This is a genomic window from Paenibacillus tuaregi, from assembly GCF_900086655.1.
GTDB lineage: Bacteria > Bacillota > Bacilli > Paenibacillales > Paenibacillaceae > Fontibacillus > Fontibacillus tuaregi.
Genome location: NZ_LT575476.1, coordinates 587,664 through 645,334, shown reverse-complemented (window position 1 = coordinate 645,334; position 57,671 = coordinate 587,664). Strand labels below are relative to the sequence as shown.

56 protein-coding genes (1 of these 56 only partly in view) are annotated in these 57,671 nt (G+C 50.2%); 11 read left to right on the top strand and 45 right to left on the bottom strand.

The window, feature by feature from the left end:
• From BN6628_RS03200 to BN6628_RS03130, 15 genes are all read right to left on the bottom strand, one after another.
• A protein-coding gene (locus tag BN6628_RS03200) for a sensor histidine kinase (protein WP_068614139.1) crosses the window boundary here: on the bottom strand, positions 1 to 349 show its 5' end (the start). Its footprint begins 587 nt before the window's first position; the window shows 349 of its 936 coding nt (coding positions 1–349); its start codon is at positions 347 to 349; its stop codon lies beyond the left edge, outside the window.
• Between the two features lies 1 nt (position 350).
• Positions 351 to 1,055, bottom strand: coding sequence for a response regulator transcription factor (locus BN6628_RS03195; protein WP_068614136.1), 705 nt, complete (start codon positions 1,053 to 1,055; stop codon positions 351 to 353).
• A 226-nt stretch (positions 1,056 to 1,281) separates the two neighbouring features.
• Entirely contained in the window at positions 1,282 to 2,157 is an 876-nt protein-coding gene (locus tag BN6628_RS03190) for a DMT family transporter (RefSeq protein ID WP_068614132.1), read from the bottom strand.
• A gap of 72 nt (positions 2,158 to 2,229) precedes the next feature.
• A complete protein-coding gene (locus tag BN6628_RS03185) occupies positions 2,230 to 3,234 on the bottom strand; it encodes a LacI family DNA-binding transcriptional regulator (protein WP_068614129.1) in 1,005 nt (334 codons plus the stop codon).
• Between the two features lie 246 nt (positions 3,235 to 3,480).
• The gene (locus BN6628_RS03180; protein ID WP_068614126.1) at positions 3,481 to 5,166 is read right to left on the bottom strand and encodes a glycoside hydrolase family 13 protein; all 1,686 of its coding nucleotides are present in this window, start codon (positions 5,164 to 5,166) and stop codon (positions 3,481 to 3,483) included.
• 53 nt (positions 5,167 to 5,219) lie between these two features.
• On the bottom strand, positions 5,220 to 6,038 hold the full coding sequence (locus BN6628_RS03175; protein ID WP_068614121.1) for a carbohydrate ABC transporter permease: 819 nt from the start codon (positions 6,036 to 6,038) through the stop codon (positions 5,220 to 5,222).
• Positions 6,038 to 6,904: a carbohydrate ABC transporter permease gene (locus tag BN6628_RS03170; protein WP_068614117.1), complete on the bottom strand. Its 867-nt coding sequence runs from the start codon at positions 6,902 to 6,904 to the stop codon at positions 6,038 to 6,040. Before BN6628_RS03170 ends, BN6628_RS03175 begins: the two co-directional genes overlap by 1 nt.
• A gap of 70 nt (positions 6,905 to 6,974) precedes the next feature.
• The gene (locus BN6628_RS03165; RefSeq protein WP_068614112.1) at positions 6,975 to 8,216 is read right to left on the bottom strand and encodes an ABC transporter substrate-binding protein; all 1,242 of its coding nucleotides are present in this window, start codon (positions 8,214 to 8,216) and stop codon (positions 6,975 to 6,977) included.
• Positions 8,217 to 8,659: 443 nt separating this feature from the next.
• Entirely contained in the window at positions 8,660 to 9,892 is a 1,233-nt protein-coding gene (efeB, locus tag BN6628_RS03160) for an iron uptake transporter deferrochelatase/peroxidase subunit (RefSeq protein ID WP_068614109.1), read from the bottom strand.
• A 17-nt stretch (positions 9,893 to 9,909) separates the two neighbouring features.
• Entirely contained in the window at positions 9,910 to 11,088 is a 1,179-nt protein-coding gene (gene efeO / locus BN6628_RS03155; protein WP_068614106.1) for an iron uptake system protein EfeO, read from the bottom strand.
• Positions 11,089 to 11,128: 40 nt separating this feature from the next.
• On the bottom strand, positions 11,129 to 12,625 hold the full coding sequence (locus tag BN6628_RS03150) for an FTR1 family iron permease (protein WP_082926764.1): 1,497 nt from the start codon (positions 12,623 to 12,625) through the stop codon (positions 11,129 to 11,131).
• A 132-nt stretch (positions 12,626 to 12,757) separates the two neighbouring features.
• A complete protein-coding gene (locus BN6628_RS03145; protein ID WP_068614103.1) occupies positions 12,758 to 14,140 on the bottom strand; it encodes a HAMP domain-containing sensor histidine kinase in 1,383 nt (460 codons plus the stop codon).
• Positions 14,137 to 14,850 carry a response regulator transcription factor gene (locus tag BN6628_RS03140; protein WP_068614100.1) on the bottom strand — a complete coding sequence of 238 codons (714 nt, stop codon included), beginning with the start codon at positions 14,848 to 14,850 and terminating at the stop codon, positions 14,137 to 14,139. Before BN6628_RS03140 ends, BN6628_RS03145 begins: the two co-directional genes overlap by 4 nt.
• Before the next feature lie 142 nt (positions 14,851 to 14,992).
• Complete coding sequence (locus BN6628_RS03135) at positions 14,993 to 15,889, bottom strand: alkaline phosphatase family protein (RefSeq protein WP_235847563.1); 897 nt, start codon at positions 15,887 to 15,889, stop codon at positions 14,993 to 14,995.
• 38 nt (positions 15,890 to 15,927) lie between these two features.
• Entirely contained in the window at positions 15,928 to 16,548 is a 621-nt protein-coding gene (locus tag BN6628_RS03130) for an undecaprenyl-diphosphatase (protein ID WP_157692452.1), read from the bottom strand.
• Positions 16,549 to 16,758: 210 nt separating this feature from the next.
• Between BN6628_RS03130 and BN6628_RS03125 the strand changes: the two genes are divergently transcribed.
• From BN6628_RS03125 to BN6628_RS03110, 4 genes are all read left to right on the top strand, one after another.
• Positions 16,759 to 17,607: a DUF6492 family protein gene (locus BN6628_RS03125; protein WP_068614091.1), complete on the top strand. Its 849-nt coding sequence runs from the start codon at positions 16,759 to 16,761 to the stop codon at positions 17,605 to 17,607.
• 19 nt (positions 17,608 to 17,626) lie between these two features.
• The gene (locus BN6628_RS03120; RefSeq protein ID WP_068614088.1) at positions 17,627 to 18,937 is read left to right on the top strand and encodes a sugar phosphate nucleotidyltransferase; all 1,311 of its coding nucleotides are present in this window, start codon (positions 17,627 to 17,629) and stop codon (positions 18,935 to 18,937) included.
• 298 nt (positions 18,938 to 19,235) lie between these two features.
• Complete coding sequence (locus BN6628_RS03115) at positions 19,236 to 20,087, top strand: alpha/beta fold hydrolase (RefSeq protein WP_068614084.1); 852 nt, start codon at positions 19,236 to 19,238, stop codon at positions 20,085 to 20,087.
• A gap of 73 nt (positions 20,088 to 20,160) precedes the next feature.
• Positions 20,161 to 21,327: a trans-sulfuration enzyme family protein gene (locus BN6628_RS03110; RefSeq protein WP_068614081.1), complete on the top strand. Its 1,167-nt coding sequence runs from the start codon at positions 20,161 to 20,163 to the stop codon at positions 21,325 to 21,327.
• Positions 21,328 to 21,427: 100 nt separating this feature from the next.
• Here BN6628_RS03110 and BN6628_RS03105 read toward each other — a convergent pair whose 3' ends face one another.
• The 4 genes from BN6628_RS03105 to BN6628_RS03090 form a co-directional block, all read right to left on the bottom strand.
• Positions 21,428 to 22,609, bottom strand: a complete 1,182-nt coding sequence (locus tag BN6628_RS03105; protein ID WP_068614078.1) for a cation:proton antiporter — start codon at positions 22,607 to 22,609, stop codon at positions 21,428 to 21,430.
• A gap of 229 nt (positions 22,610 to 22,838) precedes the next feature.
• The gene (locus tag BN6628_RS03100; RefSeq protein WP_068614075.1) at positions 22,839 to 23,138 is read right to left on the bottom strand and encodes a hypothetical protein; all 300 of its coding nucleotides are present in this window, start codon (positions 23,136 to 23,138) and stop codon (positions 22,839 to 22,841) included.
• 18 nt (positions 23,139 to 23,156) lie between these two features.
• Positions 23,157 to 24,437: an ArsB/NhaD family transporter gene (locus tag BN6628_RS03095; protein ID WP_068614071.1), complete on the bottom strand. Its 1,281-nt coding sequence runs from the start codon at positions 24,435 to 24,437 to the stop codon at positions 23,157 to 23,159.
• Between the two features lie 148 nt (positions 24,438 to 24,585).
• Positions 24,586 to 25,824 (bottom strand): cation:proton antiporter, encoded by a 1,239-nt coding sequence (locus BN6628_RS03090; protein ID WP_068614067.1) that lies wholly within the window; start codon positions 25,822 to 25,824, stop codon positions 24,586 to 24,588.
• Between the two features lie 339 nt (positions 25,825 to 26,163).
• Between BN6628_RS03090 and BN6628_RS03085 the strand changes: the two genes are divergently transcribed.
• Positions 26,164 to 26,988, top strand: coding sequence for a DUF2935 domain-containing protein (locus BN6628_RS03085; RefSeq protein WP_068621911.1), 825 nt, complete (start codon positions 26,164 to 26,166; stop codon positions 26,986 to 26,988).
• 337 nt (positions 26,989 to 27,325) lie between these two features.
• Here the strand turns inward: BN6628_RS03085 and BN6628_RS03080 are convergent, their stop codons facing one another.
• The 3 genes from BN6628_RS03080 to BN6628_RS03070 form a co-directional block, all read right to left on the bottom strand.
• Positions 27,326 to 27,943 (bottom strand): PspA/IM30 family protein, encoded by a 618-nt coding sequence (locus BN6628_RS03080; protein WP_068614064.1) that lies wholly within the window; start codon positions 27,941 to 27,943, stop codon positions 27,326 to 27,328.
• 23 nt (positions 27,944 to 27,966) lie between these two features.
• Positions 27,967 to 29,052, bottom strand: a complete 1,086-nt coding sequence (locus BN6628_RS03075) for a hypothetical protein (RefSeq protein ID WP_068614060.1) — start codon at positions 29,050 to 29,052, stop codon at positions 27,967 to 27,969.
• 266 nt (positions 29,053 to 29,318) lie between these two features.
• The gene (locus tag BN6628_RS03070; protein ID WP_068614058.1) at positions 29,319 to 30,245 is read right to left on the bottom strand and encodes a DMT family transporter; all 927 of its coding nucleotides are present in this window, start codon (positions 30,243 to 30,245) and stop codon (positions 29,319 to 29,321) included.
• 120 nt (positions 30,246 to 30,365) lie between these two features.
• Between BN6628_RS03070 and BN6628_RS03065 the strand changes: the two genes are divergently transcribed.
• The gene (locus tag BN6628_RS03065; protein WP_068614055.1) at positions 30,366 to 31,253 is read left to right on the top strand and encodes an AraC family transcriptional regulator; all 888 of its coding nucleotides are present in this window, start codon (positions 30,366 to 30,368) and stop codon (positions 31,251 to 31,253) included.
• Positions 31,254 to 31,303: 50 nt separating this feature from the next.
• Here the strand turns inward: BN6628_RS03065 and BN6628_RS03060 are convergent, their stop codons facing one another.
• From BN6628_RS03060 to BN6628_RS03050, 3 genes are read right to left on the bottom strand one after another with little or no spacing between them, the layout of a single operon-like run.
• On the bottom strand, positions 31,304 to 31,834 hold the full coding sequence (locus tag BN6628_RS03060) for a GNAT family N-acetyltransferase (protein WP_068614052.1): 531 nt from the start codon (positions 31,832 to 31,834) through the stop codon (positions 31,304 to 31,306).
• A 25-nt stretch (positions 31,835 to 31,859) separates the two neighbouring features.
• The gene (locus tag BN6628_RS03055) at positions 31,860 to 33,059 is read right to left on the bottom strand and encodes a DUF4179 domain-containing protein (RefSeq protein WP_068614049.1); all 1,200 of its coding nucleotides are present in this window, start codon (positions 33,057 to 33,059) and stop codon (positions 31,860 to 31,862) included.
• The gene (locus BN6628_RS03050; RefSeq protein WP_068621910.1) at positions 33,046 to 33,585 is read right to left on the bottom strand and encodes a sigma-70 family RNA polymerase sigma factor; all 540 of its coding nucleotides are present in this window, start codon (positions 33,583 to 33,585) and stop codon (positions 33,046 to 33,048) included. Before BN6628_RS03050 ends, BN6628_RS03055 begins: the two co-directional genes overlap by 14 nt.
• A gap of 246 nt (positions 33,586 to 33,831) precedes the next feature.
• Between BN6628_RS03050 and BN6628_RS03045 the strand changes: the two genes are divergently transcribed.
• The 4 genes from BN6628_RS03045 (at position 33,832) to BN6628_RS03030 (ending at position 38,066) form a co-directional block, all read left to right on the top strand.
• The gene (locus tag BN6628_RS03045) at positions 33,832 to 35,289 is read left to right on the top strand and encodes an MDR family MFS transporter (RefSeq protein ID WP_068614046.1); all 1,458 of its coding nucleotides are present in this window, start codon (positions 33,832 to 33,834) and stop codon (positions 35,287 to 35,289) included.
• Positions 35,290 to 35,319: 30 nt separating this feature from the next.
• Positions 35,320 to 35,598: a DUF1648 domain-containing protein gene (locus BN6628_RS03040; RefSeq protein WP_068614044.1), complete on the top strand. Its 279-nt coding sequence runs from the start codon at positions 35,320 to 35,322 to the stop codon at positions 35,596 to 35,598.
• A 45-nt stretch (positions 35,599 to 35,643) separates the two neighbouring features.
• Positions 35,644 to 37,101 carry an alpha/beta hydrolase family protein gene (locus tag BN6628_RS03035; RefSeq protein ID WP_068614041.1) on the top strand — a complete coding sequence of 486 codons (1,458 nt, stop codon included), beginning with the start codon at positions 35,644 to 35,646 and terminating at the stop codon, positions 37,099 to 37,101.
• An 89-nt stretch (positions 37,102 to 37,190) separates the two neighbouring features.
• Positions 37,191 to 38,066, top strand: coding sequence for a TetR/AcrR family transcriptional regulator (locus tag BN6628_RS03030; RefSeq protein ID WP_068614039.1), 876 nt, complete (start codon positions 37,191 to 37,193; stop codon positions 38,064 to 38,066).
• Between the two features lie 57 nt (positions 38,067 to 38,123).
• On the opposite strand, the gene BN6628_RS03025 is transcribed toward BN6628_RS03030, so the two are convergent.
• From BN6628_RS03025 to BN6628_RS03010, 4 genes are all read right to left on the bottom strand, one after another.
• Positions 38,124 to 39,101, bottom strand: a complete 978-nt coding sequence (locus BN6628_RS03025) for a DUF5643 domain-containing protein (protein WP_068614036.1) — start codon at positions 39,099 to 39,101, stop codon at positions 38,124 to 38,126.
• 111 nt (positions 39,102 to 39,212) lie between these two features.
• The gene (locus BN6628_RS03020; RefSeq protein WP_068614034.1) at positions 39,213 to 40,409 is read right to left on the bottom strand and encodes an Acg family FMN-binding oxidoreductase; all 1,197 of its coding nucleotides are present in this window, start codon (positions 40,407 to 40,409) and stop codon (positions 39,213 to 39,215) included.
• Positions 40,410 to 40,426: 17 nt separating this feature from the next.
• Positions 40,427 to 41,077 (bottom strand): TetR/AcrR family transcriptional regulator, encoded by a 651-nt coding sequence (locus BN6628_RS03015; RefSeq protein ID WP_235847562.1) that lies wholly within the window; start codon positions 41,075 to 41,077, stop codon positions 40,427 to 40,429.
• Between the two features lie 176 nt (positions 41,078 to 41,253).
• Positions 41,254 to 41,589 (bottom strand): hypothetical protein, encoded by a 336-nt coding sequence (locus tag BN6628_RS03010; protein ID WP_068614031.1) that lies wholly within the window; start codon positions 41,587 to 41,589, stop codon positions 41,254 to 41,256.
• A gap of 338 nt (positions 41,590 to 41,927) precedes the next feature.
• Here BN6628_RS03010 and BN6628_RS03005 point away from each other — a divergent pair, with 338 nt between their 5' ends.
• A complete protein-coding gene (locus BN6628_RS03005) occupies positions 41,928 to 42,587 on the top strand; it encodes a L,D-transpeptidase family protein (protein WP_235847704.1) in 660 nt (219 codons plus the stop codon).
• Between the two features lie 54 nt (positions 42,588 to 42,641).
• Here the strand turns inward: BN6628_RS03005 and BN6628_RS03000 are convergent, their stop codons facing one another.
• The 16 genes from BN6628_RS03000 to map all read right to left on the bottom strand — a co-directional run bounded on the left by BN6628_RS03000 (position 42,642) and on the right by map (position 57,580).
• Positions 42,642 to 43,073, bottom strand: coding sequence for an MmyB family transcriptional regulator (locus tag BN6628_RS03000; protein WP_262363162.1), 432 nt, complete (start codon positions 43,071 to 43,073; stop codon positions 42,642 to 42,644).
• A gap of 157 nt (positions 43,074 to 43,230) precedes the next feature.
• Positions 43,231 to 44,547 carry an MFS transporter gene (locus BN6628_RS02995; protein ID WP_068614024.1) on the bottom strand — a complete coding sequence of 439 codons (1,317 nt, stop codon included), beginning with the start codon at positions 44,545 to 44,547 and terminating at the stop codon, positions 43,231 to 43,233.
• Between the two features lie 65 nt (positions 44,548 to 44,612).
• Complete coding sequence (locus tag BN6628_RS26760) at positions 44,613 to 45,770, bottom strand: winged helix-turn-helix domain-containing protein (RefSeq protein WP_068614021.1); 1,158 nt, start codon at positions 45,768 to 45,770, stop codon at positions 44,613 to 44,615.
• Positions 45,771 to 46,113: 343 nt separating this feature from the next.
• The gene (locus tag BN6628_RS26375) at positions 46,114 to 46,266 is read right to left on the bottom strand and encodes a glycine zipper domain-containing protein (RefSeq protein WP_187386105.1); all 153 of its coding nucleotides are present in this window, start codon (positions 46,264 to 46,266) and stop codon (positions 46,114 to 46,116) included.
• 119 nt (positions 46,267 to 46,385) lie between these two features.
• Complete coding sequence (locus BN6628_RS02985) at positions 46,386 to 47,675, bottom strand: ABC transporter permease (protein ID WP_068614018.1); 1,290 nt, start codon at positions 47,673 to 47,675, stop codon at positions 46,386 to 46,388.
• Positions 47,668 to 48,573, bottom strand: coding sequence for an ABC transporter ATP-binding protein (locus BN6628_RS02980; RefSeq protein WP_068614016.1), 906 nt, complete (start codon positions 48,571 to 48,573; stop codon positions 47,668 to 47,670). Before BN6628_RS02980 ends, BN6628_RS02985 begins: the two co-directional genes overlap by 8 nt.
• Complete coding sequence (locus tag BN6628_RS02975; protein WP_068614013.1) at positions 48,573 to 49,493, bottom strand: ABC transporter ATP-binding protein; 921 nt, start codon at positions 49,491 to 49,493, stop codon at positions 48,573 to 48,575. The genes BN6628_RS02980 and BN6628_RS02975 overlap by 1 nt, the downstream gene beginning before the upstream one ends.
• Positions 49,490 to 49,903, bottom strand: a complete 414-nt coding sequence (locus BN6628_RS02970) for a GntR family transcriptional regulator (protein WP_068614010.1) — start codon at positions 49,901 to 49,903, stop codon at positions 49,490 to 49,492. Before BN6628_RS02970 ends, BN6628_RS02975 begins: the two co-directional genes overlap by 4 nt.
• A gap of 225 nt (positions 49,904 to 50,128) precedes the next feature.
• Positions 50,129 to 50,848, bottom strand: a complete 720-nt coding sequence (locus BN6628_RS02965; protein WP_068614008.1) for a hypothetical protein — start codon at positions 50,846 to 50,848, stop codon at positions 50,129 to 50,131.
• Positions 50,849 to 51,051: 203 nt separating this feature from the next.
• On the bottom strand, positions 51,052 to 51,516 hold the full coding sequence (locus BN6628_RS02960) for a DUF420 domain-containing protein (protein ID WP_068614005.1): 465 nt from the start codon (positions 51,514 to 51,516) through the stop codon (positions 51,052 to 51,054).
• Positions 51,517 to 51,540: 24 nt separating this feature from the next.
• Positions 51,541 to 52,458, bottom strand: coding sequence for a cytochrome c oxidase assembly factor CtaG (ctaG, locus tag BN6628_RS02955; RefSeq protein ID WP_068614002.1), 918 nt, complete (start codon positions 52,456 to 52,458; stop codon positions 51,541 to 51,543).
• Positions 52,459 to 52,560: 102 nt separating this feature from the next.
• A complete protein-coding gene (locus BN6628_RS02950; protein WP_068613999.1) occupies positions 52,561 to 52,881 on the bottom strand; it encodes a cytochrome C oxidase subunit IV family protein in 321 nt (106 codons plus the stop codon).
• 3 nt (positions 52,882 to 52,884) lie between these two features.
• A complete protein-coding gene (locus BN6628_RS02945) occupies positions 52,885 to 53,511 on the bottom strand; it encodes a cytochrome (ubi)quinol oxidase subunit III (protein ID WP_068613996.1) in 627 nt (208 codons plus the stop codon).
• Positions 53,508 to 55,319: a cytochrome c oxidase subunit I gene (ctaD, locus tag BN6628_RS02940; protein ID WP_068621908.1), complete on the bottom strand. Its 1,812-nt coding sequence runs from the start codon at positions 55,317 to 55,319 to the stop codon at positions 53,508 to 53,510. Before ctaD ends, BN6628_RS02945 begins: the two co-directional genes overlap by 4 nt.
• 89 nt (positions 55,320 to 55,408) lie before the next feature.
• Positions 55,409 to 56,449, bottom strand: coding sequence for a cytochrome c oxidase subunit II (gene coxB / locus BN6628_RS02935; RefSeq protein ID WP_068613993.1), 1,041 nt, complete (start codon positions 56,447 to 56,449; stop codon positions 55,409 to 55,411).
• A 381-nt stretch (positions 56,450 to 56,830) separates the two neighbouring features.
• On the bottom strand, positions 56,831 to 57,580 hold the full coding sequence (gene map / locus BN6628_RS02930) for a type I methionyl aminopeptidase (RefSeq protein WP_068613990.1): 750 nt from the start codon (positions 57,578 to 57,580) through the stop codon (positions 56,831 to 56,833).
• Positions 57,581 to 57,671 lie beyond the last annotated feature (91 nt).

The window sequence follows — 57,671 nt, the reverse complement described above, 5'->3', positions numbered from 1 at the left end:
ACCGCTCGTCCTGTATCACAGTCTCAATGGAGCCAAGTACGACCGTAAGCGGTGTCTTCAGGTCGTGCGAAATGTTGGAGAGCATTTTGCGCATAGACTGCTCCAATTTTCTCTGGGTGATGCTCACCTGATAGGTGTCATTAATAAGCCGGTTCATATCATTAAGAAGCTGCTGAAGATGCTTATCGTCCGTGAATACCAGCAGACTCGAATTACTGTCCGACTCCTTCAGGCTGCTAAGAGCTTCATGAATCTTGACTAAATCCCTGGAGCGCTGCCTGTTCTTCATCATTTGCAGAACAAGCCCGGCTAAGAGAAGCGCCACAAATACAGATAGCAGCGCCACCATCTCAGAATTCCCCCAGCTTGTAGCCGATTCCCCACAGAGTCACGATATATTTCGGATGTGAAGGATCGTCTTCAATCTTCTCCCGCAGTCTCCGCATATGTACATTAATGACGTTCTCATCCCCGTAGTAGTCTTCGTTCCAGACAAATCCATAGACCTGGGACTTCGTGAAGACCCTGCCAGGGTTTGTCGCGAACAGCTTAAGAATGCCAAATTCCTTGGCGGTCAGCTTGACTTCCTGCCCCTTCTTCGTTACTGCAAAATTGTCCAGGTCCAATGTAAGCTCCCCCAGATGAACGAGCCGGCCAGCAGCCGCGTTCTGCCGTTCCGCCACAGCAGGGTAGCCTGCCCGCCTAATGGCCGCCTTCACTCTTGCCGCCAGCTCAACCATCGAGAACGGCTTGGTAATGTAGTCATCGGCTCCAAAGCCGAGACCGAGGGCCTTATCCACATCGCCATCCTTAGCAGACATGATCAGAACCGGCACCAGACTCTGGTTCCGGATCAATTGAAGCACATCTGTACCGCTACGCCCCGGCAGCATCAGATCCAGGAGAATGAGATCATAGCTGCCCTGCTTAAAGGCAGTCTCGGCTTCAATCCCGTCGAACACCGCGGTTACGTCATACCCCTCCCGCAGCAGATAGTCTCTGACCATCTCGCTAATCGACAGGTCATCTTCAACTAACAGCACTTTATTACTCAATATTTCCCCGTCCTGTTCCTATGGAATACCCGCTCTTTTAACCTTAACACTCCACTGGCGCATCCCACAATATGGAGTTCAAAAAAATAAGGAGCTGTTGGTTTTACGATTTCTTGAATTAAAAAGAAGCCGTCCTTGGGAACATGGAGGTATCTGGCAACCATGACAAAGGAAGGCTTCTTTTGTACATTCAATATACCCTGCACCAACCGGATCTGCCTATAGGCTAATCCGCGATACTCGCTGGTGCGCTTGCAGCTTTCTTGGATTTACCATTAACAAGCCAGATGCCCATCAGCACCATCCCCATGCCAGCCACCATAAACCAGGTAAGGCTTTCATGCAGCACCAGACACCCGGAGATAACACCGACGACCGGAACCAGCAGCAGCGAGATAGAAGCCTTGCTGGCTTCAACCTTGGACAAAATATACGACCACATGACAAAAGCGAGAGCGGAGCCAATCACCCCAGCGAATACAACGTATACGACAGGCATCAGACCCCAATGACTCTCCCCATGCTCGAAAGCGAAGGAATACAGCAGCAGCCCTGCGGCCCCAGCCACCATCTGCCAAGTCGTAAACTGAAGCATATCACATTGGCTCAGCTTTTTCTTGATGATCAGATTGGACAGCGCCCAGGACAATCCGGAAGACACCGCGAGCAGCATGGCTCCCGTGGTTCCCCCAAGATGCGCATCCATGGCGATGAACAGACCGGCAATCCCCACGATAACGCCCACCAGCTTGCGAAGCTGCAGCCGTTCGCCGGGCAGCCAGTAGTGAGCCATCAACGTCAGCCAGAGCGGCATGCTGTACGTAAGCACAGAAGTCAAGCCTGCGCTGAGATCTACCAGAGACAGCTGGATAGCCAGATTGAAATACATCGTCTGCAGCAGACCACAGATCAAGTACCACAGCATGTCTTTCCCGCGCGGAAGCGGCACTTTCTTGAACCAGCATACCAACAGAAGCACTGCGGCTCCTAAGGCAAAGCGGTAGCCTGCAAACAGCACCGGAGGGAACACATCACCCGCCAGCTTCATAAATACCCAGTTGTAACCCCAAATCAAACATAAGAGACCAATTAAATAATTCATGATATTAAACACCTCTGGTAACAACCATACACCAATAGGGCAGGTTAGGCCAGTACCAGAGCATGGGTATTTTTAATCAAGTGCACGCACAGTCTGTCGCTCCACGATATGGTGAGGAACCGTTGTATGCTTGGCAGCCTCCCCGGTCTCGATCATATAAATCAGCTTCTGGCAGGCCTCACTTCCCATCTCAATAAGCGGCTGGTTCACGGTTGTAAGCGGCGGAACAACCATTTCCGCCAGTTTCACGTTATCATAGCCAATTACCGATAAATCATCGGGAACCCGGACCCCATGCCGGGCAGCCATGGACAGCACCCCAATAGCCATCTCATCACTCGCAGCAAACACCGCCGTGCAGCCGGGCGCTTTAACGAACAACTGCTCCGCAGCTGCGCATCCGCTGTCGAACCCGAAATCCCCATAAAACATATATTCCTGCCGGAATGGGATATCATGGTCTGCTAGCGCTTTCATATATCCTTCAATTCTGGGAAGCCCTGCAATAGGGTCAGCCTCGCTGCCACTGATCATGGCGATATGCTTATGGCCCTTATGAATCAGATATTCCACAGCCTCGTAAGCGGCACGCCGGTCATCCACTTTAACATAGGGCACGGAAGGGATCTCTGTCTCCGAGGAGACCAGCACCACAGGAATTCTCATCGCTTCCATAGCCTGATAATATTCTTCCTTAAGCACCTCACTAGAGAATACAATCCCGTCCACCTGCTTCTCCCGAAGCACCTGCAGACATTTCAGTGTCCGCTTTCCGTCTTCATCTGTGTTGCATACCACAACACTGTAATTATGAATATGGGCGAACTCCTCCACCCCGTGCAAAATTGCAGAGGAAAAGGAGCTGGATACGTTAGGGAACAGAACACCGATCGTCTGGGTGCGTTTATTGATAAGTCCCCGGGCAATAGCGTTCGGCTGATAGCCCATTTCCTCAATAGTACGCAGCACCTTCTGCTTGGTCTTGTCCGAGTATCCTGTCAAGTTGTTCAGAACCCGGGATACCGTCGCAATAGACACATTCGCCTTCTTGGCCACATCTTTAATCGTTGGATTCATATATGCATTCCTTCTTACTTCATCTCTATTCTTTTCATTCATCCCAGCCAGCAATGATACGGGCCTACATCCTGAATTTTCCTGTTCTACTCAGCATACCTCATTTTGTGATAAACGAGAATAGACTATCCCTATTCTGCATTTGACGGCTTGGATCGGTAGAATTCCTATGATTAAAAAAGCCTGCGCCCTATCCATCCGAAGACATCTAAAGGCGCAGGCGTATCAGCTATAAGTCAACCATTGCTATCCCTGAAGCTTGTAGACCCTGGCTTCATAAGGACGCAGCTCGAACTGCCGGATATCTGAACCCGGTTGAACATCATAGTTGCTGATCAGCAGCTCTTGGCTTGAGAAGGTGATCTGCTCAGGCAGCTCGAATTTAGCCGGTTCCTCATAGAAGTTCAACACAACCAGCAGCTTGTCGTCTCCCAGCGTACGAAGATATGCATAAACCTGCTTATCTTCCTCACAGAGAATCTGGTAATCGCCATAGACGATGACTTCATGCTGCTTGCGAAGCTGAATCAACCTTCTATAATAATGGAAGATCGAATTCGGATCAGCCATAGCCTTCTCCGCATTAATCTCCTTGTAATTCGGATTCAGGGTAATCCATGGAGTACCTGTAGTGAATCCAGCCTGAGGCCCGCCGTTCCACTGCATCGGAGTCCGTGCGTTATCCCGGCCTTTGCTGTAGATGGACTCCATAATCGATTTCTCATCCTTGCCAGCCGCGATATATTCCTTGTGCATATTAAGAATTTCGATATCCTTGTAATCCTCAATCGATTCAAAACGCACATTGGTCATCCCAAGCTCTTCCCCTTGATAGATATAAGGGGTGCCCTGGAGTGTGTGAAGCAGAGTTGCCAGCATCTTGCCGGACACGTTATGAAGCTGTGGATTTGAATCATTCCCAAAGCGGGAGATCATCCGGGGCTGGTCATGGTTGTTCAGGTACAGGCTGTTCCAGCCGTTGCCCTGAAGAGCGGTCTGCCACTTGGTCATTACCCGCTTGAAGTCGGCCAGTGTCCATGGAGTAACCTCCCATTTGCCGGTCGGCCCGCTGTCGATGCCCATCAGCTCGAACTGGAACACCATGTTCAGCTCTCCCCGGTCCTTGCCCACGAACAAGGCCGCATCTTCCGGTGTCACATCAACCGTCTCTCCGACGGTCATCACGTCATATTTCGAGAGCACCTCACGGTTCATCTCCTGCAGGAACTCATGAATGCGCGGACCGTTGACGAAGTTTTTGCCGCCAAAATGATACTGCCCCTCCGGCCCTTCGGCATCCGGCAGCTCCTGCACTTTGGAGATCAGGTTGATCACATCCATACGGAAGCCGTCGATGCCTTTATCCAGCCACCAGGTCATCATGTCGTAAACTTCCTTGCGGACCTTCGGATTCTCCCAGTTTAAGTCCGGCTGCTTGCGGGAGAACAAGTGCAAATAATATTCATCCGTCGTCTTGTCATATTCCCAGGCGGAGCCGCTAAAGAAAGAGCCCCAGTTGTTTGGCTCCCGTCCATCCTTGCCGGGGCGCCATATATAATAATCACGGTAAGGGTTGTCCTTGGACTTGCGGGACTCTACAAACCACTTATGTTCATCGGAAGAGTGATTGACCACCAGGTCCATAATCAGCTTCATACCGCGTTCATGAAGCCCGTGCAGCAGCTCCTCCCAGTCCTCAATCGTGCCGAACTCATCCATAATAGCCTGATAATTGCTGATATCATAGCCGTTATCGTCATTCGGGGATTCATAGACCGGGGAGAGCCATACCACGTCGATTCCCAGCGTTTTCAAATAATCCAGCTTGCTGATAATCCCCTGAAGATCGCCGATCCCGTCTCCGTTGCTGTCCATGAAGCTCCGGGGATAAATTTGATACACAACGCTTTCTTTCCACCATTGTCTCTCCATCGTTCATTCTCCTCTATCCATATATAGTTGTCTCTCCTAGCACCATAACAGGCTTATTTGATAGCCCCCTGGGTAATTCCGTTGATAATCCATTTCTGGGCGAATAAGTATACAATCACCATCGGCGCAAGTGCCAGCAGATAAGAAGCAAATGCAAGGTTGAAGTCGGTGCTGAACTGTCCCTGGAATACATACTGCACAAGCGGAAGGGTATACGAGTCCTGATCGCCCAGCAGAACGAGCGGCAGCAGGAAGTCATTCCAAGAAGACAGACAGGACAGAATTCCGATGGTGGCATTGATTGGAGCCAGCAGCGGGAAAATAATTCTCCAGAACGTTCCCCAGGTCGATGCCCCGTCTACCGTAGCCGCTTCTTCCAGCTCATAAGGAATGGAGCGGATATAACCTACATACACAAATACATTAAAGGCCAAACCGTAAACCACGTACAGAACAATCAGACCCGGGATGTTGTTCATGTTGAGGTCGGTGGTTTCCTTCACAACCGGAAGCATGATGATCTGAAACGGGATAAACATCGCGCTGATAAAGTAAAAGTACAAGCCCTTGAAAAACTTCTTGTTCATGTTTCTCGCAATAGCATACGAGACCATGGAATTCGTCAGCAGGATGAACAGAACCGAGACAGCTGTAACCACGGCGCTGTTCTTAAAGGCTGTGAAGAAATCCGTCGCCTCAATCGCGTTCTTGAAGTTCTCGAAGTGCAGCCCCGTCGGCAGCGCGAACAGCGAGCGGGCCATCTCCTCCGGGTTCTTAAGTGCAATGCTGACGGTAATATAGAGCGGGAATAGAATGAGCAGAGATCCCAGCGCAATAAGGGCAGTTACCGGCCAATTCGTTGATTTTCTCATCACATTTCCATCTCCCGTTTTTGTAGAAATTTCAGCTGCAGTACGGAGATAACGATGATCACAATGAAGTAGATTACCGCGTTCGCGGACTGATAAGCGAATTCTCCGCCTTGAAATCCGCCTGTATAGATCAGCAGCGAGATAGACTGGGTTGCTCGGCCCGGGCCGCCGCCTGTCAGCGCTACGATCTGGTCGAAGACCATGAGCGCTCCCTTCATTGCCAGCACCATGTTAATGGTGAAGAAAGAAGCCAACAGCGGGAAGGTGATGCTCCAGAACTCTCTCCAGCGGCTTGCACCATCCAGGCTCGAGGCCTCATACAAGTCCTTGGGTATGGTCTGTAGGCCAGCCAGGTACAGAATCGTATTGAAGGCGATCCCCTGCCATACCCCTACGATGACGATTCCGATCCAGGCCCAATTCTCATTCCCGAGAATATTGCTGGACAGAAATGAGCTTCCCAGCTTACTGCCCAGAACAGGCAGCACATTCGCAAAGATATAGTTGAAGATGAAACCGACAATCAGGACGCTCAGGATATTCGGCAGAAAATAGACACCGCGGAAGAAGTTTTTGAACTTGATCTTGGCGTTCAGCCCAAGCGCAATCAGCAGACTCAACACATTGATCAGAATAGTGACCACAATGGCGTATTTGAATGTGAACAGATAGGAGTTCAGCACATTCTCATCCTTGAAGATGTTCGCATAATTCTTAAAACCGACGAAATCGAAGTTGTCACTGAAGCCGTCCCAGTTCGTGAAGGAGTAATAAATCCCACGGATGGCCGGGAACGTGTGAAAGACAAAGAACAGCACGAGAGCCGGTATAGTCATCAGATAAAAAGCAATTCGGCGCTTTGCCATAAGTAGGACCCTCCCCTGAAAAAACGGGAGAAAGGGACTGCTAAACCTTTCTCCACTCATGTATGCTCAATTATTTACGGTTAGCGACTTTGTCCCACTCGGTATCCAGGGAGTTCAGGTACGCATCAACGTCTTTCTTTTGCAAGAAGCCTTGGATAATCGTATCCACCTTCATTGCACCCGGAATATAGTGGTCGGCGAAGTCGGCCAGGTTGCCCTGCTCGAAGGATGGCTTAAGATCGGCCACACTTGGGTCATCCTGGGTCACACCCTGTACAGCCGGGAATGCCTTCTGCTCCGTGATGTACTGCTTCACATTATCCTGCTGAAGAAGGAAGTCGATGAATTTCTTGGCCTCTTCCTTATGCTTTGAGCTCTTGGATACTGTCAGCAAAGTGTCCACGCCGGACACCAGCTTGTTCTTGGCCGGATCATTGGTAGCCGGGAACGGGAATACGCCAAGCACAATGCCAGGATTCGCTTTCTGAATTTCCGGAATGGCCCATACGCCCTGCAGATACATGACAGACTCCCCTTTGGCAAAAGCCACGTTACCGTCGTTGTAGCCTTTACCGTACATATCCTTCTGACCGAAGGAGATCAGCTGCAGCTGCTTGTCAGCCACTTCGCGGAATTTGTCTTTGAAGGTTACTGTTCCCTCTCTACGCTGCTTGAAGAAATCAAGTCCAACAACCCCCGGCTCCAATCCGTTGAATGGGATCAGCGTTGTCCAGGAATCCTTCAGGGTCAGGTAAAATGGGGTTTTGCCCGCATCCTTGGCTTTCTGAGCCACCGTCATGAACTCATCCCATGTCTTAGGCACCTGTAGGCCAAGCTCTTTGAACAGAGCTTTGTTGTAGATGACCCCGTTCGCGTTCGTTGAGAACGGAATTCCGTTCAGCGTGCTTAGCCCGGTCTGAGCCTTGAGCATTTCAAGATAGGCTGGCTGAATGTTCTTGGTCAATGGATCACTCGTAAAGTCTTCAAACTGACCGCTCTTAGCCAGTGTGGAATACGTATCCGTCGCACCCAGTCCGATTACATCCGGGACCTGCTTTTTGGCCACGCGGGTCTTTAATACGGTCTCCGCATCGGGGGGATTAACCTGGGTTACCTTAATGGTTGGATTCGCAGAATTGAATTTTGCAATCAGCTTGTCAAAGGTCGCTTTGGCCTCGGTCTTATTCTGGAAGAACTCAATTTTGACCGTTCCCCCGGAGGCTCCGTCATCGCTCTTGGAGCCGCAGGCGCTCAGCATAGACACAGCTAGAACACTAGCTACCAGTGGTAAAATTACCTTTTTCATTTTCATCATGAGATCCCCCTGTATATAGTTGATGTATGACTGAGAGTGTGACAGAGAAAACGTTTACCTTATACTTAAAAAAAATAATACTCGGAAGTCCTACCTGTGTTCCCTTATTAACGTTCGTTCCTATTCCCCAGCTTGTGAGCTTAAACCGCTTTCACAACGCGGTTTGAAAAGACCGTCTATTCAGCGCTCAAATCGTATTCATCAAATTAAGAGCAGAAGCTGCCTTGATCCAACACCGCCTTCATTAATTGATTAAAGTAAACGTTTACTCTTTACAAATAAAAAAATGGCATCTAACCAGTTCCACGCTTTTTATTGTTAATGCTAGGATGGTTGCAACCTTACGTAAACGCTTACTTAGAATATAATCGTGTTCGTTCTCTTTGTCAATATTCACTCAAAAAAAATCTCCTACCCATTTCCTGGATAGGAGATGATCTTCATCCTTCAAGAATACTTTGCCCGATATACTGGCCTTCGCGCAGGCCGCCCGGGCAGGCAAACATCCCGCTTGCGACATGGGATGTATATTCGTTCAGCTTGTCGCTGGACTGCATCATGCGCAGCATTGGGATGAACTGCTGGTCGGGGTTTTTCTGGTAGCTCAGAAACAGCAGCCCTGCATCCACATTCCCTGTACGCGGGTCGATCCCGTTGGTATAGGAATATGCCCTGCGGTGAATGCGCTGCTTGCTCATCTTAGCCAGGTGAACATGGGAAGTAGCCGGCATCTGTGTGGCATCGGCGGCGTCGAACTCACCGGACTTCCCGTAAGCTGCACCGGACTCCTTGTATCTTCCGAACGTATCCTCCTGGTCCTTCAGAGAAGTGCGGTCCCACACCTCCAGCAGCATCCGGATCTTGCGGTAGGCAAGATACGATCCGCCTTTCATCCAGGCAGGCTCCCCTTCTCCGGCCCATATGACCTCATCATAGCCTGAGGATGAATCATGCTCACTGTTGGCTGTGCCGTCCTTGAAGCCGAACAAATTGCGCGGAGTCTTGCCAGGTGTGGCGCTGATAAAGCCTTCCTGCAGCCATTTCACCGTCGCATATCCGGTGGACATGCGGATCAGATTACGCACAGCGTGAAACGCCACCTGCTGGTCTTCCGCGCAGACCTGAATGCATACATCACCGCCGGACAGGGAAACATCCAGGCTCTCGCGGGGCATGCGCGGAATATCTTTAAGATAGCGCGGAGCTTTGGCTGCGATGCCGAAACGGTCCTTGCCCTCTTCCCGGAAGAAGGAAGGGCCAAAGCCAAATGTAATAGTCAGCTTCGCTGCCGGAAGATCCAGCGTCTCCCCTGTATCGCTTGGCGGAAGCAGGGCGTTGTCCCCCGTCTTCATCGTTCCTCCCGAGGTGCTGAGGTCACAAAACTTGGTCCAGTCCTTGAACAGACGGATCACGGATGAACGGTCCGATCCGGTGAGCTGGAAGCTGGCAAGGTACATATATGTCTGCTGAGGTGTAACAATTCCGGCTTGATGCTCTCCGTATAAAGGGATACGCTCACCCTCGGCGGAAGCGGTCTTCGCCTGATCCGGTTTGACGATTCCTGCGATCGCCCCTACACCGGCCGCGCCAAGAGCAATTCCTGTCCCCGCGATTGCCGACAGCTTCAGGAAATCGCGCCGTGACACACCTTCCTGCTTTGGTTTGTGTTTCATATTCTCTCCCCCGCCGCTTACAGAATGCTTGCCGTCTGGGTCATCAAGGTTGAGAGCAGGCTCAGCTGGTCACTGATCTTGCGGATTTGTTCCGTGGACAGCTTGTCATAAGTTACATATTGTCCGTCTTTCTGGTGCCCGCGCAGAAGCTCCTCCGTAGCCAGGAACTGCTTATCAATCTGGCTGGCCAGATCCGGATTCTTCTCATTCAGAGCCGGGATAATAGCCAGGTATACGGTCTTGGACCCGTTCACATTGGCAGCAAGATCGACCAGATCGGTACGGGAATAGATTTCCTCTTCCCCTGTAATCTTCGAGGTCGCCGCTTCATTAAGCAGCTCAATTGCTCCAGCAACCATCATTTTCGGCTCAAGCTTCAATTCCTTAATCTTCTTCTGAAGCTCTTCTGTGTCCTTGATCAATTGATCGGCATATTTGTCCTGACCGGCCAAGGAACCATCCTTCCACAGCGCCTTCTCAATACGGTGGTACCCTGTCCATGTCTTCTCATCTTCAACATCAGCCAGGCGCGCATCGATCTTCGGATCCAAATCGCCAAAGCTCTCCGCAATCGGCTCAATGGTCTCGAAGTAGACACGTGCTTTGATATACTCCTGTTTGGCCTGTTCCACATTGCCGGCCTTCACTGCAGCAGCGAACGCTTTGGTGCCTGCGGCCAGGTTGTCGGCCTGCTCATCCACAAATGCTTTGTAATTATCTACAGCTTTGTTCAAAATTTCAGACGTATTAGCTGTGCTCGGCTTGGCATTCTTAAGCTGCTCAAGTGCCGTGTTCAGCTTGTCGGCGTTACCTTTCAGCGAATCAAAGTCAATTTTATCGTAAGCGGACGCTGAGAAAATCGGCATTTCATACTTCTCAACCTCGGTGTATTCAAGTGGAAAGGTCTGGCGAACCGTATTCTCAAAGCTCAGCCACAGGTCGTTAATAGATTTACCAAGCCGTTTAACCTCAGCGGCATCCTTCTTGCCGATCGCCTCCTGAAGCTTAGCCACTTCCTCTTGCAGTTTCCCTACATCCCCTGCAACCGCGTTCTTGCTGTCAGATTTGTCTGCCGGCTGCTGGTTCGCAACCTGTGCTGCAGGTGCGGCTTCCTTCGTGTCGGCCTGGCCGCAGGCACTTAGCAGGAGCACACTGGCTACTGAAATTGAAGCTGCTGTAGTAAGACGTTTGAACATAATTAGAATCCCCCGTTATTAGTGGTGTCTGAAGCACCGATTATATAGTTTGAACCTTTGTGCGTTTACTGGATGTACGATGAGCCAGAAGCACTACTACGGCAACCAGCACAAAGATCAGCTGTGGAAATGTGCTGTACCAGGAAGGATACAGACTGATGCCCGCATACTCCGGCAGATATTCATGCACCGTTGATGGCAGAACGCCCGCCATTTGCAGACTGTGGATGCCTGAGCCCATAAATTTGAAGCACAGATAAAAGACAATCACGCTTGAAGCAAGAAAAACTGGTCTTACCGGAAGACGGGTTCCCGCCTTTACGATCACCACGGCACACAGTGCAAGTACCCCAAAGCCAGCGGCTATCCCCCCAGCCAGGGCCGTGCCCGGCATCTTGCCAACCATGCCGATCAGGAAGATTACCGTCTCCAGGCCCTCACGCACGATAGCAAAAAACGCAAGCAAGGCTATGGAGAACATCTTCCCTCCGGATAGAGCCTTGGAGCTCTTGCCCGCAAGGAACTGCTTCCAGCGCTGCACATCGGCATTCCGGTGCAGCCAATAGCTCACATAGAGCAGCAGGAAGCTGGCCAGAACCCCGGTCCAGCCGTTGATCAGGGAGTTATTTCTCCCGAATGCGCTGGAAGTCAGGAAGAAAGCAACGGCGAAGCCAACGCCGATGCAGGTCAGCAGCCCGGCGGCCGATCCGCCGATAACCCAGCGGCCCGCCTGTTTGGACCCTGCCTTCTTCGAGTACATCAGCAGCGCTCCTACTACGAGCAGCGCCTCAAGACCTTCGCGGATCGGGATCAACGCCGCGTCAACCCACGTATATTGGGCATCCGCAAGCGGAACCAGACCATCGATCATACGGTCGATGACGGTCTTCACCTGCTGCCGCTGCTCCGGGCTTGCGAGATAAGCGTCCAGCAGAACCAGGTCTCTCTCGGTGTTGCTGTACACCGTGGCCGATTTGCTGACGATATCGCCTTCAACCGTCAGCCACTGCTGCTGAAGCAGCTTCACTTCCGAAGCGGCCTCCGTCCATTTCTGCTTTTCTACCAGATCCGCGGCCCCTCTAAGCTTCAAAATATATGCGCTTAAGGTCATCTTCTGCTTGCCGTCATTGCCGACATAAGCCCCATCGCGGTAGTTGATCAGGGAGAACTCCAAGGTTCCCGCCTTCTCCAGCGCTTTGCCGCTGTCCTTGCTCAGAATGGCCAGCGAGATCCCCGCGATCTGCCCTTCAATTTCCAGAGACATATTCAGCGAATTACCCTTCACCTCGGCCTTGTTCGCATTCCACCATTTCTTGATGGGACTGAAGGCGGCTGCGGCCTGCTCCAGATCTCCCTTTTCAAGATAGGTCTTAAGATCATCCGTGTGCTTCAGCACATCCTCAATCGTGGTTCCCGTCTTGGCTCCAGCGGCTGCGGCCGATACCGGATGCACAGGCAGCAGTACGCTTCCCAATACAACACAAACACTGAACACCATGAGAAGTACTCTATGAATGCGCCATCCTGTGTCCTTCATGTCCCCAGCTCCCCGTTTATAGCAATCGTTTCGATTTCCAAAATTTAAATGATAATGATTCTCATTATTACGAAGGTAATTATAAAAGAGAAAGCCCCGTATTGTCAATACAATAGGGGCTGGGGCTTTGGCCTATGACTGCGACTGTGAAGCCAACGGAAGAAACACGTTAACTACAGTGCCTATATTCTCTTCACTATGAATCGAGATGGTCCCGCTGTGGCGTTCAACCAAATTTTTGGCGATAGACAGGCCTAGTCCTGTTCCTCCTGTTTTCCGGTGTCTGGAGGAATCCACTCTATAGAACCTTTCGAATACCTTGTTAAGCTCCTCCTTGGGAATCCCTATGCCATAATCCTGTACTGTGATCAGACAACCCGCCCTGCCTGTGCCGGATTCGGTATGGGCCCCGAATTTCAAATCCACTTCATTCCTGCTGTACTTCAGCGCATTATCGAGCAGGATCAGCAGCAGCTGGCTGATTTGGGAAGGATCGGCCTCAAGAATAAGCTCCCCTGCCTCGTGTTCCACCTTTATTCGCCGGTTGTATACCTTATTAAGATGACCCGCCGTACTTTGGGCCAGCTTCACAAGGTCCATCCGCTCTGGAGCATGTCCGGCTTTATTCTCGGTTGAAGCGAGATTCAGAAGCTGCTGGGTCAATCCCTTCATCCGGACGGCTTCCGAATAAATATGATCCGCCGCTTCCCTGCCCTTGGCCTCGTCCTTCAGCCCCCACCTGCGAAGCATATTGGCATATCCCTCAATAATCGTCAGCGGTGTCTTCAGCTCATGCGATGCATCCGAGACGAACTGCTGTTGACGCATAAAGCTCGTCTCCAGCCGGTCGATCATCCGGTTGAATGTCCGCCCCATCATGCTCAGCTCATCCCTAGCTTCCGGCTTAACGGGAATTTTGCGGAACTCCAGACTTTGTTCGATCACTTCCATGGTGGAGACCATGCCGGAGATTGGCCTGGATATCCACTTGGACAAGTAGCTGCCTCCCACCAGACTCAAGCCTATCGCCCCCAGGCTGGCAAGCGCCAAAATCCAAATCAGAATGCTGATATTATTCTGGATTGATCTGAGATTCTCGGCCATTTCTATAGTACCGGCCACCTGACCACCAGATATGATGGGAGCACGAACAGCAAGGACAATCCCTGTGGTCTGATAATACAATTCGGACTCCGGCTGGCTTACAGCCTCTTTCTCAAAGGGAAGAATGTCATTATCGTTCTGAATCATTTGGCGCTGCTTCCCTTCATTGTCCAATACCCGGACAAGTCCCTTGTCAGGCAAATAGCTTTCCAGCCAGCCGCCCTCCCCGCCTTTGAGAAGCTCTGCCGCATCCGCCTTGCTCAGTATATTCTCAACCCGTTCCATCAATAGATCCTTTTCGTTCTGGGTTGTAATCCGCATAAAAGAGTAGAATACCGTTACGTTAAAAGCCAGCAGAATCCCCACCAGCCATAAGGTGGTAAGAAGAACAACCTTCTTTTTTATACTCATTCTTCCGTCTCCCGGATGGAGTAACCTACCCCGCGATGAGTATGGATCAGCTTTCGGGTGTAGGGGTAGTCCACTTTTTTGCGCAAATACCTGATATACACATCGATCACGTTCGTGTCTCCCACGAAATCATATCCCCACACCTTGCTGATAATCTGCTCCCGGGTCAGAACCTGATTGCGGTTCTCCATCAAATATACAAGAAGCTCGTATTCCTTCGGAGTCAGCTCGATGCTGTCCCTCCCGCGGGTCACCTTTCTCATCAAAGGAACTATCGTAAGATCCCCGATGGAGATCTCAGGGAACTCCTCCTGAGCATCTGTCTGCCCGGCAGGCTCCCCGATTCTCCGGTTGCGGATGCAGGCCCGGATTCGGGCAAGGACCTCCTCAATTTCAAAGGGTTTGGTAATATAGTCATTGGCCCCGGAATCAAGCCCGCTCACCTTGTCCGGCACAGCATCCCGTGCGGTTAACAATATAACAGGGGTAACCTCATCTGTCTGGCGAAATCTCCGCAGGACTTCCGTCCCGCTAAGCTCCGGCAGCATAATATCCAGCAGAATGACACTCCAGGTGCCGCTTAATCCAAGAGCCAGACCTTCCCGGCCTGTGGAGGCTCTAGCCACTTCGTACCCCTCATAACTAAGCTCCATTTCGAGCAGACGGGCAATTTTGTCCTCATCCTCAACAATCAACACTGCCTCTTTCATCAATCGTCATCCTTTACCCTGGAATAGCTGCATTATATCCATACATGTGCAAGCATCCCTCCGCCTTGAGAGCGGAAGGATGATATGTGAGATTCTATTCGATTGGTCCATGCTGATTGGCCCATGCTGGATTGATCCATGTTTAATGCTTCCATATATTTGTAATCGCGCTCACATTCTTACTCTCCCCAAGTGGAGACAGACCATACATGTCCTCCATGGTGCGCAGCACACGATAGTGGCTGACATTACCTGAGTACTTGCCGGGCAGAATCCCCGCGCCATAAAAGAACAACGGAATATGGTTAGGCTTCGCAAAATTATCCTCATCCCAGGTGACAATCAGCAGACTGTTGTGATCCCGGCTCCAGGAAGCGTAAGCTCCCAAGTTGCTTTTGAGCCAACCGTCAGCATCCTTCACTGTCCCGTCGTGCATATCATTTTGAAGAGCAGGAACGACAAAAGATACCGTTGGCAGCTTGGAGAAGTCCTTCGGGAAGTCTGTCAAGGGACGGTTCCATGCAGCTGGAACATTGGTGAACTGGGCCCAGGGGTTGTGCTTGCGGGCGTAGCCTCCGTAGTAACATTTGGAGAATCCTACACTAGGCAGATCTTCAGAGTACCCGGTAAAGGTAAGATGCCGGGCCTTAAGCTGACTGGCTAGATTCTCAGTTCCGAATGGGCCTTTACAGGCATCATTCTTAATCCCCTGGGTCGAGCCTGAGAATAACGTCAGGTAATTCGGCTGGCTGGGGTGGGTTATTCCGTGAGCATCCGTGAACAAGGCTCCCTTGCTGATAAGCGAGTTCATAAAAGGAGCCATCTTGTTATTCACAATCTGGTTGTAGGAATGGTTCTCCTCCACGACGACCACGATGTGATCATATTTGTGAACAGCAGCGGCCCTTGTATTTCCAGGGCCCGTCAAGACGGTACCTGCCGTTGCCTTCACCGGGACATACCACGACACCGCGCCTGCAATACATCCTATCAGAAACATAAATGACAGAATCATTTTTATACTACGCTTATTGGTCATAGATACGGGCCGTTTCCGGCCATCATCCTCCTTAGGTTTTACCGCGTAATCTGGGCTCTGCTTGACGGCTTGTCCGAAGCCGGTTTGGGCCAGACTTTTATTTCAAATCTTTCATAGACTTGAATGGCTAAAGTCTGAAGAGCCTGCATCAGCTTGAATTTACGGAAAATCGAGTGAACAAATGCCGCCAATATTATACCTAGAGCAGCTCCTGCAATAACATCCGTTGGGTAATGAACTCCCGTCCATACCCTTGACACGGCAATAAGGGCGGACAGAACGAGCCATATTACCCCTTCCTTCTTCCGGTAGCCCCATATTGCGGTAGATACAGCAAAGGCCAACGTGGCATGATCACTTGGGAACGAAGCGTTAGCGGGATGGGCGATTAGCTGAATAACATGGTGACCTGCAAATGGACGGTCCCGATACAGAAAATGTCCGAGCGCCGCACTGATTCCCACGCCCATACAAGCCGCCAGAAGCGCCTCCGTGATCATTCTCCGGTTCGATTCCATCCTTATAAACCAATATACAATTACCCCCAGGATTAATATATACTGCGCATCCTCCGCAAGAAATTTCATGATTGGGTTAAACATAGGCACACTTGCGGCCAAATGGTTGATCTTCTCAAAAACGGTATAATCCAAATTCACAGGTAGCCGCCTCTTTTCTAATTCACTCATTTCGACACAAAGATAAGCCTATCATCCCAATCTTATAGCCAGATGAGAGAATTATGAGAATTGAATGAATATCCGGCAGCCCGGCAGACAAATACACAAGCGGGGGGCGGGTTCGCCGCATATCTTGGACTATATGAAATCCAAAGTCCCACATCCAATTTTAGGAGGGAATGAGCTAGAGTGACTACTGCCCTGCGTGACACGCAGACCCACATTGATGTGCTGATCCCAGCTATTGAGAAGGATCTGGTTACCCTGCCTTTTGTCATTGATGGCCTGCGTAAATATGTTAACCATCCGATCGGCACCATCTACATCGTGTCCCCATCCAGCACTGCCATCCGCCAGTTGTGCCGGAAGAAGAACTGCACCTTCGTAAATGAGAACACCGTCCTGCCAATTACGAAGAAGGATATCCATTACCGCTCCAAAACCTGGGACCGCTCAGGCTGGCTCTTTCAGCAGCTGCTGAAGCTCAGCGGGGATAAAATCTGCCGGAACCGGCACTTCCTGGTGACTGACGCGGATACGGTTCTGATCCGTCCACACACCTTCTTCCAGAACGGGAAAACCGTATTCTACTACCGGAAATGGAGCCACCCCGAGTACTTCCGCATTCATACCCGGCTGCTCGGTCAGAAGGCCGCCTCACCGAAATCTTTTGTCAATCACTATATGCTGTATGATTCCGTCAAGCTGGCCCGAATGAAAAGAAAGATTGAATCCAAGTGCGGTCTAAGCTGGCACGCGGCCATTCTGGCTAAGCTGAACCGGAAGAAGCAGTTCGGCTTCTCGGAATTTGAGACTTACGGCAATTTCGTATACACCAACTATCCCGGAACGGTCCTGCTAAAGCCCACATTGAACAAAGAGTTCAAAAAGTCCATTCATGCCGTTCCCGCCTCACTCCGGCAGCAGCTGTCCGGATCGTACCGATCTCTGTCTTTTCATAAGCGAGGCGGGTACTCCCTGCGTTCCAAAGCGACCAAACAAACTGTAAGGCCGCCTATCTTACCTCTTCAACTATAACTATAGGAGGTGCTTACACTTGAAGCTAATCCTGCTCTCCGGCGGCTCCGGCAAAAGACTCTGGCCTTTGTCCGGTGAAGTCCGCTCCAAAGCTTTCCTGAAGCTGCTTCCTGCCCCGGATGGGGGCCGGGAATCCATGCTGGAGCGGGTAGTCCGGCAGCTCAAGGCTGCGGACCTGCTGGAATCTACGCATATTATCACGCATTACAGTCAGCTTGATCTCATACGAAGCCAGACCGGGGACAGGGTTCCCATTCTGACCGAGCCCCATAAACGGGGAACCCTGACGGCGATTGCCCTGGCTTGTGCGCAGCTGCAAGCTCAACCCGGGGCTGACCCGGAAGAGGTCCTGTTGTTTATGCCGGTCGACCCCTATGTGGAAGCCTCCTTCTATGACCGGCTTCGGGAGCTTCCTACCGTACTGCGGACTTCCGGCGCAAGCCTGGCCCTTCTCGGAACGCGGCCAGCTTCCCCTTCAACACAGTACGGATATATCGTGCCGCAGGCTGGGGAGCCCGGTCTCCCCTACTATCCGGTTGCCCGCTTCGTAGAGAAACCGGAGCCTGAGCGTGTAGATCAGCTGCTCCAGGAGGGGGCGCTGTGGAACTGCGGTATATTTGCTTTTACGCTCGGATTTATCACCCGAACCTTGCAGGAATATGGGCTTCCCACCGACCCTGAGCAGCTGCTCGAGCGGTATGAGAGCCTGCCTGAGACCAGCTTTGATAAGGAGATTGTAGAGCATACACCTGGCTCCATTGTTGTTCCGTACGAGGGAAGCTGGGAAGACCTCGGAAGCTGGGAGGCGTTCACGCGGCATCTGGGCGGCAGGCAGCTCGGTATCGGGAGCGTTTCTGCAGATTCCCTGAATACACATCTGGTTAGCGAGCTCGACAGGCCGATCCACATTATCGGTCTATCCGACCTTATCGTGGCCGCAAGCGAAGCTGGCATTCTCGTCTCCTCCAAAGCTGACAGCAGCCGCATTAAAGAAATTCTTCCGGGAGACTCAGCACACGGAAAAGGGAAGCCATTGGGCTGGGGAAATCTTGAACTGCTGAGCCCGCAGGAGACAGATGGACAATCTGAACGCTACCTTTATCGCTTGAAGATTCTGCCCGGCTGCCGGTATACCTACGATTCTCTTCCAGGACATCAGACCGGCGTCAAACACCTGTGGATTATCCTATCTGGGGCAGGGTTTGCGAAGATAAGAGGACAAGACCGGGAGCTTGCCCCTGGCGTAGTTCTAAGCCTGGACGACAGGGAGCTTGAGTATATTCAAGCGCGCCAATCCGGGATTGAGGCCATTTGCGTGCAGATGAATTGAACTTTAGAGGCTGGCGGGAGCGGGCGCTCGTTCCCGGAGCTTTTTTTTTCGATCACAAACCGAACTCTTGAACAGAATTAGGAGGCCGTCTTTAATGGCGGCCCCTTCTCTTTATGTTCCTGTGTCATAACATCAGCTGCTCTAAAGCTGCTGTGCTGGCTGCCTCACCTAGTACGGAAGCGGAATAATCGGTTATAGCTGAATATTCCCGTACGCCCTGTCTCTTATCTGCTAAGATCAATTTGAAAATACCGGAAGATCACAACAAGCTGATCTGCCAAAGGAGAGGGCTATACATATGAAAAACAACGGAATCCTTATTGCCGACGGGTTTGAACTTGCCTACCGTATTGAGGGGAGCGGCCATCCCGTACTCGTAGTCGGAAGCAGTCTGTATTATCCCCGGCTGTTCTCCAAGGCTATCCGTGAGCACTTGAAGCTGATCTTTGTCGACCACCGTGGATTTGTGAAGCCCCCGGCGGATATGAAACCTGAAGATTACGGAATAGACCGCATCCTGAATGATATCGAACGATTCAGGCAGGAGCTTGATCTTGAGCGCTTCAGCATTCTTGGCCATTCTGGACATGCCTTCCTGGCTGCGGAGTATGCAGTTAAATACCCTGAGTATATCGATAGGGTCATCTTGTTGAATTCGGCCCCGACGAACAGCCCGGCGCGGCAGGAAGAGAGCCAATCCTTCTTCTCGCAGACTGCCGATCCAGGCAGACTGGGCAAATTTGAGAAGGATATGGCGCTGCTCGCGAAGGATTTGGAACAGGAGCCGGAAAGACGCTTTGCCCACCTTCTGATCCGAATGGGGGCTCAAAGCTTCTATGACTACCACTTCGACGCGTCCTACATGTGGGAAGGTGTTTACACCAATATGCCGGTAATTGACCATTTATGGGGAGAAGCCTTTGCGAACATCAATCTGTATGACCGGCTGCCTATGATCTCTAAGCCTGTATTCCTTGGGCTTGGCAGGTATGATTATCTGGTCGCTCCCCTGACACTTTGGGATGGAATCGAGCACAAGTTGGGGCAGATTACCAAAGTGGTCTTTGAGCGAAGCGGCCATAACCCGATGTTTGAGGAGGCGGTGCTTTTTGACACGGTTCTGCTCAAATGGATGAATACCCCCGAATAATTCACGTGGAATAAGCTGACACTCTTACTAAAATAAGACCGCTACGGTCCAGCTTATGATAAAGGTGACGCTTATGGAAAACCCGGATGATATAATGACGTGCCTAAGATTCACAGATGAGGAACACCGCTTCCTGCATGCCGCCGTACCCCCCATTTACGAGACAGGTCCGTTCTTTTTTGACTCCTATGATGCTTACGCCGAAGCAGCCAATAATGAGATGAATCACTATGTCTATTGGCGGGGAACGAATCCAACGGTCCAAATTGCCGAGAATATGTTGGCTGAGCTGGAAGGCGGAGAAGCTTGCAAATGCTTTGCATCAGGGATGGCCGCGATAGGCGCTGCCCTGCTGTGCAGTGTCGGTGCTGGAGACCATGTAATCCTGATTGGGCATGTCTATGAGACTTCGGTGACGCTCGTCCAATATCTGGCCAAATTCCATATCACATATACGACAATCCACTCTGTGTCAGTTGAGGCGGTTGCCTCAGCTATCGAGGACCGGACTAAGGTTATCCTGATGGAATCTCCTACATCGTACACCTTTGATTTAGTGAATATCCCAGAGATCACACATCTGGCAAGGAGCAGAGACATTAGAACCATCATTGACAACTCCTGGGCCACCCCGCTCTATATGAAACCACTGCGGCTCGGTGTTGACATTGTGGTTCATTCGGTATCCAAGTATCTTGGCGGGCATAATGATCTGGTTGGAGGGGCCCTGATCGCCTCCCGCGACATCATTAGCCGCATGTTCACTGAAGAATTCCAGCTGATGGGGGCATCTATGGCTCCTTTTGAAGCCTGGCTGTTGATTCGGGGACTGCGTACGCTTCCGCTCCGGATGAAGGCTCATGAACAGAACGGACTTGAAATTGCCCGTTACCTGGACAGCCATCCCGCTGTTTCCAGGGTAAATCACCCGGGTCTCCCCTCCCATCCGCAATATGAGCTAGGACGCAAGCTTCTGCGTGGTTATTCGGGACTGTTCAGCTTCGAGCTGAAAGCGCCCGGCTATGAGGGGATACGCTCCTTCATGAACAAGCTCAAGCTGTTCCGTATCGGTGTGTCGTGGGGAGCTATGGAGAGCCAGATCATCTCACCAAATTACGGCTACAATGAATCAGCGTTAACGAAACAGCAAATGCCGTTGTCGCTGGTCCGGCTGGCTGCCGGGCATGAGCCGGCACAGCTCTTGATTCAAGACTTGGAGGAAGCACTGCGGTATTCATAGCAGAGACAGGTGCAGACAGGACAGGTGCACAAAATGCCGTTCCCACACAAGCCTTCCCTTATAAATTGATCAGAGCTCCATCTAAATCGATCTCGGATGATTAGAATCGGCTGGCTTCCGTCTCCTTAGCACGGCTGCTGAGGGGCCGGACACTTTTCTCCTCACGGAAGAAAAGCTTCATCAGCGGGGGTGTGACCAGGGTTGTAACGAGCACCACAATCACGAGAACCGACATCATCTCAGGAGCCAGCAGCCCTGCCTCCTGACCAATCGCCGCAATAATGAGTGCGACTTCACCGCGGGAGACCATAGCTGCCCCGATCCCCAGCGCGCTTCTCCAGCCGAAGCCGGCAGCCTTGGCACCCAAAGCAGACCCTCCCAGCTTGGTTAGGACAGCCAACACACTTAATCCCGCAATAAGGCCCAGCTGAGAGGAAACTCCGTCAAAATCCACATTTACCCCGATACTTGTAAAGAAAACCGGTACAAAAAAGGCGTAACTGATCGTCTCCACCTTCCCGGTAACCTCATGCTTAAAGCCCGTCAGGCTGATGGATACACCTGCGATATAGGCTCCAATGATGGCGGCTACCCCGGCATATTCGGCCAAATAGGCAAAGCCGAAGCAGAGAATCAGCGCAGCCGAAATGACCGTCTCCGAGACCTTGAGCTTTGCAAAGCTACGCATGACCCATGGGACAAGTTTCCAACCGCACAGAATAGCAATTGCAAAGAACGCTATCTTTTTCAATATGACCAAGCCCAAATTCACATCCCCGCCCGCCAGACTCATCAGAAAAGCCAGCGCAATAATGACAAGCACATCATCAATGACGGCCGCCCCAAGAATGGTAGTTCCCTCCCGGGTCTGCAGCCTGCCCATCTCCTTCAAGGACTGTACGGAAATGCTTACACTTGTCGCCGACAGGAGCAGACCGAGGAATATAGCATGAAGGGGAGCCATATGAAGAAGCAATCCGGCTCCATAGCCCAGGGCAAGCGGGGCTGCAATTCCGGCTATCCCCACGTAGGCCGAAGCCTTTCCCGTTCTCTTGAATTCGTCGGTATCTGTCTCAAGCCCCGCGATAAACATGAGCAGGATCACACCGATTTGGCTGATTTCCTCTAAAATATCCGTTCCCTTGATGAGTCCCAATACGGCTGGGCCTAACACAATGCCGACCAGCAGCTTCCCAAGCACAGCCGGTTGTCTGAGCTTCACACTCAGGTCCCCAGCCAGCTTGGAGGCCAGCAGAATCAACCCGATTTCAAAAATTAACATGATAAATTCCTCCCTATCATCGAGCACAGTATTGAATTTTTTGCAGCATACAGTCCCTTGCGGATACAACAAGAGCCCGTTACCACGGGAACTGTGAATAGACACAGGTATCCCTTGGTGACAGGCTCCTCCACGAACTGCGTATAAAATTTTGATGACTTCCTCTAATTGAGGTTATTCCAGACTATATAACACACCTAATCCCTAATCGGAAATGTGATTGACTATTTCACCGGGGGTCCCAGCATTCCTCATTCCACTCCAGACTCCGGAGCAAGCGTGCCTTCCACAGCTCGGTCACGAAATCCACATAATGCTCCTGGCGTACAATAACCTTGTACTCATGGCCCGCGTAAGCGTAGAAAAGAACATCGGTGTAGTCCTTATTATCATCGAACACATGCTGGACCAATCTAAGCCGATCCAAGTACGGCTGCTCCTGGTGAAGCTTGATGTTGAACTCGGTGTCACTTCCGTCCCGATTCTCCGTGATATCCAGAACCTCAGCATCAAATTGATAATTTATCATAAGACACAACTCCCTTCCTTACATCAAGTAACGAAGATAAATGTAAATACTGGACAGCACAATGGACAGCAGCATTAAAGGCAGCCCCATCTTGGTGTAGTCTATGAACCGGATCGGATGCCCTTCCTTGCCGGACAGGCCAGCTACGATCAGGTTCGCGCTCGCCCCGATCAATGTTCCGTTGCCCCCGAGGCATGCTCCCAGCGCCAGGCTCCACCAGAGCGGCTCCAGGTTCTGCACTCCCATCTGCCCCATCTCCTGAATCATTGGAATCATGGTAGCCACAAACGGGATATTGTCCAGGAATGCCGACGCTATGGCGCTGAGCCAAAGAATCAGCATGGAGGTAGCCAACGGGTCTCCCCCCGTCCACTTGATCGCGCTTGCCGCCAGCTGTGCAATGACCCCCGTCTCGACCAGGCCAGATACGAGCACGAACAATCCAACAAAGAAGAAGATCGTTGTCCACTCCACCCGGCTGAGCGCCTTCTCCATCGTGTGCTCCCCGGTCAGCAGCAGGAGCAGAAATGCGCCGGCCAAAGCTACCGTTGCAGATTCAAGATGCAGGGACTGATGCAGGAAGAATCCGAGAATCGTCAGCCCGAGAATGACCAGGCACTTGCCGAGCAGCTTATGATCGGTGATCAGCTCCGAATTGTCGAGCTTCATGAGACTTTCCTTCAGTTCCGGCGTGGTCTGGATCTTCTTACGGAACATCCAGACCAGAATTGGAATATACGCGAGCATAATAATGACCACGATCGGGGTCAGATTGGAGATAAATGACATGAAGGTGAGCTCCTTCACCGCAGAACCGATCATAATATTCGGCGGGTCCCCGATCAGCGTTGCCGTGCCTCCAACATTGGAGGCGATAATTTCGGTGAATAGAAACGGCACCGGATTCACCTTGAGCTGCCGGGTAATGCTGAACGTGACGGGCACCATAAGCAGGACGGTCGTCACGTTGTCTAGGAAGGCGGAGCCAAATGCGGTGATGAGGCCGAGCACAATCAGAATGCGCACCGGCTCGCCTTTGACTTTTTTTGCGGCCCAAATGGCAATATACCTGAACAACCCGGTCTCTGCGGTGATGCTGACCATGACCATCATACCTACCAGCAGTCCCAGTGTGTTGAAATCAATATGATGCAGGGCCGTCTCCTGGTTGACAATCCCAAACCCGACCATGAGCACGCCGCCCAGCATGGCGACGATGGTCCGATGAACCTTTTCTGAAATAATCAGTGCATAAATAACTAGAAAAATGCCAATTGCCCAATAAGCCTGCTGTTCCATAATTCCCTCCCATGGAGTTGTTCCTGTCTTCCTGAGCTCTCCTATATCAAAAAAAGACAAAAAGAGCCCGCTGTTGGCAGGCTCCTCCGGTGATCTCCGATATTTAAGTCCCCGTAATTATAACAAGGGCTGCTTGAACTTGTAAAGGTTAATCCTGCGCAGCTTCTCGTTTCGGACCTCCAAGGCCAAGCTTCAGGACCAGCGGTTTGATCGTTAGACCCTGCACAAGCAAGGAGAACAAGACCACACTGAAGGTCAGCACCAGAATGCTGTCTCTTCCTTTAAAACCCGGAGGCAGGCTCAGGGCCAATGCGATAGACAAGCTGCCCTTCAGACCGCCCCAGTTAAGCACGGATTTCCAGGCTCTCGGGAAACCCTTCATCATGGAGACACTCGCGTACAGCGCCAAGGTCCTTCCCGCCAGTACGATCAGGATCGCAAGAGCGATCATGCCCCATTTGTCCGAGAAATCTATATTCTTGATCTCCAGACCAATCATCAGGAAGATCAGGGAGTTGGCAATCAAGGTCACGACATCCCAAAAGGAGTTGATATTGGTCGCAGTCGTCTCCGACATGCCGATTCTCGCACCATAGCTGCCAAAGATAAGCCCGCTGACCACCACGGCGATAACCCCGGATACATGAAAATGCTCGGCGATGAAGTAGCTTCCAAAGAACAGCAGCATGGAGAATGCGATCTCGAGCGGATAGTCGTCATAGAACCGGATGAGCTGGGAGAACAGATAACCCAGGATGGCTCCTACCGCGATGCCACCGAGCGAGAACTTCAAAAAGAGCAGCAGGCCGCTTCCGAGACCAGCCCACCCCATCTCCATGTAGGAAAGCAGGTATACTGAGGAAATCTGGAACAGCACCACCGCAATCCCGTCATTGAACAGAGATTCCCCTTCGATAATGGTGACAACAGACTTCGGCACTCCTAGTGACTTGAAGATCGAGATGACACTGATCGGATCGGTCGCACTCATCAGGGAAGCGAAGGTGAAGGCTACTATCAAGGGCAGACCAAGCAGATAATAGCTGGATAGCGCGATAATTAAAAAAGACAGCAGCGTGCCCCCAAACGCGAGCGCCAACACAGGCTTGCTCTGTTCTCTAAGGTGGGAGAACGGCAGCTTCAGCGTAGCGTCTCCTAAGAGAATGGGCAGAAACAGCGAGATAATGATCGCCTGGAAAATGTGAGACTGCGTGATGTAAGTCTCCGCCTCTTCCAGCACGGGAATATGTGTCATCCCAAGCAGAAGACCCACGATCACGAGAGCAATCGAATAGGGAATATTAATCTTTTTCGCAATGGCAATAACAAACATGGAAATAGCCAGCAGAATAAGAAGCTGGATGAAAATTTCATTGAACATGTGCATACGGTAAAGCCCCCTTTGTTCCTTGATTACCAAATAACGGATTTCATGGAGCAGTATATTTTATCATAACCAAGTCTGCGGCAAATCAAGCCTGCCGTTTTGGAGCCTGGTCACAGCGGGTCAGCACCGATGCAAAAGAAGACAAAAGGAGCCCGCTGTTGGCAGGCTCCTCCGGTTAATCTCCGTTATAAATTCATGGTCATTATAACAAGTACTATAGTGCGGTGTAAAGGTGAATCTTGGGAAACCGGACGTTCTTTCCTCGGACGCTGCCGCATATATTTTAGACGGATTCATCATATGCAGGATACTGCCGGATCGGAGTGAATCAATTTGACCGTGAATAGACCCATTACCGTGTGGGAGGAGCATGCCTTCTGGCTTCCCATTCTACAAGACCATGCTATATTTGTGTTTGATTATCTAGCCCCTTACGAGCAGCAGTGGATTTCAGCGGCCGAGCACTACATCAGGTCCTTTGGAGGCTTGATCGACAGGCTGAATGAAATTCCAAAGGACGAGGATGTCACATCCGAGCGGATGATCGCTTTTGCCAAGGAGGCTTGGCCGGTAGCCAAAGGTTATTACGACCTGGAAGGAAACCTTCAGAGCCAACGGATCAATAATGCGGTTCAGGTCAGCCTGTCGCCCACCTACTTTAATGGTACTCTAAATGAGAATCAGGAATATCTTCGCCTGCTTTCTTATTATGTACAAGGCCAAACCGCTCCTCCCCTATCCCTTGTACAACTGCTTGATCTGTGGCTGGACGATCAGCTCGGCCATGCGATTCTGCTGCGAAATTCCCTTGATCCCATCGAGCAGGAGATCATCCAGCGCATCGACCTATACTCGGCTAAATTCGAGAGCTTCATAGTTCAGAATCATCAGATGAAGGGTTATCTGCGATTCTCCCCGCCCGGAATCCGGCGGCAGCAGCTCATGGCTCATGAAGTGGGGGTCACGGTGCTGGAGATGAACAGCTTCATCAGCATGGTGGTGTCCCGTTATCAGAACTCAGAGGTGCTGAACAAAACAACCCTGCGCTTCCTGGAACACCATTTCCCGGAAACATGTTATTTCATCATTCAGCTGAGCGCGTTCGCCCCCGAGCTGCGGAATGTGGCGATGAACTGCTCGCTTCAGAAGCCTTCTTTTGTCTAAGGTAAAATTGGGTCTTGGAGGAGCTAAGGACAGGCGACTTGAGACTAGAGATTTGGCACTTGGCAGTTGCACTTGAGTTGAGATTTGGAGTGGGGAATAAGGTAATCTGTTAAAAGATAAAGAGGCCGTCCTAGCCGGACAGCCTCTAACTTCGTTTTAATGTTCTATTGGGGTTCCGTTGGCCTCGGGAACAAATGCTACTCCCGTCCATGTTGTCTCTAAACAACTAGTTAGAGCGGGGTCTGAAGGCTCCAGGGGAGGACTCTCAGGAACCAGGAACCGCACAGTTCTAAAGGGATCATTGCTTCAAGTATGATGAGGCTAATACCAAACCTCGCTACTTCATCTCCTTGCCTTCTTCCTTCTCCTTGTTCTTCAGCATAAGCTCGATCTCTTCATCGATTGTCGACTGGCGCCCCATCTTCGCTTCCCGCTCGGCCTCGGCCCAAATCGCCCGGTCTTTGATGCGGTCCACCGCTGTCACGAAGTCACGGTCCTCGGATATGGTCCGATTCGTGTTCAGTTGGGTCAGCGCCGCTCTTGAACGGGAGATGAGCTCATCGCGCCTCTCCTTCGCGGCTCTCAACTCCTGGTTCGCACTTGCATACCGTGCCTTCAGCTCATCCAAGCGGCCTTTGAGAGACACAGCCTCCTCGGCCGCTTCCTGTATTCTCCGCTCACACTCGTGTGCCTCGCCCAAAAGCCTGCGTGCCAGTTCCAGATTGTCCTGCTGCACGGCCAGCTCCGCCTGCTGTCTCGCCAGTCCCCGCTCCAGAGCAAGCCTTTTCTGGCGCTCCGTCAGCATTAACAGCTCGGACTCCCAACGGCTTACGTGAATGTCCAGCTCCCGCAGTTGTTCCTGAACCGCCTCAATATACCTGAGACTGATCTCCTCTGGGCTGTCCTCTGACTTTTGATTGGAAAAGAGACCCTTAAGACGTCTAAACACTTCCATGCTGCTACCCGCCTTCAACTATATTAATCTTCGCAATACTGACGTTCATACGCCTTCTCGAAGGAAGGACTGGTCAGGAATTCCCCAGGGGCCCCATCATCACCATACTCGTATACAAAGTGATGACCGCTCGGAATGACCCGCCCAAGAACCTTGACGGAATGTGCCCCGACTTGGTAAACGGAAGGAAACGGACAGCAGTACCAGTATGAGGTCTCCTGGATGAGCCCTTTGCTGAGCAGATCCTCTACGGTTGTCTCATATTCTCTTTCGATCTCCGTGATCACACAACCCTGCCAATGTTCGGTTAGATCCTCGACTGCCTGCTCCCACTCACCGGCCCGGCGGATTTCTGGAATCGCCCGCTTGGAGGTCACCTTCCAGATATCATTGGAATCGAGCTTGCAGGTGCGGTAATTTTCTATAGGGGTATCCTGAATAATTTCCGGGGCTTTAAGTCCCTGAGCGATCACAATATAGTTGGATAGAGCCATCCAATACTGCTTCTCGGCATCTTCATGGCTTTCCACGGATACCCGCCTGCCGCCCGAGATAATGCCCACAATCGCATCACCGGACTGCTTGCGGGTACGGGCCTCTTCATACAGGAGGATTACATTCTTGAAGCGGTCCTTCTCCTTACGAGCGGCCTCGACCTCATCAGCGACCAACTCCTCCATCACAGCTGCGGCACGGCGCAAACCTGCTAGGTGTTCAACTGGACAGGGACTTGGCCCTTCCAGCTGCCCACCCAGCCGGATCGGCAGCAGTACACGGCTGGAGCCCGGAAAAGCTGCTTCCTGTCTTGAAGCTATGATAAGATCCGGGATCGCCCCATACCAGATGTCCGCCTGGTCATGAGTAATCACGGGAATCGCCTTCCGCGCCCCTTCCGGGCCGGACAGAGCGTCCCCCAGCATAGCATCCGCCATCATCTGTTTGCTTCGGGCGGCCTGCATATAGGCCAAGGCAAGCGGGGATGTACAGCCTGCTAGCTCAACATGAAGCTCGTAGACCTGTTCGCCCAATCTTTTGTAACTCTCAAGATGTTCGATCGGACACTTCTTCTGCCCGGTAAAGCTCTCGCGGATCTTATCAAATAACCCCATCTTACTCCAGCTCCTCATAAATAAATGAACGTTAAACTTCTTAAAGTTTATTACGTGAATCTTAAAGCTTTGTTCCAGCATATGGAATACCCAATGTAAATTCTAACAGTAAAACGAGGGCTGGATAAGGGGCCAGGAAAGATTTTAGTTTAAACGAATTTCCCTAAAATTCGATAGCAGTGTTGTTTGATGCTTCTGGTAATCTTCGTGTGGCTCCAGCTTTTTAGATTAGGCAATAAAGCTTCTATCTCCGACCAGCTGATGAGCTATTCATTGTTAGAAAGTTGGTTAGTCCTTGAAGAAGAGTCTTTATTCAAAGCCAACATTAAAATCATTGCAATGATACAAGCGGTACCTATCCATTGGAAAATTCCAAAGTATACTTTTAACCAAAAGACAGTTGTTATAACAGCAGCTAGCGGTTCTACGCTTCCTAAAAGGCTTGATTCTTGAGGTGAAAGGCTCTGCAAGCTTTCTATATAGAACCAAAATGCAATCATCGTACCAAAAATAATAATAAAAACTAATAATAAATACGCTTCTAGCGTTAAGCTATTAAAGTCCATTTGCCAAGGCGGATGAATAAAACTTAATGCAGAACCACCGATAATCATAGCCCAGCCAACAATGACAAGTGAATCATATTGCTTCAATAAAGGCACGGCATATAAAGTGTAAAATGCCAATGCAGCGCCAGAGATTATTCCCCATATGATTGCAAGTAACGGCACAGACAGCTGAGAGAAAGAGCCGTTGGTTAATAACAAAAAGCAGCCCATTAAAACAAGCGACACAGTTAATACATCTTTTCTTGTTAGAACAGATTTCTTGCTTAATATTAAGTAAATAATAATCATGACAGGTGCCAAATATTGCAATAGCGTTGCCACCGCAGCATTGCCACTTTTTATGGAGACCATGTAGGTGTATTGAACCCCAAGCATACCGATCAATCCAAAAATCATCAATTGAACGGCTGATCTTCTATTTTTCCAGACCCCAAGGATTTGGGAGCGGTCCTTGCCAAAGAATTGAACCGTTAAGAGTAATATACCTGCAATGAGTAACCGGGTTGTTACAAGCCAATTTACATCAATTGAATATTGTTGAAAAAGCTTCTTTGCAACCGTACCCCCAATCCCCCAAAATATCGCTCCTGTAATAACAAGAAATAAACCTTTTCCTCTGTTCATGATTGATTTCTCCCACCCTTAAATATAAATATCGTGTTGTGATATTGTAATATTAAGTGGAACAACCACGAACCGATACTTGAATCGAATCAAAAAGTATAAAAATATTGAGGTAGCACTATGCAAATCAGAGATTTTATGATTGACCAAAGTTTAAAAGAATTAACAGAACACCGCACAGTTGTGTTACCGGTTGCGTGTTACGAAACAAAGATTAACCAAAACATAAATGGATATATCCCCCTTCACTGGCATGATGAAATTCAATTTGTTCAAGTCGTAAAAGGAGAAGCCATCTTTCAAATCAATGAAGAAAAACTCACGGTTCGAGAAGGCGAGGGACTGTTCATAAACAGCGGCTGCCTGCACATGGCCATAGATAAAGGTGATTCGGGCTGTGTTTATATTTGTCTAAATGTTTCTCCACATTTTGTTTTATCCCAAGAACTTTATACAACCTATGTGAATCCCTACATTAAAGCGACCAATTTCCCCTTCTTGCACTTAGGTGCAGAGGACAACTGGGAAATAAACATCTTAGATGCTATTGTAAGGATCAATCAATTGATACAGCAAAAGCCACCCTACTATGAAATCGACGTAAGCATTCAGTTATCGTTAATTTGGAAAAACTTAATAATCAATGGGGTTAAATTAGAGTACGAGCAAGCGGAAGTGTTAAAGAATCATCGAATGAAACAAATGCTAAATTGGATACACACGCATTATGCTGAGAAGGTTCTCCTGGACGATATTGCACGTGCCGGTCAGCTGAGCCGTTCCGAATGCTGTAGATATTTCAAACGAATTTTGAAGAAAACACCCTTGAACTACGTAACCGATTACCGAATTCAAAAGAGCTTAATTCTACTGCAGCAATCTGAATCTAGTGTCACAGATGTTGCTTATCAAGTAGGCTTTAACAGCTCAAGCTATTTCATTGATCAGTTTCGAAAGTCGATGAATATGACACCACTAACATACAAGAAATATAAAAAAAGTGATTAACAAAGGCCCCGTACAATCACCCTCTGATTGAACGGAGCCTAAGTGGGGTTTCAATCCGTAGCCAGCAATGAATACAGATTGAGATCGGTGAACTTCCCTTTGGATTTCTCCGACTGCCTTAGAGTTCCTTCATAAGTAAAATGCAATTTCTTAAGCACCTTAATCGAGTTGACATTCTCAGGTTCGACTTTGGCCTCGATTCTATGAAGGTTCAGGCCATGAAAAGCATATTCGATTAAGCAGGATAGAGCCTCGGGGATATAACCCTTGCCCCAATAATCTTTATGAAGGTCATAACCGATTTCGGCTTTAGCATTCTCAAAGTCCAAGGCATTGAAGCCGCAAGATCCAATAATCGTATTAGATTCGGACTCGATGATAGAATAACGGATCGCCTGATTCTCCTTAGCCAGGTTGTCAAGCAATGCAATCATCTGCTTGGCCTGATCTTCATTCGTGAAAGGTTCAATGTTCATGAACCTGGTTACCTCAGGATCGGACCAAATTTCGAATAAACGCGCTGAGTCTGACAGCTCCATCTTTCTCAGCATTAATCTGTTAGTGTGCAGCTCTAAAATCAATCTGCTTCATCTCCATTTCACACGTTTATAGGTTGTACAGCTTCTCAATTCGTGAACGGTCCACCTGAACCGTGATCTTCAATCCATCGATATATTGTTTCAAAATCTCTCCGTTCTTGTCAATTGCGAACTGCCCCGAAGAAGCCGAAGGGTCTTCGAATACCGGCTTAAAGGGCCTTATTGTAATTGATTCCGGCGCTTCCTTGAAGCGGTCCAGCACCAGTTCCACAGTCTCTGTCTTCCGGTCCGGATAGATACCTTTACCTCCGATAAGATGTGCTTTCTCTCCGTAATTCCCTTCAACCTCAAAGAACAGGCTGTTCTTCTCCGCTGCAGTAAGTTCATGATCGGCATGAATCTTCATTCTGAGAATGGTCGAGATTGGGGAGAACTCTATCTGTTCAAGAGTTACATCCAGCCCGTTCAAATGCTTCGTGTCTCCGGATTGTACTATGACCCGATCCGAGTTTTTCCGGACAGGGAGCGAAATAACATACGGCTCCTTGATGCCCTTCAAGGCGATCTTTACCGTTAGATCAAATTCATCAGGCAGATGTGCCGAATTCGCATTAGACAGGTCACTGTTGTTTAACACTTGAAACAACGCTGCATCCGGATTAGAGGACGGCCCCCACTGGATCTCCGGCCTGTATCCTCCCGGATAATCCGCCGTGGAAACACCGTTCACGAGCAGGTCCACATCTTGGATAGCTCCTGCCTTATTCCTTGACTCCTGTGAGTTATCACTAGATGAATCCTTCGACCCGGTAATTCCCGTCTGGAAATTTCCGCCTTCCCGCTCAACAGGAAACGACAACAGGGTTCCGTCAAACACTACCTCACGAATATTCAAGGTAACCCCCTCATGGGTATCAAAAGCATTGGAAGCCGCGACAAGCCCCTGATCCCCGGCCGTCCGCAATCCTAATTCATCCGCAAGCTTGAAGATTCCCCCAACCACAGGGAGTTGCTTGAATGCCTGAGCCATCGCGGGAGATACGAATCCGCTGCCCAGGATGGCGATCATTGCTGCTGCCGTAATGGCCGCTGCAACCCTTCCGGGTCTCCGTACCGGCTTCCGGGTTCTGTGCCCGGCAGGCTGGGCAAGCTCAGCTAAAGAAGCATAGACCTGATCCTGCCGCTTGCGGATAATATCAGGAACCGGGGTTTTCAGCTGAGCCTTGGCTGATTCCCGCAGCTCCCTCTCCATTTCAAATAGACTCATAGGACAAACCGCCCTCCTTTCTCTTCTTCACCCAATCCGCCAGGATGCCTCGTGCCCGGTGCAGCCTGGCCCTTACAGCGCCTTCTGAAATACCCAATACCTCGGAAATTTGTTTAATCGGCAGATCCTGATAATAAAATAAGTGAATGACGATCCGCAGGTTTTCGTCCAACCGGTTGACCGCCTCCTCAAGATCTATCTTTTGATAGTCCTGATAATAAGCACCAGCTTCGCCAGACGCCTCTGGAAGCTCGTCCATAACTACGGTACGCTGCCGGTTCCGCAGCAATTGATTGCATTCATTAATGAGTATCCGGATGATCCAGGTTTTGAAAAATTCCGGTTTTTTCAATGAGGTCAGCGACTTATATGCTTTAAGTGTTGCTTCCTGCATAGCGTCTGCACAGTCTTCATCACGTCTAAGAATGGACTTTGCCAAGCTGTACAGCCGGGGCTCCAATTCCCGTATAATCCGGACGAATGCATCCAGGTCCCCCCGCTGCGCTTTCTTGACTTCGAGTTCCATCGTCCACACTGTTGCTTTCATCTCCTTTAGAAGGGCCCTCTATGGATTAGATGGTTTGGCAGCCTGAAATGTTATATTTCGGTGCAAACCGATAATCCGAAAGACTTCCCGGTTAAAAAACAAGTTGAATCATTGACACACGGGAGCGGCCTAGTTATGATGTATTCTAAAATGACCATATGGTTTTTTCAAGAACTAATTGGTCATTTATGTTCATATTTTCTTAGAAAGTAGGTTGTAACAAACATGTCCATCGCTCTAGCAACCCCCAACAACGATGAAGACAAGCCATTCTCTATGAAAGATGTCATGGCCCCGCTTCTTGCTGTCATTATCGGGACCTTTATGGTCATTCTGGACAGCACGGTCGTTAATGTTGCGATTCCCACGCTGGTTGATTACTTCCATAGTTCGCTCCATACGATTCAATGGTCTGTAACCGCCTATACGCTCTCACTGTCCGCCGTAATTCCCCTGGCGGGCTGGATGTCAGATAAATTTGGCTCAAAGCGGATATTCCTGGTTTCGATTGGTCTGTTCACTATCGGGTCGGTTCTATGCGCATTCGCCCAAACTCCGGAGCAGCTGATTTTTTTCCGGATTCTGCAGGGTCTGGGCGGCGGTATGGTATCCCCTATTGGAATGGCCATGGTCTATCGTATTGCTCCTGCCGATCGGCGGGGCTCCATTATCGGAATGTTCGGTATTCCTATGCTGCTTGCGCCAGCACTGGGGCCAGTACTCTCCGGTTGGCTGGTGGAATATGTGAATTGGTCGTGGATATTTCTGATCAACCTTCCCATCGGCATCTTAGGCATATGGATTGGAAAAAAACATCTGCCCTCGTTCCAAGGACATGAGGCTCCATCCCTGGATATTACAGGCATGATTCTGGGCCCCCTTGCCTTTGCCTTGATTACCTTTGGCGTTAGCGAAGGGGGCGTAAGCTGGACTTCAACCCGGACCCTAACCGGCTTGATCGCCGGGGGAGCCTCACTCATCTTGTTCGTGATTTCCTGTCTGAAGAAAAAGCAGCCTCTGCTTGAGCTAAAGATATTCCGATCCTCCGATTTCACACGCGGCATTGTGACATCCTGGATTATGCAGGCCGCCTTGTTCGGCACCGTGCTGCTGTTCCCGCTCCTGCTCCAGCAGGTCAAGCATTACTCGCCGCTGTCCACAGGGCTTATCCTGCTGCCACAGGCAGCAGGCTCCATGATCTTTATGCCTTTGGCCGGCCGTCTCTTCGATAAGGTAGGGGCACGCCCGCCACTTATCGCCGGAATGACACTCATTACCGGTGGGTTGTTCGCTATGTCATGCCTGAAGTCCGACACGCCACTTGCGATTCTGATGGTCACCTTATTTCTGCTCGGCTCCGGCATGGGTCTGTCCATGATGTCTTTGAACACGCATGTATTAAATGCGACTCCGCGCCACCTGGTGAGCAGGGTCACTCCGCTTACCAGCGCTTTGCAGCAGGTGGTGGTTTCATTTGCCATCGCAGGGTTTACCGGCTACCTGGGGTCCCGGATGACTACACATATGCATAGTGTTGGCGCAAAGACAAATTCGCTGGAATCCGGCATAGCCGCCTTTGGAGAAACCTTTCTCCTTGCTGCATGTGTTGCTTGTGCGGGGCTTGTACTAAGCTTTTTTATCCGCAAGCCCAAACCTGAGGTTCAAGAATCCACTCGCGCGTAACTTCATCACTGAATAAAAGGAGGAAGCAGCATGATCAAGTGGCTATTTCATTCCAATACACTGGTCTCGATCCTTGTCCTGTCCTTATTGCTGTCACTTATCGCAGTCGGGTTATGTCCCACGAACATTCCTATTCACTTTAATGGGGGACAAGCGGACCGGTTCGTCAATAAATATCTCGGCTTGTTCCTGTTTCCGGTCTTGATGATCCTGGGGCTGGCACTGCACAAGATGAAATACAAAGCGGCCTGGACAGTATATATCTGTTTCGCACTCCATCTCTACCTGCTTTACAATGCATTAATTTAAAGGCAAAATTATAAAGTTACAGAGAATATTTAGGAGGTTTTTTGTTTGAGATTGTGGGAATTCGTTCTTATTTTGCTTGTTGTAGGTTTATCATTCATGTTCATATGGAGACCCAGGCTGATTCGAAGTCTGCGGATGTACGCAGCCCCTCTTCTCGGTGCTGCGGGAATTGTACAAGTGACGGTCGAAGGCTGCAGATGGCAGATGATCCCCGCCTATGTGGGGGCAGTCGTGCTGGCCGCCTGCATTCTATGGGGGAAGCCGGAAGGAACCAAACGCAGCCGGAGAATTGGAGCTGCCTCCCTGGGGTCTGTTCTATTCCTGATCTATGCCGCACTGATGACTGCACTGCCTGTGCTTCTGCCCGTGTTCACCTTTGAGAAGCCGACCGGCTCCTATCCAGTGGGAACCACTGTATATCACTGGGTTGATTCACAGCGGGCCGATGAATATTCGTCCGATCCGAAGGCCCGCCGCGAGCTGATGGTCCAGATCTGGTACCCTGCCAGCCCAAATACCGCTGGACCGACAGAGCCTTATAGCCGCCATGTGGGAGCAGTTACGAAAGGCCTCGAGAACGCACTATCTTTTCCGGCATGGACGCTTAGCCACTTGGGCCTGGTCAAAACGCATGCTTATGACGATGCCGTTCTGTCCAATGCCGAGAAGCGCTATCCAGTGTTGATCTTCTCCCACGGCATGACGGGCTTCCGCAATCAGAATACGTTCCAGGTCGAGGAGCTCGTCAGCCATGGATATATCGTAGTGGGCATCGACCATGCTTATGACGCAGCGGCGACAGTCTATCCCGATGGAAGGGAAGTCCTGCTGAAACCAAACAACCTGACGGGCTTCGATCAGCTTGACGGACATATGCCGTTATGGACAGGCGATGTGTCTTTTGTGCTGGATCAACTTGAGCTCTTGAATAAGAAGGATACATCAGGACGGTTCACCGGCCGCCTTGATCTGGGCCGCATCGGTATGTTCGGGCACTCTTTCGGGGGGGCAACGGCGGCACAAATGCTGATGAAGGATTCTCGCATCCAGGCTGCTCTTAATATGGACGGGACGCTATACGGGGAGCCGATGCCGGAGACAGGCTTGGGTAAGCCTTATTTGCAGATGAGTGGGGCCAAGAGCATCGATAGAGCCGTGTTTGAAAGCTCGCTGGACCAAGCTGTCGCCAAGAGTGGAAGAAGCCGGGAATCGTATGAAAACTCGTGGAATGAGACGGTGAAACGCAGGACTAATGCCTTAAAAGGCGGAGGGTATTCTATGACTATTCCACATACCTCCCATATGAGCTATACGGACTTCCATCTGTTCTCCCCTCTTCTGCAAGAGAAAGGCGAGAAGCCGCGGGAGGTTCATCACATCGTCAATGAGGTAAGCTTGGCTTTCTTTGATCGATATGTGAAGGGCAGCAGCGCTATATCCATGTCAGACCTGTCCAAGAAATACCCGGAAATTGGCCTGACTCAGACCGCCGGCGGAAAATAGTACTCATCTTAGAAGACGATATGTTTATGGTGGATGGCTGTTGCAAAAAGCTGTATGATAGATACGATTTTCAAAGGAGGCAGCAATACATGAGTATGCTGAAGGAAAAGATTCTACAATCCGCCATCCGCCTCTTCGCCGAGAAGGGGTATCAGTCCACGTCCATCCAGGATATCGCCGATGATTGCAGCATCGCCAAAGGCTCTCTGTACAAGCACTTTAGCTCGAAAGAGGAACTGTACATTAATATATTGGAGAAACGCCAACAGGCGATGGTTGAGGCTGTGGATCGGATCAGGAGAATGCAGCTGTCTCCAAGAGACACCTTCTTGGAGGAAATCGCATATCAGTTCGATTTCTATGTCGAGCACGGATACTATATATCAAGAGATCACAATGAGCTTCCACCCGTCAATAATGAAAGGATCGAAACCGTTATTAATCAGATCCGCAGAAACATGTTCCTGTATTACGGCGACATTCTGAGCCGCCACTACGGGCCGGTTATCGAGGATTGGAAATGGGATATGACTGCTATGCTGAGCGGTTTGATTCGGGAGTATACCTTTCATTTACTGTTTGGCCATAAACCGATGAAGAAGAAACAGCTGGCTCTGTTTATTGCCGAAAGGATGGACGATCTTATGCAGGGTCTGCAAGCCCGTTCGTCCACCCCCATACTGACAGACAACCTTATGACGGAATATCTCCAAGTTGATCTTAAGAGGCTGTATGTCTCTTTAAAAGTTCGGAGTGACGCCCTTATAGATATGGTCTTGTCCATCATTCCTGATATAGCAGCGCCGAATCAGAGAAAAAAAGAACTGCTTGAGGTTGCCTCCATGCTGAAGGACGAACTCGCCAAAGAGCAGCCGAGGAGCTTCCTGCTGCGGGCTCTGATACGCGATCTCGAAGCTGAAAGCGAGCTTTCCTTCTACATGAATCAACTGCAGCAGTTCATTTAAAAGACCCAAAACATCCCGCTGCGGAATCCCCTCGCAGCGGGATGTTCATTTAGTTGCTTATTTTATCTTCAGATTCATCTCCAGGTCTTGGATATACTCTTTCACCACGTCACCCTTGTCATCTACCTTGAACTGCCCACTCGTGGCCCCCGGCTCAGCAAAGACTGGCTTGAACGGCTTGACCGTAATGGATTTCAGGGCTTTTCCTTGCGTATTCAAAAGGAAGTCGTTGTACATCACTCCCTTAGCTCCGTTCTCATCGGTGCCTCTTCCGCCGGAGATCGTGTCGATCCGCTTGCCTTGATCATCATAGAAATCATACAGGATAGTCGAGTTCGCTTCCTGCCCCTTTACGATCAACTGCAGGCGTGTTGATTGGGAGGTTACGCTGGCTTTCTTGAGTGTCATGGAGAGGTCGCCTGACTTTTTGGTCAGATTCGGGCTTAGCTTCAGGGCACTTCCGGCCTCTTTTTGCACCGGAATGTCCAGGGTATATAACTCGTTCACACCCTCCAGCTTAATCTTCGCTGTAAGCTTGAACTGATCGGGCAGCGCTTTAAGGCTGGCTTTCTCTCCAAGCCAGGTGGCATCCGCCATACTGATCAGCACCTTGTCCTTTGTGGAACCGGCTTCCCAGCTTAAGCTTGGCCGCTCCCACAGATTGCTGCCGCCATACGTATTTACCGATACTCCGTTAATAAACAACTCAATTGTTGAAATTGCGCCCTTTTCCAGGATGCGCTCGTCCTTCTGATCATCCCACTTCGAATCGGTGATACCGCCAATGAGTCCTTTTCCATCCCTTTGCACTTCAAGAAGCACCACGTTGCCGTCATATGTTACCTTGGAAATTCCAAGTGAAATATTCTGGTGGCTGACACTCTTAACCCCAGCCTTGTTCGTGTTGACAGAGGCGGGAGCAGATTTGGTTGTGGATTTTTGAGCTGGCGCAGCTTGCGCCGCACTCCACACGCCACCTCCCACAAGAGCTCCAGTCAGTACAGCGGTAGTCATCACTTTATATATGGTTTTCATCTTATAGTTCCTCCTAATGGTTAATACTTCTTCTCTCTGAGGGCCCTCTATAAGATTAGATGGATGTGTACTCGCAAAAGTTATATGGCTCAACAAAAAGACTGGGAATGGTCACTGGGTAAGGAAGTCTAGAGCATCCCTCCGCATCGTTGGTGCGGCTGATTTGGTGGGTGCGCCCACACGCACAAGCATCTGGATCGTGACCCCATGGGCAGCGTAATCCCGGTGGATGCTGTTGTACTGCTGCTCCATCTCCGGGTATTCCTCCAGCACTTGACTGACAGGCTGCATGACGAGGCCGAGACTGTGTGCACTTAGAATTAGACGGCTGTAGAGCATTCCAGCAAGAACCTGCTGGGTTCGGCTGTTACCTTCTGTAAGGATCATGGCATAGGCCGGAGTATGCCCGGCAGCGGCTTGGGTGGATCTGATCATCATATCCGCAGAGGCCTGCTCATTATTAAGAAAAGGAAATATCGTAATCAAGCCCTGCATCATGTGCTTCATAAAGCCTGTCGTTCCCTGCCCTTCCAGGGAAAAACCATAACGGTATCGGTTCTTCTCATATTCATTCGCCCGGAATATCCGGCGGGATTCCTCATTAATCCGGTGTACACCGGCCTCAATCGCTGTTCCTGTTACAGCGTATTGTCCTAAGCGTTCTACGTTACTTGAATCCTGGAAAATATGCAGAGCAACGCCCGCTTCTTGCCGGGCCCTCTGCAGAGCATCCGCCTGCCCTGGTGATAACAGGTTGGCCTCGTACGGCCCCCGGTTCGTGTCAGGCAGGTACATGTACGGGTACAGCGGATTCTTCTCCGGCGGAGCTTTCGCCAGTGTGACTTTGGCAACCGGCTTGGCACTCATGCTTGCCTTCAGGTCCCGCTCATCATATTCCCCCTCCGGGAATAGGGCAATGGTAGTCTTATATCCAAGCTCGGCCCCCGCGATCCTTATGTACTCCAGAAAAGTCCCTTGGGAGACCATCGTCTGACGCGCGAAGGGGTCAACTTCAGGGGTTAAACGCTCCGCATCGGCATACAGCCGGAAGACCATGTGATCCTTCGGGTCAAGGACCACCTTCCATGGCTGCATATTATGTCCGTTGGCAGCCAAGATGCCATGCGAAACAAGCTTGACCCTTGGATCGCCGAATTGCTTGGAATAGCTTTTGTTCCAGGGCTCCAAATAACGGGATGGGGCAAAAACCCCACTTGTAATAAACAGGATAGCCATACAGATGGCAGCCACGGACAGAATTATAATCAAGATCATTAACATTTTCTTGTTCACCGCTTTATTAATCATTCTCACTTCCTCTGGTTCTATCGCTCAATAGACCGGATCAACAGATCAAAAGCACCGGATACAAGCTGTTCCGGGTCTGCCTGATGGTAAATCTTGATATAGCGATGCTTTTTCTTCGCGGTTCTAAAGACACCGAGCACACAGGCCCACAGAACGAGGGCTGTATTCACTGGATCGATATCAGCACGGATCACACCTTGCCTCATGCCATCTTGAAGTATGCCGGTCAAATAACCGAGAATCCGCTCTCCCAGCCGATAGCATTCCTCCCTGGACTCCTCCGGGATACTCTGGTCGAAATCCATCTCCCCGTTCTCATATTCCATAATGGCATCGAAGTACGCGGGATACTCATTGCTGTATTCGTACAGAGTGCTGGCAATTTGCCGCAGCCGCTGCAAAGCTGATTCGCCGCTGGTTGTCGTATGTGGGGACAGCATCTGATCCAGCAGCTTGTAACCCCGGGCCATGATTTCAAAATAAATCTGTTCCTTACTGTTGAAATAAACGTAAACCGTTCTTTTGCTGAACTCCGCTTCTTTAGAAATGTCGTCCATCGTGGCTGAATGATATCCTTTGCTAAAAATGATTCGCTCCGCCGCATCGATAATTTCATTTCTGCGAACGAGCTTCTCTCGATCTTTCCGTTCTTTCGTACCGATAACCAACACCTCCTCAGTAACTATAAGTACAATTAGTAAACTATAGGTTTACTTATTGCCATTTTAGTATACCTTTAAATTCAAGTCAACTGGGCGGGAGTTAGAAGGAATCATGCGAAAAGCCGCAGCTCCTTATATAAGGACACTGCGGCTTCAGTTCAATAGACGGACGTAAGCTGAAATTAATTAAAGTTTAGAACTCCATTCAGATCCACCAAGCCTAAATGATAGGCTTTTTGTATCGCTTCATAACGTTGGCGCGCGAATAGGCTCGCCCCATTTTGCTGCTCGTAGATTCTATTATAGTCCACTTCTTCAGACGGTGTGCGGCGGGCCAGATTAGCGTGAAGCACCTGATTTCTCTCCATCGCGCTCATAAACTGCTCAAAACTCATAGATTGGGACGAACGAGTCGGGATTCCCCTCTCTTCATTCTGTACCCGATTCACAATTGTCAATTTCGTATACGCGGCAAATTCAGGTGTAAATTTTCCATCAACAACGGCGCTAATTGCCATAGAAATACCTCCTTTCCGTTGAGCTCTGGAAGGACGATAGATCCCTCCATAAGATTAGATGGATGAGATCCCTAAAAGGTTATATTTTCCTGAGAAAAAGTGGATCAGCTCATTTAACCCAGCTTTCTTTACACCTCTCCCAAACATACAGATATGTTTAGCTACAACAACCATTGCTCGTCAATAAAAGATAACCACGAAAAAGAGCAGTTGCCTCATGGCATGCTGCTCCTTTTTGACATACTTATCGGACGTATACCCACGTATAAAATTCCTTCAATCGTTATAAAATAGCCAAAACTAACGAAAAGGGGCTGTGGAAAATGCTCCGTTTTTATATGTTTGTATTATTGCTCACACTTAACCCCTTTGAAAATAAAAACTCATTTCCCGATCCCTCCCTGCCCATCGTGGCAGATCAGGGGGATTTCGCTATCGAGGTTTATCCTTCTAACCACCGTTTGGTTGTAAGGATGAAAGACCGCACAATTAAAAAATATACAATCGCAGTCGGAAATCCATCGACTCCAACCCCTATTGGAGAATACCAAATCGTATACAAAGGCAAGGACTGGGGAGCTGCGTTCGGGCCACGCTGGCTGGGTCTGAATGTTCCTTGGGGAACCTATGGCATACACGGCACGAACAAGCCTTATTCCATTGGACAACACCTCAGTCACGGATGCATACGTATGCGTAACCGTGACATCATGGAATTGTTTGATATGGTCCCGGTCGGAACCAAAGTCACGATCTATGGTCATGTCCTGGGTGATCCCTTGCAAGATGCAAGGACACTTGCAGAGGGAGACGTTGGCGCAGACGTTCAATTAGTTCAATCCCGACTGAAAAGTGCCGGATATTTTACCGGTATTTGTAATGGCAAATTTCGCTCGGATACAACCATAGCCCTCAAAAAGTTCCAAAAGGATCACGAGCTTGTGCAGAATGGAGTCATCTCATCCAAAGTATATGAAAAGCTTGGGCTCCTTGAATAATTGGACCGCCAAATATTAGGATTCTATCCGACTTCTCGTCCTCATTTAGCATCACTAAATCCCTTGAAAAGATTCAAAATGTTCCGAATTCCGGGTCTGATAATCACTTAACAACCGCTGCATTTTTTCCACCGTGTCGTCTTGGTGGAGAACATGAAGTGAAACGGTCAAACTTGTATCGTTCAAAACCTGAAAGGAAACAAAATCAAAATTCAAAATCCCGAGATTCGGACACTGCAGCACTTTGGGTGCATCGATGGCATCAAGAACCTCCTGAGAGTCCCAATATTCCTGAAACTCGCTGCTAGCTTCGCATAGCGCCTCGAACTGCCCAGACCACCAAGAGTCGTCAGCGTGCCTGGCATACTCAGCATGAAATTTTGCGGCGATCCGCCTAGCATGCAGCTCCCATTGATCCCCTTTGATATAACGAAAACGGGGAGAAGTAAACGTCATCCACACAAAATTCCTAGTTGTTGAAGGGATCGTCGTTATGGATTACCCACGGTTGCTTAACGAAGGCTCTATATAAAAAACACTCCTCTAACAGCGACCCCGATTCCTTTCCCGCTGCAAAGCTCTCCATCCATAGGCCGAGTGCGGCTATGTTCTTGAACGAGCTGTTCGCTTCAAGAAAGCACGTCTACCCGGATACCTGCTGCAGAGGTTCTTCATGAGCGCATTTCTTGGTGCCAGACGGCCAAAGAACTCGCTGCAGAAGAAGACAGACAAGACCAAAGAGCAGAACGAGGAGACCGAGAACAAAGAACACTACTTCCACGCCGAATCCTCTGATCAGTAAACCACCGGTCAACGGAGCCGCGATCATGATCGTGCTGGACATCATGTTCTGGATTCCGAAAATCCGGCCAGTCATGTCTTCCGGCGTCTCTTTTTGCAGCACGTAATTGTTGGTTACCATAAACAGACCGTTGCCGATCCCGATCACAAGACCCAGCACAAGGCTCCAGATCTCCGGGGAGCCGGGTCTCAGCAGCCCCATTGCGCCAATAGCAATTCCTATCAGGACAATGCCACCTCCGATCCCGGTGCCATAACTGATCCGGTTCCGGCGGTTCAAAATCATAATGGTAGCTGCGGCACCCACTCCGGTGGAAGAGACCATCCATCCCAGCAGGGATTCGTTATCCGGCGCAATCTCCCTGTAAAGCGTGGGGAACTGAAAATCAATCATAAGAATAACCAGGATAACAGTCATATTCACGATCAGCGTGCTGAGCAGAATCCGGCGCTGCAGCAGCACCGCCCAGCCCATCTTCCATTGTTCCATGAAGCTGAGTCTGTGCTCCGTACCGGCACCCCCATCCGAACCGGCCTCAGCCTGCGGAGCCGTAAGATTCTCCTCAATACGGCGCAGCGTAAACAGCAGCAGACAGGATATGAGGCGGGTCGCGGCGTTCACTAGAATGCACAGCTGCGGGGAAATCACGGTCAGGACGACTGCCCCCAGCAGCGGGCCGGCGATTTTGGAAAATTGGTTGACAAGGCCGTTGTAGGAAGTCGCCTTCAAAAGCTGGTCTTCACGGACCACCTGGCGTGTCAGCGCCTGATGTGACGGGACGCGGAATACGCCCATGGCGGCACGCAGCGCTAGAAGCGGCAGCAGCCAGGACATGCCAGGAGCAAACAGCAGCAGGACCGTCAGGACGGTCTCGGCCGCATCGGTGAACAGCATCAGGTTGACCTTTTTCCAGCGGTCCGCGACGACCCCAGCTAGCGATCCGAGAAGGATGCCCGGAAGAGCCATCATCACTGGAATCAGCGCGATCATTAAGGGGTCCGCCTGCCAGCGGTAGGCGACCAGAACCTCAATCGCAAAGGCATCGAACCATTCGCCGAACGAGGAGATAGCGTAAGCCGTAAACATTTTGGCATAGATACGGTTGGCCCAAACCGATTTGGCGGACGGCTGCGGCTCAGTAACAAGGGCTTGAGACATCAAAAATTCCTCCGTTAAGTAAGAATGTGGTACTCTCACTGTAACGAAGGAATATCAGAGGAACATCAGACAGCGTCCAGAATGCTTTCAATTTTTTGTTCAATCAGCGCTTTATAAGCATCCAGTTGAACATTCCGGTTATATTCGGCGTATTTCGCGGCAAATTGGCGTTGAAGCTTGGGCTCCTGTACCCGCTGCTCCAGAAAAACCAGCGTCTCCCGGATCGAGCCGACGATCAGCGGCACGTTATGTGTCATCTCACCGACCTCAATGCCGTAGTTCAGGGCAGTCGCGGCCTCGGAGCGTTTTCCCTGCCGGAGCAGCAGTCGCCCTTTAAGACCGTGATACGCGCAGATTTCCCGCAAATACGGGGTTTCAGCCAGCATCTGTTCGACTTCGCCCGCGCAGCGTTCGGCTTCAGGCACGTTGTCTGCCCCCAGATGGACATACATTTCCGCCATTTTAATATGGACGTTGAAAATGTCCAGGTCTCCCCCCGCTTCGCGAACAGCCTCGTATGCCACCTTAACCCGGGCCAGGTCCTCTTCGACCCGGCCATTGTCGGTGTACAATCCGATAATATTCAGAAGCTTCAGCTCCCGCTGATGGTCTTCCGGACCGATGTTTGCGGCGATGGTGCGCTCGAAGTACTCCAGACATCTTTTCGGCTCATGGTAAAAGTACAAATAAAAGTGCAGCAAATAGTAAAGCTTGCTCGAAAGCGGATATTCGGTATCGTTCAAAAACCAGGCGATATCCGCCTGTACGTACCGGATAAAGATCAGGTGAGACGGCGGCAGCTCAAAGCCGAGCAGGTCCTGCTGGCCCGCCATCGTAATCATCGATTTACATTGGCCATACAGAAGGTATTTGTTCATCAGCTCCCGCATTTGAGCCTGCAGCTCGGTATCCTGCATCGAAGGATTGCGGAGATCCGGTTCTTTGACTGTCAGGCTGTAGCCATAACCGCGTACCGTGTTCAGAAAGATGCGGGTGCTCCAAGGACGCAGCTTTTTGCGCAAACGGTAAATATGGTCGTCGACCGTCCGCTCCACCGGATATTCCAGCGGCCATACCCTGTCCAGCAGCTGTTCCCGGCTGAAGGCCTGACCGCGGTGGCTGTATAAAAATTGCAGGAGCGCATATTCTTTGGCCAGCAGAGGAATGCGCTCTTCCCCGTAGCTGACCGTGTATCCGCTTGGATCAAAATCCAGCTGGGCCATTGCCCTCCCTCCTTCTTTCTACCGAGCTTCTCGGCGATCGGATTTCTAATCTTTTCTGTTATTTAAGCATATCCGTAATTCGCCGCACAATAGGGCAGCGGGGACGACTTAACGGCATGAAGGGGTCGGGCAGAACTGTAAATCAGGGGGATTTGTCCCTTTTACCACACTGACGTAGGATTTTCTAGCCCCTCCTTGGTTCGGAAGCGAAGAACAGGCTTTTTTGTGCATAAAAATACTCCTCTTACAGAGTCAGGTTACTGTATTTCACCTTCCTGCTGCAAGAGGAGCATATCAGCTTAACCCATAAAACTGTGGTCACGCCAGTTTATACTAAGTGATACTATCTCTTGTTTCTCCGGTCGAAAGCAGCCCCAAGTACCGCTCCTACAGCGACACCAATCCCTATTCCGGCTGCAATATTCTTCATCAATACTCCGAGTGCGGCTCCAATTGCAATCCCTAAAGCGAGCCCGCTTCCGTAAGTCTTTTTCATGGGTGCTCCTCCTTATTGCCAGCGATTCGATTGGGTACCTAGCCTATGAACCCCTCAAACGGTTTCACTATACTGCTCTCCCTTTCCTGGTAGCTAGTCAAGTCAGCGCACATTCGCCCTTAGAACTTGTAAGCCTGCATAGCTTTGCGGACTTCCTTCCAAGTCGGGCGCTTCCCGTACATAAGTACACCGGTACGGTAGATCTTCGCGGACAGCCAGCCGAAGAAGAAGATCGAGATCAGAAGAATCAGCAGCGACAGGCCGACTTCCCACATAGGTGTATCACTAAGTCCTGCCCGGACCAGCATCGATACCGGGGAGGTGAACGGAATATAGGACGCTACCTTCAGAATCATCGAGTTCGGCGATGAAGCGCTGAACGTTCCGATGTAGAAGGAGGCCAGACTGATCATGGTGATAGGCATAACTGCCTGACCCAAATCCTCGGTACGGCTGACCATGGAACCAATCGCTGCGAAGAGAGTCGCGAACAGCAGATAGCCCAGTATATAGAACAGCAGCCCGTAAACCAGCACGCTCAAATCCAATTCGTTAATATTAATGCCAAATTGACTGAATGCCCCTTTATTGTGTGGAAGCATGATGTTCACGGTAATTACTACTGCAAAAACAGCGATCTGCAGAATGCCGATCAGGAACATGCCGATAATCTTACCGAACATCTGTGTGACTGGCGCTGCACTGGTAATCAGGATCTCCATGATCCGCGAGCTTTTCTCAGAGGTGACCTCGGATGCGATCATATTGCCTGTGGTCACAGTGGTCATCCAGAACAATACCATCATGATGTATACAAAAATATAATTAGCTGTGTTCATTTTCCCTTTGCCAGAGCTTGCCTGTGATCCGCCCGATTCGCTCTTGACCTGCTGGGTGTCAATCTGAATCGGCTGATTCAGCGAGGCTACCTGGTCTTCAGTCAATAATCCCTTGGTAATATACTGGGTCTTCACAATCTGAAGCCCGCCCTGCAGCGCGGACTGAAGGCTCATGCCCAGCTCGCCGTCCTTGGAAGTGTACACGGCTTCAGGAAATTGTCCTGCCGGTGCATCCTTGAACTGCAGGTATCCGTCAATTTTTTTATCCTCAATATCCTTGCTCAACTGCTTCTCATCAGCTTTTTCATATTTAACAATCTTAAAGCCGATTTTATTCTGCTGCGAAGCATACTGCTCAAATCTTAACGCGATTTCCGACTGGCTGCCGTAGACCAACCCGATCTTGGTCTGGCTGCTGCCGCCATCATCCCCGGTAAACACTTTAATCAAATAAGGCAAATTAATCCCGATTGTCATTAATATAGCTAAGATCAGCGTTGTGACGACAAATGCTTTGGTCTTCACCTTGTTCCAAAATGTAAAGCCAATTACCGTACCCAGCTTATTCATTGGACTCACCCACCTCTTTAATGAAGATTTGATTTAGTGTTGGTTCCTTGATCTCGAAATGCTCCACTTCAGTTTGACGCATGGCATGGGACAGAATTTCTTGCGCGGCAGTTGTCTCGGTGATATGAATCAGATAACCGCGTTCATTCTTCTCCACCTTTCTAACACCAGCAATGCTCTCCAGCCCGCTAACATCGCCAATCGTATTCAGTACAATCTGCTCCCGTGGATAACGCTTCTTGATCTCCCGGATATTCCCCTGCAGCACGGTGTTCGACTTATGCAGGATTGTGATCCGCTGGCACAGCTCTTCGACATGCTCCATGCGGTGAGTGGAGAACAGGATGCTGGTACCGTTATCCCGAAGTTCTTTGACCGTGGACTTCAGCACTTCCACATTGACTGGGTCCAGACCGCTGAATGCCTCATCCAGAATCAGAATCTTCGGAGAGTGAACCACCGCTGCGATAAAGCCCATTTTCTGCTGATTCCCTTTGGACAGTTCCTCTATCTTCTTATCGTAATACTCAGGCACCTCGAATCGGTCCAGCCAATACCGCAAGCTCTTGTCAGCCTCCTTGGCGGACATTCCGCGTAGACGGGCCAGATAAATAATTTGGTCGCTCACCTTCACCTTCGGGTACAGACCGCGCTCCTCCGGAAGATAACCCATGCCGTGCTGAAGCTCGCTGCTGTAGTCCTTGCCGTGATATTGAATACGTCCCCCGTCCGGATAAATGATACCAAGCACCATACGCATGGTCGTAGTCTTGCCTGCCCCGTTGCCGCCGAGCAGCCCGTAAATCTCGCCTTCCTTCACATCCAAGGACACCCCATTAACCGCCGTCTTCTCCCCATACTGCTTAACCAGATTATCAATAACTAGTGGTTGTGCCATTATAAATCTCCTCTCTTCCATTTGATCTCTTCAGGCAGGTTGCCTTTCATCCATAAGGACAAAATATCCTCAAGCTCCAGCCCCCGGCTTCTCACGATAGTGACACCGCGCTCTGCAAGCTGATCTTCCAGTCTGGCCTGGTTCTGAACCAGAAGCCGCCAGGTGGATGGCCCATCTTCCTCAGCTTCAAGGATATCCTTAAGTCCCTCAAAATTCCCCTTGTCTCCGCGGACCCAGATCTCCCGCCAATTTCCTAAGAGGACATCCTTCTCCACCATGCCCTTGACCTGGCCTTGATGGACCAGTGCGATATAATCGGCGAGCCGCTTGACCTCATCCACAATGTGCGTGGACAGCAGAATCGTCATCTCATCCTCCTCCATCGCGCTGCGAAGCACTTCGATCATATGCTTCCAAGCAAAGGGGTCTAGTCCAGATGAAGGCTCATCCAGCAGCAGCAGCTTCGGCCGGCAGGCCATTGCGGCGGCGATTTCAAATTTGCGGCGCTCCCCTTTGGACATTTTGCTCAGCTTGCCCTTCTCCGGCACCTCAAACTTCCGAAGCAGGTCATCAAGCTTCCACTGATCCCAATTGGGATACCAGCGTGCCCGGAATTCTGCAGCTTCCTCAACGGTTTGGAAATTCTCATCAACGATCGGGGCTTCAGGCACGTACCCTATGGACTGCCTAAGCTGCGTGGGCAGTACCCCGGCGACTGACTCTCCGAACCATTTGATCTCCCCTTCGTCCGGGTGAAGCGTCTGCAAGATCAGATTCATAATCGTGCTTTTGCCTGACCCATTGGGCCCTACCAGCGCCACCACATACCCGCAGGGGATATCCAGATTCAGAGGACCGATCGGCTTCCTTCTGCCCTTCTTGCGGATTCCGTTCAGCTGTACCGCCAAGCCTTCTGTCATTTTCCCTCTCCTCCTCCAGATTCACCGTGATATTTCTTCTTCAATATTTGTAAAAATAAAGCTCTCAGCTCATCTTCCCCGTACTGTACTGAAAGTCCGACATCTACCGCCGCTTCCACCGCTTCCTGCACCACAGCTTTGCGGTACTCCGTCCGTTCCCCCTGATCCACCTTGGCTACAAACGTGCCTGTTCCCTGTCTGGTCCGCAGGAAGCCTTCATTCTCCAGATCCTGATACACACGCCGGATAGTGATGACACTGCAGTTCAAGCTGCCGGCAAATTCACGGATGGAAGGCAGCAGAGTCCCTTCCTCGATCTGCTCACTGACAATGAGAGAACGGAGCTGTGTCTTGATCTGGTGGTACAGGGGTTCAGCGCTATTTTCATTAATTTGAATGGGAATCCACACCTTCCGCACCTCACCTTCAGTTCTCTATATCAACTGGAGTGAACCAAAGATTACTGTAATCTCTCTTCTTATCAGAGTTCTATATGATGCGAATCCGGATTAAGGTCAATCCATACGTGCACGATAAAGCCTCCTTAGGTTCATCCCTATGTCCATTTTGCACTTCTTACCCGCTGACAGCGGGGTTCCAAGGTAAGCTGATCTATCAGCATCCCGCTTAAAGTCTTATGCCAGATCCCGAACTGCCAGCTTCCTGAGTATGATTTTGCTGTTTATACCAATCAGCAAGCCTCCTATGATCAAGCTTCCCCACATCACCGGAGATAGTAACCCGTATTGTTTTGCATAGTCCATCACAAATCTGACCAAATTACCGCTAAATGCTTCAACAATAAAGGCCAGGCTGGCTATAATGCCGTTAGCAATAAAACTCACCCACATATATACAATGCCGCGCTTCAAGAACTCAAAGTACATGTATCCACTCGTGATCATTAACCCGTATCCTATCCAGGTTAAGGCGAAGGCAACGTATGCACTGAAATTTGCATCCCCCCAAAAAGGGGCGGAGAGCCATAACATCAGCCCGAAGAAAAAGCAGCTGTTAAACGAGAAGGCAAAGATGGTCTGAAGCAGCCTGGCCTTAATTACAGCGCCAAGGGGAATCGGCAGCATTCTGTAGTAGTACAGCATTTGAGTATAGGAATCATCCTTCAGATACCGGAAAGACCGCCTGCAAAACGTGAATCCCGCAAGCGGAACAAGCAGGAGCAGCATGAAATCACCCAGCGGATTTATAACGTGTTTGACGCGATCTTCTGAGCTAAAGATAAAGCTCGTAGTTAGTCCCATATACAGCATGAAGAGTACGTTCCATATGAGGTAATACCGCCCTGTCTTCAAATCTTTCAAGAAAATATACCAACCGTCTCTCCAAGTACCCAAGGTTAATCAACCTCTCTCTATGTTGATGAATAGTGATTGTCTGAGTGTGTATACACATGTCTTATGTGTGCTTAGTGTGTATATCTTTATACACAGTATAATGTCCATAATTAACCATGTCAACGGCATGCCGCCAAAAAATAAAAAAGACCGGCGGTTCCCCGTCGGTCTCTTCAAATCACTAACACTCTCAGTTACTCATTTTAGGTCCCAAAAATGGCGTCAATCATCGGTTTCGTGTGTCCTCCTGGATACATCACATACAGAAGGATATATACAGCTACCCCTGTAATAGCAGTGAAAAACCAAATTACAGCAGTCGTTCTCCCCCACTTGCGATGCTTGGCAAATTTCTCCTTAAAGGCCAGCACAAGGGTGGTCAAGCCGAATACAGCGGCCACCGTTGCAAGCACAATGTGGAAGATCAGGAATACCCGGTAGTAGATCTCCAGGTCAGCCGGGCCACCCCAGTTCGTATTCCCGACAAAGATTGTTCGTGATGCATAGATGATGAAGAAGATTAACGCTGCGACCGCCGCCGCAATCATCACCTTCTTATGGGCCTCCCTGCGGCCCTTAATAATCAGTCCCCAACCAATAGCCACCAAGATCGCACTGATTACGATAAAGGAAGTACTGATTGTTGGAAACAGCGTAAACATATCCATCTTAAGTTCATCCTCCTGTTCGACTTACGGCTGGCCCTGTCCTATAGTTGTCCGAGGACCGGACATCAGCTCGTCTTCCCCATCATCTTTATTCTCCTGCTTATACCAGCTCCGGAACACGTATGCCAGCATCGAGGCAAAAATGATCTCCTGAATAAACTTCATGAGTATCCCGCCAACCTGCTGATCCACGTGGGTGTCAAGGTAGGCGAAATAGCCCGGGCCTCCAAAGGTCTTAAGCAGAGCGGATGGATCTCCCGTTACACAATAGCCCATTGCCTTCGCCCATACCGCCGGATCATTATAAGTTGCATACAAGCTGGTTGAAGAGAAAATAATCAGACCACATGCCGGTGTAAGCAAGACCATGTTGATTGCGATGTAAGCCATTTTCCGCAGACCCTTGATCTCCGAATGCTCCGGAAGCGGATTCACCAGTGTCCACCACATCAATACCGCAGCAATGAACAGAACTACATAATACAGCCGGTGAACGCCGAAATGAAGCATGACATAATCATGTACAGCCGGGATGTGGTAGAACGAGAACAATCCGTTGAACAGCACAGCGGCTACAATCGGGTGCGCAAGAAAGGATAAGCCCTTCAGCGGGTTCACCCTCAGGATTGCTCTCCACATCCAATCTGGAATTCCCAGCATCAAGAGCGGCGGAGCGATCAGATAAGTCAGCGCCATGCTCAGCATATGGAAGCTGAACATAATGTGCCCCAGCAGGCTAATCGGTCCGCCCTGAGCCAGATACAGAACAAGCATTCCGGCTGCGAAGGCCATCTTGCGGCCCACAGGAACGGGTTTGGCGTCCTTAAAGCGTTCACTAAGAGGCCCCACCAACATTAGATATCCTGCGGTTATTAAGAGAATTACAGCCAGGAACAACGGGCTCCATAAGTCTCTGAAGTTAAAATACTCTAATCCCAGCATACCAAACCCTCCATCTCTGCTGGCACGTATTTACTGTCGATTGTGTGACAAATGTCTCACAGTACAAAAAAGAGGGGGCTGTCTGCCAGCCTCCTCTCTATTTTACCACCAAACTAAGTATAAAGCTGTTAATACTGTTGCCCCGGCTACAAAGAATCCAAATGCCAGGAACAGGATTGGAATCAAATGTCCCTTATCCTTCATATGCATCCAGTATCCAAGCTGGACAAGAACCTGGAGGATAGCCATGACGACAAGCAGAATGATGGTGAACGATGTATTCACGCCACCAGCAGCCACCGTAGCGAATGCAATCAGAGTTAGTACAATGGAGAAAATAAACGCGATAATATGTTTCTGGGGACCTTCCGTGCGGTGTCTGTGTCTTACCGCGCTCCCCTGATTCGTGTTATGCTGCGACATGTCTTAACCCACCTTTCCAAGGAGGTATACGACGGTGAAGATAAATACCCAAACCACGTCGATAAAGTGCCAGTACATAGCGGACACATACACCTTAGGCGCAGTAACCACCGTAAGGCCCTTCTTCGCAAGCTGTGCAATCAGCAGGGATATCCATACGACACCAAACAATACGTGGGCTCCGTGGAACCCAACCAGCGTATAGAACGCCGAACTGAAGGCACTGGTGGTCATACCGAACTTCTCATGATTCACATATTCGTAGAACTCGTAAATTTCGAGTCCCAAGAATCCGAGTCCAAGAAGCACAGTAATTCCGAGCCACAGGGAGAGGGCTTTCCTATTCCCCTTGTGCATGGCTTGAATAGCAAATACACTTGTCAAACTACTTACCAACAGGATGAAGGTAGCTGCGGCAACCGTAGGCAGCTGGAACAGCTCATTAGCCGTTGGCCCATCCGCGGCCTGTTCACGTAGAGCAAGGAATGTCGCGAACAATGTGCCGAAGAGAACGGACTCACCGCCCAGGAACAACCAGAATGCTAGAATCTTATTGCGGCCTTCCAGCGTAGCTTTCTCCGGCTCATGGGGAAGTGCCGACGTTACTTGCTCAGCATGGGGTGCACTCATGCCTTAACCCCCTTCTTCTCAGTAGTTTCCTCCGGATCAATGTGCCAGCCATGATCGTCGTACAGCGAACGGATCACCATACAACCGAAAGTGACCACAAGACCGATGCCTAATACAACATATTGATGATACATAAATCCAAGACCAGCTACGAAGATACCTACCGACATCACAAACGGCAGTATGGATGCGGATGGCATATGAATTGGACCCACCGGTTCGGCTGGCGTCATCTCCGTATGTCCAGCCATCTTCTCTTTCCAGTATGCATCCAGACCACGAACAAGCGGAATCTGCTTGAAGTTATACTCTGGAGGAGGTGAAGGAATCGACCATTCCAGTGTACGGCCATCTTCCCAAGGATCGTTAGGCGCATTTGCCGGCTTGGTTGATGTAATAATGACATTCAGCAGGAATACCAGTACCCCAACGGCCATTAACAGCGCACCGATCGTACTTATCAGGTTCATCGTATCGAAGCCCTGATCCCCCCGGTACGTAAAGATCCGGCGCTGCATTCCGAGAAGACCCAGGAAATGCTGCACGAAGAAGGTCATATGGAAGCCGATAATAAAGAACCAGAACCCAACTTTACCCAGCTTCTCATCAAGCACACGTCCGAACATTTTAGGCCACCAATAATGAAGACCCGAGAACAAACCAAGCACCAGACCCCCTACAATAACATAGTGGAAGTGGGCTACTACGAAATACGTATCATGGAACTGATAGTCCGCCGGAGCGGATGCCAGCATGACCCCGGTAACTCCACCCATAACGAAGGTAGGAATGAAACCGGAAGCATAGAGATTCGCGGCGGTGAAGCGGATCTGTCCACCCCACAGCGTAAAGAGCCAGTTGAAGATCTTGATCCCTGTCGGAACCGCGATCAGCATCGTTGATATGGAGAACAGGGCGTTAGCCACCGGTCCCATACCGGTTGTGAACATATGGTGAGCCCATACCATGAAGCCCAGGAAGGCGATCAGGATCGTTGCAAACACCATGGAGCTGTAACCGAACAGGCGCTTGCGCGCGAACGTTGGGATAACTTCTGAGATGACACCAAACGCCGGAAGAATAAGTATGTACACTTCAGGGTGTCCGAAAATCCAGAAGATATGCTGCCAAAGTACCGGGTTACCTCCGTTGCCCACTTCAAAGAAGTTGGCGCCGAGTATCCGGTCAAAGCTTAGAAGTACAAGTCCTACTGTAACAGCAGGGAATGCAAACAGAATGATAGCGGAAGTAATAAAGGCCGTCCAGGTAAACATCGGCATCCGCATGAAGGACATGCCAGGTGCGCGCATTGTAATGATCGTGGCCAGGAAGTTAATCCCCCCGATCAGTGTGCCGAGACCTGCTATCTGCAGACCCACCGTATAGAAGTCTACCCCGTGCGATTCACTGTACATGGTAGAGGACAGTGGCACATAAGCCGTCCAGCCGGCATCCGGCGCCCCACCCATGATCCAACTGATGTTGAGCAGGAGTCCCCCGAACAGGAAGGTCCAGAAGCCAAGCGAGTTCAAGAATGGAAAAGCAACATCACGCGCCCCGATCTGAAGCGGGATAACCGCATTCATCAGCGCGAAGATGATTGGCATTACGCCAAGGAAGATCATGGTCGTACCGTGCATGGTAATCAACTCATTAAAGGTCTGAGCTGATACAAAGTCGTTCATTGGTTTAATAAGCTGCCAGCGGATCATCAAGGCTTCGATCCCGCCGATTCCGAAGAATAAAGCCCCGGCAATTAAGTACAGGATACCAATCTTCTTGTGGTCAACCGTTGTTAACCAATCCATCAGCCCTGTATGGCGCTTGACACTGTGAGCGTGAGCCAAGGTTTGTACCCCCTTTAAAAATTCCTATCCGAAATGCGCCGTGCGGTAAATCATTGGGTCTTTAATTTAGAATTTGCCAAGTAATCGGCAATGGCGTCAATTTGTTCATCGGTCAGCTTCAGGTCTTTCTTCGGATTTGGCATTTTGTTCCCCGGTTTTACAGCCTGAGGGTCTTCGAGCCATGTCTTCAGATTCTCCTTGACCGTTCCATCCACACCGTTGACCAGAATCCCGGCAACCGATTCGCGTCCGCCGATTCCTGTCAGGTTCGGTGCGGAAGGTCCACCCTCACTGCCAATCGCATGGCAGGTCAGACATTGGTTCTTGAGCACTTCGGCAGTTGCCTGTTCAGCAGGCATAGCCACCGGTTCCTTAATCGCTTTCACCCAGCTGTCGAAGGCAGCCTGACTAACCGCTTTGACTTTGAATTCCATAAGACCGTGGGATTGTCCGCAAAGCTCGGCACATTTGCCCAGGTACACGCCTTCCTTATCCGCAGTAAACCAAGCATTGTTGATGGCTCCCTCCGGATTCGTATCCGTCTTGCCCGCAAGTGACGGCACCCAGAACGAGTGAAGCACGTCAGCGGTCTTTAATTGAAATGCGATTTTCTTGCCGGTTGGAATCACAAGCTCCTGTGCGGTGGTTACCCCGTATTCAGGATAGTTGAACTCCCACCAGAACTGGTGCGAAGTTACTTTGACCTTAACCGCGTTCTTATCATTCCAATAGTTCTCCCCGTACGCGAATACCTTCTGCACGGTTGCGATCCCCAGAATCAAAACCAAAATCAAAGGGATTACCGTCCAGAGCACTTCAAGCTTGAAGTTGCCTTCCACCTGTTCCGGGACGTCTGTCTGTCCGGATCTGCGGCGAAAACGTATCCAAACATAAGCCGCAATACCGAATACAATAAGCAGAACGACAATCATAATGGTTATGGAAAGCTTCATTAAATCAAATTGCCCCTGTGCCACGGGTCCCTGAGGCCTAAGTGCCGACAAATCCTCGCGACCACAAGCGGACAACAACAGCATCAGCCCCGCAAACAAAGGAAGGAGCCGTTTCACAGCCTGCCACCGTTTCATCATTGATCTACCCCACTTTAACGTTTGTCTTCCGATTCATCACAAGTACCTCTTCCCCAAAATCAGGAACCAATCGACCTGCTTTATCACGGAAACTGCTATCCTGTCAATTCGAACAATCACTAATTAAATATATGATTAGTACACACTTTTGTCAATGATTCAAGGGTAGTTCACAGAATGTTCAAAATTGCAAAAAGTCGCGCCGCTGCTGGGTTTGCAAGCGATTTCAGATCTGTCTTTTTGCCCATGTCTATGATTTGACAGGGAGCCTCGCCCCATATTCAAGGTCAGAAATTGCTAGTTTCAAATTATGACATATTTTTTAAAATTTCATCTCTAAGACTATGAAAACATATGAAAAAAAGAGAGTTGCCCCTCTTTTTAATCAGTCAATATCTGAACCCCGTCCTTGAGTATGGCAATCGTATGCTCGAACTGAGCCCCTAAGGATCCATCGGCCGTTCGGATCGTCCAGCCGTCATCATCCCAGAAGACCGCCCCTGTCTCCCCTATGGTCAGCACCGGTTCTACAGTAATTACCATACCCGGTCTCAGCAGCGTCCCGGTTCCCGGCGTGCCGACACTCGGCACATTCGGGGGCTCGTGCAGATGACGGCCTATTCCGTGGCCCACAAGCGGCGTGACTATTCCAAGTCCCGCAGCCTCGGCTACCCGCTGAATCGCGCAGCCAATATCCCCTGTCCGGCCTCCGGCATGGGCTGCGTGTATTCCTGCAAAGAGCGCATCGTGTGCCTTCTCCAGCAGGTTCCCGGCTTCCGGCGCCGGGCGTCCCACGGCATAAGACCAGCCGGAATCGGCCAGCCAGCCATCCTTATTCACTACAATGTCGATGGTCACAATATCGCCGCTCTCCAAAGGACGCTTATCCGGGAATCCGTGGCATACCACATCATTCACCGATGCACAGGTAGCGTATGGGAATCCCTGAAACCCCTTTTGTTCCGGTGTGGCCTTATGCCTGCTCAGGAAACTTTCCACAAAAGCATCCACTTCCAGTGTGGTAATACCGGGGGCGAGCAGCTTCCCGATTTCCCGGTGGCACTCGGCCAGGATCCTGCCTGCTTCACGTATCCGCTTAATTTCCTCATCCGTCTTCAGCTTTCCCTTCAATGAACAACCTCCCTTACCAGCCTCCTCTTGGGAGCACTTATCTATATGTATGCCGGACATGAAAAAAAACCGCCTGTCTGCAGGCGGTTTT

Bases quoted from the DNA above. Each gene is read 5' to 3' on its own strand.
- BN6628_RS03190 (WP_068614132.1), bottom strand. From the start codon at position 2,157: ATGAATTATTTAATTGGTCTCTTATGTTTGATTTGGGGTTACAACTGG.
- BN6628_RS03185 (WP_068614129.1), bottom strand. From the start codon at position 3,234: ATGAATCCAACGATTAAAGATGTGGCCAAGAAGGCGAATGTGTCTATT.
- BN6628_RS03180 (WP_068614126.1), bottom strand. From the start codon at position 5,166: ATGGAGAGACAATGGTGGAAAGAAAGCGTTGTGTATCAAATTTATCCC.
- BN6628_RS03175 (WP_068614121.1), bottom strand. From the start codon at position 6,038: ATGAGAAAATCAACGAATTGGCCGGTAACTGCCCTTATTGCGCTGGGA.
- BN6628_RS03170 (WP_068614117.1), bottom strand. From the start codon at position 6,904: ATGGCAAAGCGCCGAATTGCTTTTTATCTGATGACTATACCGGCTCTC.
- BN6628_RS03165 (WP_068614112.1), bottom strand. From the start codon at position 8,216: ATGAAAATGAAAAAGGTAATTTTACCACTGGTAGCTAGTGTTCTAGCT.
- efeB (WP_068614109.1), bottom strand. From the start codon at position 9,892: ATGAAACACAAACCAAAGCAGGAAGGTGTGTCACGGCGCGATTTCCTG.
- efeO (WP_068614106.1), bottom strand. From the start codon at position 11,088: ATGTTCAAACGTCTTACTACAGCAGCTTCAATTTCAGTAGCCAGTGTG.
- BN6628_RS03150 (WP_082926764.1), bottom strand. From the start codon at position 12,625: ATGAAGGACACAGGATGGCGCATTCATAGAGTACTTCTCATGGTGTTC.
- BN6628_RS03145 (WP_068614103.1), bottom strand. From the start codon at position 14,140: ATGAGTATAAAAAAGAAGGTTGTTCTTCTTACCACCTTATGGCTGGTG.
- BN6628_RS03140 (WP_068614100.1), bottom strand. From the start codon at position 14,850: ATGAAAGAGGCAGTGTTGATTGTTGAGGATGAGGACAAAATTGCCCGT.
- BN6628_RS03135 (WP_235847563.1), bottom strand. From the start codon at position 15,889: ATGACCAATAAGCGTAGTATAAAAATGATTCTGTCATTTATGTTTCTG.
- BN6628_RS03115 (WP_068614084.1), top strand. From the start codon at position 19,236: ATGAAAAACAACGGAATCCTTATTGCCGACGGGTTTGAACTTGCCTAC.
- BN6628_RS03110 (WP_068614081.1), top strand. From the start codon at position 20,161: ATGGAAAACCCGGATGATATAATGACGTGCCTAAGATTCACAGATGAG.
- BN6628_RS03105 (WP_068614078.1), bottom strand. From the start codon at position 22,609: ATGTTAATTTTTGAAATCGGGTTGATTCTGCTGGCCTCCAAGCTGGCT.
- BN6628_RS03100 (WP_068614075.1), bottom strand. From the start codon at position 23,138: ATGATAAATTATCAATTTGATGCTGAGGTTCTGGATATCACGGAGAAT.
- BN6628_RS03095 (WP_068614071.1), bottom strand. From the start codon at position 24,437: ATGGAACAGCAGGCTTATTGGGCAATTGGCATTTTTCTAGTTATTTAT.
- BN6628_RS03090 (WP_068614067.1), bottom strand. From the start codon at position 25,824: ATGCACATGTTCAATGAAATTTTCATCCAGCTTCTTATTCTGCTGGCT.
- BN6628_RS03080 (WP_068614064.1), bottom strand. From the start codon at position 27,943: ATGGAAGTGTTTAGACGTCTTAAGGGTCTCTTTTCCAATCAAAAGTCA.
- BN6628_RS03075 (WP_068614060.1), bottom strand. From the start codon at position 29,052: ATGGGGTTATTTGATAAGATCCGCGAGAGCTTTACCGGGCAGAAGAAG.
- BN6628_RS03070 (WP_068614058.1), bottom strand. From the start codon at position 30,245: ATGAACAGAGGAAAAGGTTTATTTCTTGTTATTACAGGAGCGATATTT.
- BN6628_RS03065 (WP_068614055.1), top strand. From the start codon at position 30,366: ATGCAAATCAGAGATTTTATGATTGACCAAAGTTTAAAAGAATTAACA.
- BN6628_RS03055 (WP_068614049.1), bottom strand. From the start codon at position 33,059: ATGAGTCTATTTGAAATGGAGAGGGAGCTGCGGGAATCAGCCAAGGCT.
- BN6628_RS03050 (WP_068621910.1), bottom strand. From the start codon at position 33,585: ATGGAACTCGAAGTCAAGAAAGCGCAGCGGGGGGACCTGGATGCATTC.
- BN6628_RS03045 (WP_068614046.1), top strand. From the start codon at position 33,832: ATGTCCATCGCTCTAGCAACCCCCAACAACGATGAAGACAAGCCATTC.
- BN6628_RS03040 (WP_068614044.1), top strand. From the start codon at position 35,320: ATGATCAAGTGGCTATTTCATTCCAATACACTGGTCTCGATCCTTGTC.
- BN6628_RS03030 (WP_068614039.1), top strand. From the start codon at position 37,191: ATGAGTATGCTGAAGGAAAAGATTCTACAATCCGCCATCCGCCTCTTC.
- BN6628_RS03025 (WP_068614036.1), bottom strand. From the start codon at position 39,101: ATGAAAACCATATATAAAGTGATGACTACCGCTGTACTGACTGGAGCT.
- BN6628_RS03020 (WP_068614034.1), bottom strand. From the start codon at position 40,409: ATGATTAATAAAGCGGTGAACAAGAAAATGTTAATGATCTTGATTATA.
- BN6628_RS03010 (WP_068614031.1), bottom strand. From the start codon at position 41,589: ATGGCAATTAGCGCCGTTGTTGATGGAAAATTTACACCTGAATTTGCC.
- BN6628_RS03005 (WP_235847704.1), top strand. From the start codon at position 41,928: ATGTTTGTATTATTGCTCACACTTAACCCCTTTGAAAATAAAAACTCA.
- BN6628_RS02995 (WP_068614024.1), bottom strand. From the start codon at position 44,547: ATGTCTCAAGCCCTTGTTACTGAGCCGCAGCCGTCCGCCAAATCGGTT.
- BN6628_RS26760 (WP_068614021.1), bottom strand. From the start codon at position 45,770: ATGGCCCAGCTGGATTTTGATCCAAGCGGATACACGGTCAGCTACGGG.
- BN6628_RS26375 (WP_187386105.1), bottom strand. From the start codon at position 46,266: ATGAAAAAGACTTACGGAAGCGGGCTCGCTTTAGGGATTGCAATTGGA.
- BN6628_RS02985 (WP_068614018.1), bottom strand. From the start codon at position 47,675: ATGAATAAGCTGGGTACGGTAATTGGCTTTACATTTTGGAACAAGGTG.
- BN6628_RS02980 (WP_068614016.1), bottom strand. From the start codon at position 48,573: ATGGCACAACCACTAGTTATTGATAATCTGGTTAAGCAGTATGGGGAG.
- BN6628_RS02975 (WP_068614013.1), bottom strand. From the start codon at position 49,493: ATGACAGAAGGCTTGGCGGTACAGCTGAACGGAATCCGCAAGAAGGGC.
- BN6628_RS02960 (WP_068614005.1), bottom strand. From the start codon at position 51,516: ATGGATATGTTTACGCTGTTTCCAACAATCAGTACTTCCTTTATCGTA.
- ctaG (WP_068614002.1), bottom strand. From the start codon at position 52,458: ATGCTGGGATTAGAGTATTTTAACTTCAGAGACTTATGGAGCCCGTTG.
- BN6628_RS02950 (WP_068613999.1), bottom strand. From the start codon at position 52,881: ATGTCGCAGCATAACACGAATCAGGGGAGCGCGGTAAGACACAGACAC.
- BN6628_RS02945 (WP_068613996.1), bottom strand. From the start codon at position 53,511: ATGAGTGCACCCCATGCTGAGCAAGTAACGTCGGCACTTCCCCATGAG.
- ctaD (WP_068621908.1), bottom strand. From the start codon at position 55,319: ATGGATTGGTTAACAACGGTTGACCACAAGAAGATTGGTATCCTGTAC.
- coxB (WP_068613993.1), bottom strand. From the start codon at position 56,449: ATGATGAAACGGTGGCAGGCTGTGAAACGGCTCCTTCCTTTGTTTGCG.